The sequence below is a fragment of the Mycolicibacter senuensis genome (genome assembly GCF_002101885.1).
Taxonomy (GTDB): Bacteria; Actinomycetota; Actinomycetes; order Mycobacteriales; family Mycobacteriaceae; genus Mycobacterium; species Mycobacterium senuense.
Genome location: NZ_LQPS01000031.1, coordinates 115,343 through 173,013 on the forward strand (window position 1 = coordinate 115,343; position 57,671 = coordinate 173,013).

At 68.9% G+C, this 57,671-nt stretch carries 49 protein-coding genes, 1 tRNA gene and 1 pseudogene (2 of these 51 running past the window's edge); 31 read left to right on the top strand and 20 right to left on the bottom strand.

The features are described 5' to 3' along the window. The 9 genes from hrcA to AWC24_RS07895 all read left to right on the top strand — a co-directional run. Positions 1 to 70, top strand: the 3' portion of a protein-coding gene (gene hrcA, locus AWC24_RS07855) for a heat-inducible transcriptional repressor HrcA (RefSeq protein ID WP_085083646.1). The gene continues 974 nt to the left of window position 1, outside the view; only the last 70 of its 1,044 coding nucleotides appear in the window; the start codon falls outside the window, past its left edge; the stop codon is at positions 68 to 70. A 33-nt stretch (positions 71 to 103) separates the two neighbouring features. After that, the gene (gene dnaJ, locus AWC24_RS07860) at positions 104 to 1,252 is read left to right on the top strand and encodes a molecular chaperone DnaJ (protein WP_085083648.1); all 1,149 of its coding nucleotides are present in this window, start codon (positions 104 to 106) and stop codon (positions 1,250 to 1,252) included. Positions 1,253 to 1,255: 3 nt separating this feature from the next. Then, complete coding sequence (locus AWC24_RS07865; RefSeq protein ID WP_085083650.1) at positions 1,256 to 1,993, top strand: 16S rRNA (uracil(1498)-N(3))-methyltransferase; 738 nt, start codon at positions 1,256 to 1,258, stop codon at positions 1,991 to 1,993. Between the two features lie 146 nt (positions 1,994 to 2,139). Continuing rightward, complete coding sequence (locus AWC24_RS07870; RefSeq protein WP_085083652.1) at positions 2,140 to 3,198, top strand: PhoH family protein; 1,059 nt, start codon at positions 2,140 to 2,142, stop codon at positions 3,196 to 3,198. Beyond that, positions 3,195 to 3,731 carry an rRNA maturation RNase YbeY gene (ybeY, locus tag AWC24_RS07875; protein WP_085083654.1) on the top strand — a complete coding sequence of 179 codons (537 nt, stop codon included), beginning with the start codon at positions 3,195 to 3,197 and terminating at the stop codon, positions 3,729 to 3,731. Before AWC24_RS07870 ends, ybeY begins: the two co-directional genes overlap by 4 nt. After that, positions 3,728 to 5,026, top strand: coding sequence for a hemolysin family protein (locus AWC24_RS07880; protein WP_085083656.1), 1,299 nt, complete (start codon positions 3,728 to 3,730; stop codon positions 5,024 to 5,026). Before ybeY ends, AWC24_RS07880 begins: the two co-directional genes overlap by 4 nt. A 102-nt stretch (positions 5,027 to 5,128) precedes the next feature. After that, positions 5,129 to 6,025: a GTPase Era gene (gene era / locus AWC24_RS07885; RefSeq protein ID WP_085083658.1), complete on the top strand. Its 897-nt coding sequence runs from the start codon at positions 5,129 to 5,131 to the stop codon at positions 6,023 to 6,025. A 134-nt stretch (positions 6,026 to 6,159) separates the two neighbouring features. Continuing rightward, positions 6,160 to 6,834 carry a DUF5642 family protein gene (locus AWC24_RS07890; protein ID WP_165757721.1) on the top strand — a complete coding sequence of 225 codons (675 nt, stop codon included), beginning with the start codon at positions 6,160 to 6,162 and terminating at the stop codon, positions 6,832 to 6,834. Between the two features lie 32 nt (positions 6,835 to 6,866). Then, positions 6,867 to 8,324 (top strand): flavin-containing monooxygenase, encoded by a 1,458-nt coding sequence (locus tag AWC24_RS07895; protein ID WP_085083662.1) that lies wholly within the window; start codon positions 6,867 to 6,869, stop codon positions 8,322 to 8,324. Between the two features lie 8 nt (positions 8,325 to 8,332). Here AWC24_RS07895 and AWC24_RS07900 read toward each other — a convergent pair whose 3' ends face one another. The 3 genes from AWC24_RS07900 to AWC24_RS07910 all read right to left on the bottom strand — a co-directional run bounded on the left by AWC24_RS07900 (position 8,333) and on the right by AWC24_RS07910 (position 11,122). Then, positions 8,333 to 9,199: a sulfurtransferase gene (locus AWC24_RS07900; protein ID WP_085083664.1), complete on the bottom strand. Its 867-nt coding sequence runs from the start codon at positions 9,197 to 9,199 to the stop codon at positions 8,333 to 8,335. 13 nt (positions 9,200 to 9,212) lie between these two features. Beyond that, positions 9,213 to 9,551: a hemophore-related protein gene (locus AWC24_RS07905; protein ID WP_085083666.1), complete on the bottom strand. Its 339-nt coding sequence runs from the start codon at positions 9,549 to 9,551 to the stop codon at positions 9,213 to 9,215. A 122-nt stretch (positions 9,552 to 9,673) separates the two neighbouring features. Then, the gene (locus AWC24_RS07910; RefSeq protein ID WP_109560365.1) at positions 9,674 to 11,122 is read right to left on the bottom strand and encodes an amidase; all 1,449 of its coding nucleotides are present in this window, start codon (positions 11,120 to 11,122) and stop codon (positions 9,674 to 9,676) included. 76 nt (positions 11,123 to 11,198) lie between these two features. On the opposite strand from AWC24_RS07910, the gene recO reads away from it, so the two are divergent. The 5 genes from recO to AWC24_RS07935 all read left to right on the top strand — a co-directional run bounded on the left by recO (position 11,199) and on the right by AWC24_RS07935 (position 15,350). After that, positions 11,199 to 12,011 (top strand): DNA repair protein RecO, encoded by an 813-nt coding sequence (gene recO / locus AWC24_RS07915; RefSeq protein WP_085083668.1) that lies wholly within the window; start codon positions 11,199 to 11,201, stop codon positions 12,009 to 12,011. A gap of 125 nt (positions 12,012 to 12,136) precedes the next feature. Further along, positions 12,137 to 12,631: a hypothetical protein gene (locus AWC24_RS22670; RefSeq protein WP_085083670.1), complete on the top strand. Its 495-nt coding sequence runs from the start codon at positions 12,137 to 12,139 to the stop codon at positions 12,629 to 12,631. 136 nt (positions 12,632 to 12,767) lie between these two features. Then, the gene (locus AWC24_RS07925; RefSeq protein WP_085083672.1) at positions 12,768 to 13,988 is read left to right on the top strand and encodes a class I SAM-dependent methyltransferase; all 1,221 of its coding nucleotides are present in this window, start codon (positions 12,768 to 12,770) and stop codon (positions 13,986 to 13,988) included. Between the two features lie 82 nt (positions 13,989 to 14,070). After that, positions 14,071 to 14,958, top strand: coding sequence for a decaprenyl diphosphate synthase (locus tag AWC24_RS07930; protein ID WP_085083674.1), 888 nt, complete (start codon positions 14,071 to 14,073; stop codon positions 14,956 to 14,958). Continuing rightward, positions 14,958 to 15,350, top strand: coding sequence for a hypothetical protein (locus AWC24_RS07935; RefSeq protein ID WP_085083676.1), 393 nt, complete (start codon positions 14,958 to 14,960; stop codon positions 15,348 to 15,350). The genes AWC24_RS07930 and AWC24_RS07935 overlap by 1 nt, the downstream gene beginning before the upstream one ends. Before the next feature lie 23 nt (positions 15,351 to 15,373). Here AWC24_RS07935 and AWC24_RS07940 read toward each other — a convergent pair whose 3' ends face one another. Continuing rightward, the gene (locus AWC24_RS07940; RefSeq protein WP_085083678.1) at positions 15,374 to 15,766 is read right to left on the bottom strand and encodes a Fur family transcriptional regulator; all 393 of its coding nucleotides are present in this window, start codon (positions 15,764 to 15,766) and stop codon (positions 15,374 to 15,376) included. After that, entirely contained in the window at positions 15,763 to 16,119 is a 357-nt protein-coding gene (locus AWC24_RS07945; protein ID WP_085083680.1) for an ArsR/SmtB family transcription factor, read from the bottom strand. Before AWC24_RS07945 ends, AWC24_RS07940 begins: the two co-directional genes overlap by 4 nt. 162 nt (positions 16,120 to 16,281) lie before the next feature. Here AWC24_RS07945 and AWC24_RS07950 point away from each other — a divergent pair, with 162 nt between their 5' ends. Both AWC24_RS07950 and AWC24_RS22955 read left to right on the top strand, forming a co-directional pair. Further along, positions 16,282 to 17,679 carry a glycine--tRNA ligase gene (locus AWC24_RS07950; protein ID WP_085083802.1) on the top strand — a complete coding sequence of 466 codons (1,398 nt, stop codon included), beginning with the start codon at positions 16,282 to 16,284 and terminating at the stop codon, positions 17,677 to 17,679. Positions 17,680 to 17,791: 112 nt separating this feature from the next. Further along, positions 17,792 to 17,974: pseudogene (locus AWC24_RS22955) on the top strand (DUF559 domain-containing protein); the annotation flags it as partial. A gap of 43 nt (positions 17,975 to 18,017) precedes the next feature. Here the strand turns inward: AWC24_RS22955 and AWC24_RS07960 are convergent. Next, complete coding sequence (locus tag AWC24_RS07960) at positions 18,018 to 20,021, bottom strand: TPM domain-containing protein (protein WP_085083682.1); 2,004 nt, start codon at positions 20,019 to 20,021, stop codon at positions 18,018 to 18,020. Between the two features lie 149 nt (positions 20,022 to 20,170). Between AWC24_RS07960 and AWC24_RS07965 the strand changes: the two genes are divergently transcribed. Beyond that, positions 20,171 to 21,436 (top strand): deoxyguanosinetriphosphate triphosphohydrolase, encoded by a 1,266-nt coding sequence (locus AWC24_RS07965; RefSeq protein WP_085083804.1) that lies wholly within the window; start codon positions 20,171 to 20,173, stop codon positions 21,434 to 21,436. A 4-nt stretch (positions 21,437 to 21,440) separates the two neighbouring features. Here the strand turns inward: AWC24_RS07965 and AWC24_RS07970 are convergent, their stop codons facing one another. Further along, the gene (locus AWC24_RS07970) at positions 21,441 to 22,238 is read right to left on the bottom strand and encodes a sensor domain-containing protein (RefSeq protein ID WP_085083684.1); all 798 of its coding nucleotides are present in this window, start codon (positions 22,236 to 22,238) and stop codon (positions 21,441 to 21,443) included. 82 nt (positions 22,239 to 22,320) lie between these two features. Between AWC24_RS07970 and dnaG the strand changes: the two genes are divergently transcribed. Continuing rightward, positions 22,321 to 24,228 (top strand): DNA primase, encoded by a 1,908-nt coding sequence (dnaG, locus tag AWC24_RS07975; RefSeq protein ID WP_085083686.1) that lies wholly within the window; start codon positions 22,321 to 22,323, stop codon positions 24,226 to 24,228. A 12-nt stretch (positions 24,229 to 24,240) separates the two neighbouring features. On the opposite strand, the gene AWC24_RS07980 is transcribed toward dnaG, so the two are convergent. Beyond that, on the bottom strand, positions 24,241 to 24,492 hold the full coding sequence (locus AWC24_RS07980) for a hypothetical protein (protein WP_085083688.1): 252 nt from the start codon (positions 24,490 to 24,492) through the stop codon (positions 24,241 to 24,243). Between the two features lie 129 nt (positions 24,493 to 24,621). Between AWC24_RS07980 and AWC24_RS07985 the strand changes: the two genes are divergently transcribed. Beyond that, positions 24,622 to 24,697 (top strand) — tRNA-Asn (locus AWC24_RS07985). Positions 24,698 to 24,713: 16 nt separating this feature from the next. On the opposite strand, the gene AWC24_RS07990 is transcribed toward AWC24_RS07985, so the two are convergent. After that, on the bottom strand, positions 24,714 to 25,112 hold the full coding sequence (locus tag AWC24_RS07990; RefSeq protein WP_085083690.1) for a hypothetical protein: 399 nt from the start codon (positions 25,110 to 25,112) through the stop codon (positions 24,714 to 24,716). A gap of 38 nt (positions 25,113 to 25,150) precedes the next feature. After that, a complete protein-coding gene (locus AWC24_RS07995) occupies positions 25,151 to 27,124 on the bottom strand; it encodes an acyl-CoA dehydrogenase family protein (RefSeq protein WP_085083692.1) in 1,974 nt (657 codons plus the stop codon). A 52-nt stretch (positions 27,125 to 27,176) separates the two neighbouring features. Between AWC24_RS07995 and AWC24_RS08000 the strand changes: the two genes are divergently transcribed. The 3 genes from AWC24_RS08000 (at position 27,177) to AWC24_RS08010 (ending at position 29,933) form a co-directional block, all read left to right on the top strand. Next, positions 27,177 to 28,313: an esterase-like activity of phytase family protein gene (locus tag AWC24_RS08000; protein ID WP_085083694.1), complete on the top strand. Its 1,137-nt coding sequence runs from the start codon at positions 27,177 to 27,179 to the stop codon at positions 28,311 to 28,313. A gap of 253 nt (positions 28,314 to 28,566) precedes the next feature. Further along, complete coding sequence (locus AWC24_RS08005; RefSeq protein ID WP_085083696.1) at positions 28,567 to 29,256, top strand: TetR family transcriptional regulator; 690 nt, start codon at positions 28,567 to 28,569, stop codon at positions 29,254 to 29,256. After that, a complete protein-coding gene (locus AWC24_RS08010) occupies positions 29,256 to 29,933 on the top strand; it encodes a TetR family transcriptional regulator (RefSeq protein WP_085083698.1) in 678 nt (225 codons plus the stop codon). Before AWC24_RS08005 ends, AWC24_RS08010 begins: the two co-directional genes overlap by 1 nt. 4 nt (positions 29,934 to 29,937) lie before the next feature. Here the strand turns inward: AWC24_RS08010 and AWC24_RS08015 are convergent, their stop codons facing one another. From AWC24_RS08015 to AWC24_RS08025, 3 genes are all read right to left on the bottom strand, one after another. After that, a complete protein-coding gene (locus AWC24_RS08015; RefSeq protein WP_109560367.1) occupies positions 29,938 to 30,303 on the bottom strand; it encodes a PAS domain-containing protein in 366 nt (121 codons plus the stop codon). Between the two features lie 418 nt (positions 30,304 to 30,721). Next, the gene (locus AWC24_RS08020; RefSeq protein ID WP_085083806.1) at positions 30,722 to 32,530 is read right to left on the bottom strand and encodes a sensor domain-containing phosphodiesterase; all 1,809 of its coding nucleotides are present in this window, start codon (positions 32,528 to 32,530) and stop codon (positions 30,722 to 30,724) included. A gap of 183 nt (positions 32,531 to 32,713) precedes the next feature. Further along, positions 32,714 to 33,163 carry a MarR family winged helix-turn-helix transcriptional regulator gene (locus AWC24_RS08025; RefSeq protein ID WP_085083702.1) on the bottom strand — a complete coding sequence of 150 codons (450 nt, stop codon included), beginning with the start codon at positions 33,161 to 33,163 and terminating at the stop codon, positions 32,714 to 32,716. Between the two features lie 136 nt (positions 33,164 to 33,299). On the opposite strand from AWC24_RS08025, the gene AWC24_RS08030 reads away from it, so the two are divergent. From AWC24_RS08030 to AWC24_RS23485, 3 genes are all read left to right on the top strand, one after another. Beyond that, a complete protein-coding gene (locus tag AWC24_RS08030) occupies positions 33,300 to 35,306 on the top strand; it encodes a DUF2232 domain-containing protein (protein WP_085083808.1) in 2,007 nt (668 codons plus the stop codon). Continuing rightward, positions 35,303 to 36,112: a CbiQ family ECF transporter T component gene (locus AWC24_RS08035; RefSeq protein ID WP_085083704.1), complete on the top strand. Its 810-nt coding sequence runs from the start codon at positions 35,303 to 35,305 to the stop codon at positions 36,110 to 36,112. The genes AWC24_RS08030 and AWC24_RS08035 overlap by 4 nt, the downstream gene beginning before the upstream one ends. Before the next feature lie 154 nt (positions 36,113 to 36,266). Further along, entirely contained in the window at positions 36,267 to 36,359 is a 93-nt protein-coding gene (locus AWC24_RS23485) for a DivIVA domain-containing protein (protein ID WP_085083810.1), read from the top strand. On the opposite strand, the gene AWC24_RS08045 is transcribed toward AWC24_RS23485, so the two are convergent. From AWC24_RS08045 to AWC24_RS08060, 4 genes are read right to left on the bottom strand one after another with little or no spacing between them, the layout of a single operon-like run. Beyond that, positions 36,360 to 37,691 carry an ABC transporter substrate-binding protein gene (locus AWC24_RS08045; protein ID WP_085083706.1) on the bottom strand — a complete coding sequence of 444 codons (1,332 nt, stop codon included), beginning with the start codon at positions 37,689 to 37,691 and terminating at the stop codon, positions 36,360 to 36,362. Then, complete coding sequence (locus AWC24_RS08050) at positions 37,688 to 38,500, bottom strand: carbohydrate ABC transporter permease (RefSeq protein ID WP_085083708.1); 813 nt, start codon at positions 38,498 to 38,500, stop codon at positions 37,688 to 37,690. The genes AWC24_RS08045 and AWC24_RS08050 overlap by 4 nt, the downstream gene beginning before the upstream one ends. Continuing rightward, positions 38,487 to 39,356, bottom strand: a complete 870-nt coding sequence (locus AWC24_RS08055; protein WP_085083710.1) for a carbohydrate ABC transporter permease — start codon at positions 39,354 to 39,356, stop codon at positions 38,487 to 38,489. Before AWC24_RS08055 ends, AWC24_RS08050 begins: the two co-directional genes overlap by 14 nt. 26 nt (positions 39,357 to 39,382) lie before the next feature. Next, positions 39,383 to 40,390: a DUF2804 family protein gene (locus AWC24_RS08060; protein WP_163705357.1), complete on the bottom strand. Its 1,008-nt coding sequence runs from the start codon at positions 40,388 to 40,390 to the stop codon at positions 39,383 to 39,385. A gap of 62 nt (positions 40,391 to 40,452) precedes the next feature. Here AWC24_RS08060 and AWC24_RS08065 point away from each other — a divergent pair, with 62 nt between their 5' ends. Continuing rightward, positions 40,453 to 41,967, top strand: coding sequence for a TldD/PmbA family protein (locus AWC24_RS08065; RefSeq protein WP_085083712.1), 1,515 nt, complete (start codon positions 40,453 to 40,455; stop codon positions 41,965 to 41,967). Then, positions 41,964 to 43,331, top strand: a complete 1,368-nt coding sequence (locus tag AWC24_RS08070; RefSeq protein WP_085083714.1) for a metallopeptidase TldD-related protein — start codon at positions 41,964 to 41,966, stop codon at positions 43,329 to 43,331. Before AWC24_RS08065 ends, AWC24_RS08070 begins: the two co-directional genes overlap by 4 nt. A gap of 5 nt (positions 43,332 to 43,336) precedes the next feature. Here AWC24_RS08070 and AWC24_RS23505 read toward each other — a convergent pair whose 3' ends face one another. Further along, positions 43,337 to 44,353 (bottom strand): nuclear transport factor 2 family protein, encoded by a 1,017-nt coding sequence (locus AWC24_RS23505; protein WP_456320079.1) that lies wholly within the window; start codon positions 44,351 to 44,353, stop codon positions 43,337 to 43,339. Positions 44,354 to 44,457: 104 nt separating this feature from the next. Continuing rightward, the gene (locus AWC24_RS08075; protein ID WP_456320078.1) at positions 44,458 to 51,618 is read right to left on the bottom strand and encodes an ATP-binding protein; all 7,161 of its coding nucleotides are present in this window, start codon (positions 51,616 to 51,618) and stop codon (positions 44,458 to 44,460) included. Between the two features lie 118 nt (positions 51,619 to 51,736). Between AWC24_RS08075 and htpG the strand changes: the two genes are divergently transcribed. The 3 genes from htpG to AWC24_RS23305 all read left to right on the top strand — a co-directional run bounded on the left by htpG (position 51,737) and on the right by AWC24_RS23305 (position 56,455). Then, positions 51,737 to 53,677, top strand: a complete 1,941-nt coding sequence (gene htpG, locus AWC24_RS08080) for a molecular chaperone HtpG (protein ID WP_085083716.1) — start codon at positions 51,737 to 51,739, stop codon at positions 53,675 to 53,677. A gap of 323 nt (positions 53,678 to 54,000) precedes the next feature. Next, complete coding sequence (locus tag AWC24_RS08085; RefSeq protein ID WP_085083718.1) at positions 54,001 to 55,218, top strand: PPE family protein; 1,218 nt, start codon at positions 54,001 to 54,003, stop codon at positions 55,216 to 55,218. A 25-nt stretch (positions 55,219 to 55,243) separates the two neighbouring features. After that, the gene (locus AWC24_RS23305) at positions 55,244 to 56,455 is read left to right on the top strand and encodes a PPE family protein (RefSeq protein ID WP_085083720.1); all 1,212 of its coding nucleotides are present in this window, start codon (positions 55,244 to 55,246) and stop codon (positions 56,453 to 56,455) included. Positions 56,456 to 56,488: 33 nt separating this feature from the next. Here AWC24_RS23305 and AWC24_RS08095 read toward each other — a convergent pair whose 3' ends face one another. Continuing rightward, positions 56,489 to 57,493, bottom strand: a complete 1,005-nt coding sequence (locus AWC24_RS08095) for a zinc-binding dehydrogenase (RefSeq protein ID WP_085083722.1) — start codon at positions 57,491 to 57,493, stop codon at positions 56,489 to 56,491. Positions 57,494 to 57,532: 39 nt separating this feature from the next. Between AWC24_RS08095 and AWC24_RS08100 the strand changes: the two genes are divergently transcribed. Next, positions 57,533 to 57,671 carry the beginning of a carboxymuconolactone decarboxylase family protein gene (locus AWC24_RS08100; RefSeq protein ID WP_085083724.1) on the top strand. 680 nt of this gene lie beyond the right edge of the window, so only the first 139 of its 819 coding nucleotides appear in the window; its start codon is at positions 57,533 to 57,535; its stop codon lies off the right edge, out of view.

A 57,671-nucleotide genomic window follows, 5' to 3' on the forward strand; every position in this document is an offset into this window, starting at 1 on the left:
CTATCCGGGAACCATCGCCAGTGTCGCTGCGGTTGCCATGTACATCGGCGAAGTGCTCGGGGCTCGATAATCTCCGGTCGGAAGAAGTTGGGAAAGGTCAGTCGTGGCACGCGATTATTACGGACTGCTGGGCGTCGATAAGGGCGCCAGCGACACCGAGCTCAAGCGCGCATATCGCAAGCTGGCTCGCCAATACCACCCCGACGTCAACCCCGACGAGGCGGCGCAGGCCAAGTTCAAGGAGATCAGTGCCGCCTACGAGGTGCTCTCCGACCCGGAGAAGCGCCGCATCGTCGACCTCGGCGGCGACCCGCTGGAGAACGGCGGCGGCAATGGCTTCGGTGGCGGTTTCGGGGGCGGGTTCGGCGGCCTCGGGGACGTGTTCGAAGCCTTCTTCGGCGGCGGGGCGGCGTCCCGCGGCCCGATCGGACGGGTCCGGCCGGGGTCGGACTCGCTGTTGCGCATGCGCCTGGACCTCACCGAATGCGCGACGGGGGTGACCAAGCAGGTCACGGTCGACACCGCGGTGCTCTGCGATCGCTGCCAGGGGCGCGGCACCCACGGCGATTCCCGCCCGGCGGCCTGTGACACCTGCCACGGCCGCGGCGAGGTGCAGACCGTGCAGCGCTCGCTGCTCGGCCAGGTGATGACGTCGCGGCCGTGCCCCACCTGCCGCGGCGTCGGTGAGGTGATCCCGGACCCGTGCCACCAGTGCGCCGGCGACGGCCGGGTGCGGGCCCGCCGCGACATCAGCGTCAAGATCCCCGCCGGTGTCGGCGAGGGGATGCGGGTGCGGCTGGCCGCCCAGGGCGAGGTCGGGCCCGGCGGCGGACCGGCCGGCGACCTCTACGTCGAGGTGCACGAGCAGACCCACGAGATCTTCGCCCGCGACGGCGACGACCTGCACTGCCACCTCTCGGTGCCGATGGTCGACGCGGCGCTGGGCACCACGGTGGTCGTCGACGCGATCCTCGACGGCCCGACCGACATCACCATCCCGGCCGGCACCCAACCCGGGGCAACCCTGGTGTTGCGCGGCCACGGCATGCCGCAGCTCCGTTCCGGGGCGCGCGGTGACCTGCACGCCCACGTCGAGGTGGTGGTGCCCGAGCGGCTGGACCACCAGGACATCGAGTTGCTGCAGAAGCTCAAGCAGCACCGCGAACGCGAGACCGCGGAGGTCCGCACATCACACGCTTCGCACGGCGGCGGGCTGTTCAGCCGGCTGCGCGAGACGTTCAGCGGCCGCTGAGACTTGGCCGGCCTGTTCTATGTCGAGGCGCTGCCCGAGGCGGGTGCGCTGGCCGACATCGACGGTGACGCCGGCTTCCACGCCGCGACGGTGCGCCGGATCCGCCCCGGCGAGCAGCTGACGCTGGGCGACGGCGCCGGCGTGCTGGCCGAATGCCGGGTCGAGCAGGCCGACCGGTCCGGGTTGCGGGTTCGGGTGCTGCGGCGCAGCGTGGTCGATCCGCCCGCGCCGCCGGTCACGGTGGTGCAGGCCCTGCCCAAGTCCGAACGCTCCGAGTTGGCGATCGAGCTGGCCACCGAAGCCGGCGCCGACGCATTCGTGGCCTGGCAGGCCGCCCGCTGCGTCGCCCGCTGGGACGGCTCGCGCGCCGACAAGGGACTGCGGCGATGGCAGGCGGTGGCCCGGGCGGCGGCCGGACAATCGCGCCGCGCCCACATCCCGCCGGTGGACGGCGTGCTGGGGACGGCCGAGCTGGTGTCGTGGGTGGGCGAACGGGTGGCCGCCGGTACCACGGTGCTCGCGCTGCACGACGCGGCCGGCGCCGGTCTGCCGGCGGTGTCTGCCGCGTCGGCGTTGGCCCTGATCGTCGGTCCCGAAGGCGGCATCACCGACGCGGAGCTGGCGGCGCTGACCGATGCCGGCGCTGTTGTCACCCGACTCGGTCCGACGGTGTTGCGCACCTCCACCGCCGCGGCGGTCGCACTCGGGGCGCTCGGGGTGCTGACGTCGCGCTGGGGGTGAAGCGGTGGGCCTGGCCGGCACCGGCAGCGCTGGGAGGCCGGTCCGCGACAAGCGCTGGGAGCTGACGACGGCCGACGGTAGACTCACAGCAACCGTCTGACCCGCTGATAGCCGGCGCTGACCAGAAAGCAGGCATCGAAAACCCCGTGACGCCCCGCGATACCCCCGCTGCCGTGCCGGCCTCGCAGGTTCGCAGCAGTGTCGATATTTCACCCGACCTCGTCGTGGGCCTGCTGGGTTCCGCAGATGAGAACCTGCGCGCCCTGGAACGCCTGCTGGCCGCGGACCTGCACGTACGCGGCAATGCCGTCACCTTCTCCGGGGAGCCGGCCGACGTGGCCCTGGCCGAGCGGGTGGTCTCCGAACTGGTCTCGATCGTGGCCCGTGGCCAGGCGCTGACCCCGGAAACGGTGCGCCACAGCGTCGGCATGCTGATCGGCGCCGGCGCCGCCAGCGCCTCGCCCGCGGAAGTCCTGACCCTGGATGTGCTGTCGCGGCGCGGCAAGACGATCCGGCCCAAGACGCTCAACCAGAAGCGTTACGTCGACGCCATCGACGCCCACACCGTCGTGTTCGGCATCGGGCCCGCCGGCACCGGCAAGACGTATCTGGCGATGGCCAAGGCCGTCAACGCCCTGCAGTCCAAGCAGGTCACCCGGATCATCTTGACCCGTCCGGCGGTGGAAGCCGGTGAGCGGCTGGGTTTTCTGCCCGGCACCCTGAGCGAGAAGATCGACCCGTATCTGCGTCCGCTCTACGACGCGCTCTACGACATGATGGATCCCGAGCTGGTCCCCAAGCTGATGAGCTCGGGGGTGATCGAGGTCGCGCCACTGGCCTACATGCGCGGACGGACCCTCAACGACGCCTTCATCATCCTCGACGAGGCGCAGAACACCACCGCCGAGCAGATGAAGATGTTCTTGACCCGACTCGGCTTCGGCTCGAAGATCGTGGTCACCGGCGATGTCACCCAGATCGACCTGCCCGGCGGTGCGAGATCGGGCCTGCGGGCGGCCGTGGACATCCTCGACGACATCGACGACATCTATGTCGCCGAGCTGAGCAGCGCCGACGTCGTCCGGCACCGATTGGTCTCCGAGATCGTCGACGCCTACTCGCGCCATGAAGCCGAACAGTCCCAGCCGGGACTGACGATGAACCGGGCGGCCCGGCGCGCGTCTGGGGGCCGGTCGCGCCGGTGAGCATCGAGGTCTCCAACGAATCCGGTCTCGATGTCTCCGAGGTCGAGCTGGTCAGCGTCGCCAAGTTCGTGCTGAACAGGATGGACGTCAACCCCGGCGCCGAATTGTCGATGGTGCTGCTGGACACCGCCGCGATGGCCGACCTGCACATGCGCTGGATGGATCTGCCCGGGCCCACCGACGTGATGAGCTTCCCGATGGACGAGCTCGAGCCCGGCGGCCGCCCGGACGCTCCCGAACCCGGGCCGTCGATGCTCGGCGACATCGCGCTGTGCCCGGCGTTCGCCGCCGAACAGGCCGCCGCGGCAGGGCATTCGCTCGGCCAGGAACTCGCGCTGCTGACCGTGCACGGCGTACTGCATCTGCTGGGCTACGACCACGCCGAGCCCGATGAGGAAAAAGAGATGTTCGCGCTGCAGCGCCGGCTGCTCGAGGAATGGGTCGCCGATCAGGTGGAGAGCTACCGGGCCGAGACCCAGAGCGAGAAGGACCGCCGGCTGCTGGACAAGTCCAGGTACTTCGACGAACCGTGACCGGAACACCGCTGTTAGTCGGCGTGATCGCGCTGATCGGTCTGGGCGGACTGTTCGCGGCGATCGACGCCGCGGTCAGCACCGTCTCACCGGCGCGCGTCGACGAACTGGTCCGCGCGAGACGCCCGGGCGCGGTGTGGCTGGCCAAACTGATGGCCGAACGGCCCCGCTACATCAACCTGGTGGTGCTGTTGCGCATCACCTGCGAGATCACCGCCACCGCGCTGCTGGTGTTCCTGTTGCACGCGGTGCTCGGCCTGGATTGGGGGCTGTTCGCCGCCGCGGCCGCCATGGTGGTGGTGAGCTTCGTGGTGATCGGGGTGGGCCCGCGCACCCTGGGGCGGCAGAACGCCTATTCGATCGCCCTGGCGTCAGCGCTTCCGCTGCAAGTCCTTTCGGTGTTGCTCGCCCCGATCAGCGGCCTGCTGGTGGTGCTGGGCAACGCGCTGACCCCGGGGCGGGGCTTCCGCAACGGGCCGTTCGCCTCCGAAGTCGAGTTGCGTGAGGTGGTCGACATGGCGCAGCAGCGCGGGGTCGTCGCCGCCGACGAGCGCCGGATGATCCAGTCGGTCTTCGAACTCGCCGACACCCCCGCCCGTGAGGTGATGGTGCCGCGCACCCAGATGGTGTGGATCGAAAGCGACAAATCCGCCGGCCACGCCACCGCTTTGGCGGTGCGCAGCGGTCATTCCCGCATCCCGGTGATCGGCGAGAACGTCGACGACATCCTCGGCGTGGTCTACCTGAAAGACCTTGTCCAACAAACCTATTACTCCACGAACGGCGGGCGGGACACCACCGTGGCCCAGGTGATGCGCCCGGCGGTGTTCATGCCCGACTCCAAGGCGCTCAACGCCTTGCTGCACGACATGCAGCGTGCCCGCTACCACATGGCGCTGCTGGTCGACGAATACGGCGCGATAGCGGGGCTGGTCACCATCGAGGACGTCCTCGAGGAGATCGTCGGCGAGATCGCCGACGAGTACGACCAGGGCGAAGTGGCGCCGGTGGAGGATTTGGGGGCCAACAGGTTCCGCGTTTCGGCGCGACTGCCCATCGAGGACGTCGGCGAACTCTACGAGATGGAGTTCGACCCCGGCCTCGACGTCGAGACCGTCGGCGGTCTGTTGGCGCTGGAACTGGGCCGGGTCGCGCTGCCGGGCTCCGAGGTAGTGTCGCACGGACTGCGGCTGCGGGCCGAGGGCGGTCGCGACAGCCGCGGCCGGGTGCGGATCAGCACCGTTCTGGTCAGCCCGGTCGCCCCCGACGGTCAGGAGGCCGCAGTTGAGCAGTGACCCGCCGGGCGGGCAATCCGCCGCGAATGCGCCCAACGTGCGCCCATTGCGAGAATTTCGGCCGGAACCCGCGCTGAGTACACGTTCGGCGAAAGGTCTCCGGTGAGCGAATTCCATTCCGGTTTCGTGTGTTTCGTCGGCCGGCCCAACACCGGCAAATCCACCCTGACCAACGCTCTGGTCGGCACGAAGGTGGCGATCACCTCCAACCGCCCACAGACCACCCGGCACACCATCCGCGGCATCGTGCACCGCGAGGACTTCCAGATCATCCTGGTCGACACCCCCGGCCTGCACCGCCCCCGGACGCTGCTGGGCAAGCGGCTCAACGAGTTGGTCAAGGACACTTACGCCCAAGTCGACGTCATCGGCCTGTGCATCCCGGCCGATGAGGCGATCGGCCCGGGCGACCGCTGGATCATCGAGCAGATCCGGGCGGTCGCGCCAAAAACCAAGCTGGTCGTCGTCGTCACCAAGATCGACAAGACCAGCCGCGACAAGATCGCGGCGCAGCTGGTCGCCGTCGGTGAGCTGGCCCCCGAGGCGGAGATCGTCCCGGTCTCGGCGGTCAGCGGCGAGCAGGTCGACGTGCTCATCGGCGTGCTGGCCGCGGCGCTACCGGTCGGCCCGGCCTTCTACCCCGACGGGGAGTTGACCGACGAGCCCGAAGAGACCCTGATGGCCGAGTTCATCCGGGAGGCCGCCCTGGAGGGGGTGCGCGACGAACTGCCGCATTCGCTGGCGGTGGTGATCGAGGAGATGCGCCCGCGTGAGGACCGTGACGACCTGATCGAGGTGTACGCGGTGCTCTACGTCGAACGCGACAGCCAGAAGGGGATCGTGATCGGCCGCGGCGGCTCCCGGCTGCGCGAGGTGGGGACCGCCGCCCGCTCCCAGATCGAAAAACTTTTGGGCACCAAGGTGTTCTTGGATCTCCGGGTCAAGGTGGCCAAGAACTGGCAGCGCGACCCCAAACAGCTCGGTCGGCTGGGCTTTTAGAACCGGCGCACGCCCTGTGCGGGCCGGCGGCCGGCTCCCGCCTGCCCGGGGCGCGAGACCCCGGACGGGCACCGCCGTGCCCGGACCGGGGACACAGTCCCTCGCCGGCAGGCGGCATTGGGTACATTCCAGGGGTGCCGGAACCCAAGTCGCTGGTTGTCTCCACTGTTGGCCTGCTCATGTGCGCGCAAGCACTGACCGGTTGCGGGGGCGGCCAAAAGCCGATCGATACCACCAAGCTGTTCAACGTCGAGTCGACGTTCGGCTCGGAATACAAGACCCAGACCAAGGGGCCCAACGATATCGATCCCAAGATCCTCGGGCCGCAGAAGATGCCGCCCGGCGTGACGTTCGATCCCTCGGACTGCGCCGACTACGCGGCCAGCAGCGGCCGCCCGCCCAAGGGCATCCGCGGCAAGATGTCGATGGTCTCGATCGTCGGCAACGGCAACCAACTGGTCGCCATCGCCATGCAGGCCGACCAGGATCTGCCCTACGACGAGTCGGAGGCCGAGAGGTGCAAGCACGTCTCCTTCCAGGCCGGCAAGCTCACCGGCTACCTGGATGAGACGGATGCGCCCGAGATCGACCACGCCAAGACGGCGGGCTCGCACTCGGAGATCGAGATCACCGGCAAGGACGGCCAACAGCAGTCCCGCGAGTCCTACACCTTCACCGCCTACCTCGGCAGCGCCCTGGTGCAGGTGACCGCGAACCCGCAGGCGGTGCGCGGCCAGCCGCCCGGCATGGTCGACGCCGACCGGGCGCGCCAGTTGTTGGTCGACGCGGTGTCGGCGCTGCGCAGCTAGGCCATGCGCACACCGTCGGCGCGGGGTCGGCGGTGAGCGCGCGCGAACCCCGCGTCATCGTGATCGGCGCGGGCATCGCCGGCATCACGGCCGCGTATGTCCTGCGGGAGCGCGGGTTCACCGACATCACCGTGCTGGAGAAGGGTTCCGACGTCGGCGGCGTCTGGCACTGGAATCGCTATCCGGGGCTGCGGTGCGACGTGCCGTCGCAGATCTACCAGTTCGGGTTCGCGCCGAAACCGGACTGGCGGCACGCCTGGGCCACCGGCACGGCGATCCAGCGCTACCACCGTGACGTCGTCGACCGGCTCGGGCTGGCGCCGCTGATCCGGCTCGACACCGAGGTCATAGCGGCACGGTGGGATGAGCGCCGGCACTGGACCCTGACCACCGCCGCCGGTGAGCAGTTGGTCGCCGACTTCGTGATCTGCGCGACCGGTGTGCTGCATCATCCGTTCACCCCCGAGATCCCCGGGCTGGCGGATTTCGCCGGCCCGGTCGTGCACACCGCCCGCTGGGACGACGAACTCGACACGGCCGGGAAGCGGATCGCGGTGATCGGCACCGGCTCGACCGGTGTGCAGGTGGTGTCGGCGCTGCAACCCGATGCGGCGTCGATCGACCACTACGTGCGTTCGGCGCAGTGGATCCTGTGGGCGCCCACCTCGCTGAGGCAGCTCCCCGGCGCGGCCGCGGTGCTGGCGGGATTCCCGAGACTGCACCGGGCGCTGTATCGGCTCATGACCTTCGGCGGGTCGGCGCTGTTGACCGACGTCACCACCCGCCCGTCGTGGCGACGTCGGGCGGTCCAGGCCTACGCCCGCGCGTGTCTGCGGATTCAAGTGCGGGACACCGAGTTACGGACCAAGCTCAAACCCGACTACCAGCCGTTGTGCAAGCGTCAGGTGGTGTCGGGAAGCTACTACCGGGCGATCCGCGCCGCCAACACCGACCTCGTCACCGACGCGATCGCCGAAATCACCCCGAGCGGTATCCGCACCGCCGACGGCGTTCACCGCGACACCGACGTCATCGTGCTGGCGACCGGGTTTCACGCCCACAACTACATGCGCCCGATGCGGTTGCTCGGCAGGGACCGCATCGACATCGATGACGCGTGGGCCGCCGGCCCGCGCGCTTACCGGATGACCGCGATCCCCGGCTTCCCCAACCTGTTCACGGTGTTGGGCCCGAACTCGCCCACCGGGTCGATCTCGTTGCAGTACACCTCCGAGCTGACCGCGCGTTACATCGCGCAGTGGCTGGAGAAGTTCCGGGCCGGCGAGTTGGCCAGCGTCGAGGTCACCGAGGAGGCGACCGCACGGTTCAACGACGAGGTCGCCGCCGCGATGGGCCCGACGGTCTGGAACACCGGCTGCAACTCGTGGTATCTGACCGAGAGCGGCGCCGTCGACCTGTGGCCGTTCGACCGCGCGACGATGAACGCGATGCTGGCCGGCCCGGACCCGGCCGATTTCCACCTGCGCTGAGGCGGAGCTCAGTCCTCGCCGCGTGCCACCGGCCGGGACGACTCCGAACTCCACTGCGACCACGAGCCCGGGAACATCGCGGCGGAGCGGCCGCCGGCGGCCAGCGCCGCCACGATCACCGTGGCGCTGATACCGGATCCGCAGTAGGCGCCCACCGCGTCGTCGGCTCCCACCCCGCGATCGGCGAGCAACCGGGCGATCGCGGTATCGGGCAGGAAGGTCCCGTCGGCGTCCAGCAGCGCGGTGAACGGCAGGTTCTTCGCGCCCGGGATGTGACCGGCGACCGCGTCGACGGGTTCGCCGTCGCCGCGGAACCGTTCCGGGGCGCGGGCATCCAGTAGCGACAGCGTGCCGGATCCGGCGCCGTCGCCGGCCTCGTCAGCGGTCAGGGTCGGCCGGAGCCCGTCGTAGAGGTCCTCGGGCAGCACGGTGACGTTGCCCGGGTCGGGGCGGACCTCCCCGGTCTGCAATGCGCCGCCGTTCGCCGTCCAGGCCGCCAGCCCACCGTCGAGGATGCGGACCCGGGCCACTCCGGCGGTGGACAGCAGCCACCACAATCGCGCGGACGCGGCCCGATGCCAGTCGTCGTAGACCACTACCGGCGTGTTGCGCCGCACCCCCCAGCGGCGGGCGGCCGCCTCGAGGTTGCGCCCGGTCGGGAGCGGATGGCGGCCCCGGCCGGTGACAGCGGGGTCGGACAACTCGTCCTCGAGCGCGACGTACACCGCGCCCGGCAGATGACCCCGGAGGTAAGCCTGGTGTCCGTCCGGGGCCGCCAGGCTCCAGCGGGCGTCGAGAATCGTCACCGGATCACCGGCCCGCAACAGCTCAGCGAGCTCGGTGGCGGTGATCAGGACCTTGTCGCGCGGGCTCACCGCAGTGACCGGCTCAGTAGTTGTTGCAGGAGCCGGCGACCTGGGTGATGGTGCCGATGTACTGCTGAGCCTCGGGCATGCCCTGGATCATGTTCGCCAACTGCTGCCGCTTGGCCGGAGGCGAGGAGAGGAAGACGCGGAGCATGTTCTGCGCGTCCGGGGCGGCGGCGAACTCGTCGGCCGCGGCGGGGTTCTCCGCGCGCAGCGCCGCGTTCACCTGCGAGTAGTTACAGGTGGTGTTGATAATCGGACCGAGGTCAGGGCTCGCGGCGGCGAACCCGGCGCCAGCGGACAGCGACAACGCCAGACTGCCGGCTGCGACAGCGATCCTGGTCAACGACAGAGCGGCCATTTTGCAGACGCCTTTCCCCAGTGCATTTCAGATGTGGATATGAGTCCTACTTCGAAGACGGACCAAGTTTAGCGGACTGCCGATGACGTCGCCGAAGTCACTGGTCACAGCCCTTTCGGGCGTCACGGGGCCGGTGCGGGATCGGTGCGCCACCACGGTGTGGGTTGCCGTGCCGCCCAGCCGCTGATGCCCTCCAATTCCGCGGCCAGGGAAATCAGCAGGCCGTCACTGTTGGCCGGCCCCATCAATTGCACCCCGATCGGCAGGCCCTCGGAGGTGAACCCGGCCGGCACGTTGATCGACGGCCAGCCCAGCAGGTTCCACGGCCAGGTCACCGGGCAGGCCGCGATCATGGCGCGGTCGGTCGCCAGGGCGTTCAGGTCGTCGAACGCGTGCACCAGCGGCGGCGGCTGGGCCGTGGTGGGGGCCAGCACCACGTCGACGATGCGGAAAATCGACCCCACCCGCCGCTGGTCCTTCGCCTCGTGGGCACGGGCCTTGCGCAGCACCGCCTGCGACAGCAGCCGGCCGGTGCGCATGTTGGCCAGCGTGCGCGGGTCGAGGTTCACCGCGCCGCCGAGTGCGTTCGCGGCGGCCAGCACCCCCGCGGTGGAGCGGGACAGGAAGTTCCACGACAGCCGCACCCCGTAGTCGGGATTTCCCGGAACCACGATGTGCCCGAGCAGGCGAAGCCGCGCGGCGACCTGCTCGAGGGCGGCCCCGATCTCGGGGTCCAGCCGGGCGCCGAACCCGGTGTAGGGAAAGCGGGTGGACATCGCGATCCGCAGCTGACCCGGCCCGTTGCGCACGTGGTCGGACGCCGTGAGCGGCGCCGGTTTGTGCAGATCGCCCTCGGCGTTGCCCGAGGCCGCGTCCAGCACCAGGGCCGCGTCCGCCACGGTGCGGGCGAGCACTCCGTTGACGGTGATGCCGTTGAAGGCCTCCGGCAGCGGCCAGGTGGAGATGCGGCCCCGCTGCGGTTTGATGCCGACCAGATGTGTCCACGCGGCCGGAATGCGCACGCTGCCGGCCCCGTCGGATCCGATCGCCGCGGCGACCAGGCCCGCGGCGACCGCGGCGGCGCTGCCCCCCGACGATCCGCCCGGGGTGTGCCGGCGCGACCAGGGGTTGCGGGTGTCGCCGAACCCGGGGCCGCCGGTGAACGGCCACTGGCCCAACTCGCAGGTGTTGGTCTTGCCGACGATCACCGCGCCGGCGGCTTTGAGCCGCCGCACCACCTCGGCGTCGTGGCCGGCGGGTTCGACGTAGCCGGACGTGCCGAACGAGGTGGGCACACCCGCGACGTCGGTGTCGTCCTTGACCGCGATCGGGACGCCCAGCAGGGGGGCGCGATGGCCGGCGGCGCGGCGCCGGTCGGCTTCGGCGGCACTGCGCAGCGCCGACTCGGTGAACACCACCCGGAAGGCGTTCAGCGTGGACTGGCTGGCGTCGATGGCGTGCAGCGAGCGGCGGACCAGGTCGACGGAGGACACCTCGCCGCTGGCCAGCTGGTAGAGCTGTTCGGTGAGGGTGGGAAAGCGGGTGCCGGACGCCGCGGGCGGGTGGGTCATCGGTGACGAGACTATCCGGCGTGCCACGCCGGTGACCGTCCTCGAAACGTCCCCGCGGTGATGCGAAACTGGTGCGATGCGGCTGTACCGGGACCGGGCGGTGGTGCTGCGCCAGCACAAGCTCGGCGAAGCCGACCGGATCGTCACTTTGCTCACCCGCGACCACGGGCTGGTCCGCGCGGTGGCCAAGGGGGTGCGCCGTACCCGCAGTAAGTTCGGTGCCCGACTGGAGCCGTTCGCCCACATCGACGTGCAGCTGCATCCGGGCCGCAACCTCGACATCGTCACCCAGGTGGTGTCGGTGGACGCGTTCGCCAGCGACATCGTCAGCGACTACGGCCGCTACACCTGTGCCTGCGTGATGCTGGAGACCGCCGAACGACTCGCCGGCGCCGAGCGGGCACCGGCAACGGCGTTGCACCGGCTCACCGTCGGTGCGTTGCGGGCCGTCGCCGACGGTCGCCGCCCCCGCGAGCTGGTGCTCGACGCCTATCTGCTGCGAGCGATGTCGGTGGCCGGGTGGGCGCCGGCCCTGACCGAATGTGCCCGCTGTGCCACTCCCGGCCCGCATCGGGCATTTCATGTCGCGGCCGGCGGCAGCGTCTGCAGCCACTGCCGCCCGGCCGGGTCGACCACCCCGCCGATGGGGGTGCTGGATCTGATGTCGGCGCTGCACGACGGGGATTGGGAGCTTGCTGAACGTTCAGTGTCGGCGCACCGCAGCCATGCCAGCGGATTGGTGGCCGCCCATCTGCAGTGGCACCTGGAGCGCCGGCTGCGAACATTGCCGCTGGTCGAACGCGTTCAGCGGGCGGCGGGTGGGCAGGACACGGCGGATGTCGCGGTGGGTGTCGAGGCTGAAGCGAAGGCCACCGGCAGCGACGGCTGACCCCTGACGCCCCGACGCATGGGCACCCACCTGGCAATTGTGTGCGTTTCCGTGGACCATTCGCGGGTCGGCGGTAGGCTGATGCGACTTCACGATCCGAAGGCTCAATCTGGAAGGCAGGCCGAATGATTCACGACACCGGGTGGGGGCGCTGGGCGCACTACACTGCGCCGCGATACGCGGCCGGCCTCGGCGCGGCGGCGGGAGCCCTGCTGGTTGCGGGAATGCTCCCGGCGGTCGGCCCGGTCGCGCAGGCGGGCTTCGGACCGGGTGTCGGGGCCGTGGTGCCGCTGTCGACTCATGCCCCGGGCGCTGACGGTGCCGACGGCGCCGACGGGGCCGACGGTGCTCCGGGTGCCGACGGCAAGGGCGGCAAAGGCGGCAAAGGCGGCAAGGGCGGGCAGGGCGGCAAGGGCGGCGCCGGCGGTAAAGGCGGCGACGGCGGCAAGGGTGGCGCCGGCGGACAGGGCGGCGCCGGCGGTGCCGGTGGTGCGGCCGGCCCCGGCGGCCAGCCCGGTGCGGGTGGTGCCGGTGGTGCCGGCGGAGCGCCCGGCCCGGGCGGAACGCCTGGTCAGCCCGGTCAGCCTGGTCAGCCCGGTCAGCCCGGACGCGCCGGCTGACCGAGCCGATAAGACCGAACCGACGCGTCCGGCCCGCTGCTCCGTTGGGAGTCGCACCCGCCGCGCCGGCCCGAACAAGCCCCGCTAGAGTCTGACTCGATCGGCGGGGGGCAACGCAACAAGGAGCCACAAAGAAGTGACTGACAACCCACGCGCAGACGTTGTATCCCGGCAGTATGAGCGGTGGACGTACCCGCCGCCCATCCACGACCTGCAGGCGTGGTCGGCCGGGAACTGGGAATGGTTCGACCCGAGCCACGCCCACCGGGTGCTGTGGCCGGACCGGGAGTACCGGCCCGACCTCGACATCCTCATCGCGGGCTGCGGCACCAACCAGGCGGCGGTGTTCGCCTACAACAACCCGAAGGCCCGGGTGGTGGCCGTCGACATCAGCCAGGCGTCGCTGGGGCACCAGCAGTACCTCAAGGACAAGCACGGGCTGTGGAACCTGGAACTGCACCAGCTCCCGATCGAGGAGTTGTCCTCGCTGGACATGGACTTCGACCTGGCGGTGTCCACCGGCGTGCTGCACCACATGGCCGACCCGAAGGCGGGGATGAAGGCCATCGCGGAGCGGCTGCGCCCCGACGGGGTCGCCGCCATCATGCTGTATGCGCGGTACGGCCGGATCGGCATCGAGATCCTCGAGTCGGTCTTCCAGGACCTGGGGCTGGAGCAGAGCGATGCCTCCATCCAGACGGTCCGTCAGGCCATCCGGATGCTGTCCCCGGACCACCCTGTGCAGCCGTACCTGAAGATCGCCGGTGACCTCGTTTCGGACTCGGGCCTGGTGGACACCTTCCTGCACGGCCGGGCGAAGAACTTCGACGTCGACGGCTGCATCGACCTGGCCAACTCGGCCGGGCTCGACTTCCAGGGCTGGCTGCTCAAGGCGCCGTACTACGCGCACGACATCGCCGCGCCGTCGGGAGGCTTCTACGACGTGGTGAACGCGCTGCCCGAGGCCAAGATCTGGTCGGTAATGGAGCGCATCCACACCCTCAACGCACGGCACTTCTTCTTGGCCTGCCGCCCCGACCGGCCCAAGAGCAGCTACGTGGTCGACTTCTCGACGGCCGAAAGCCTCGACTACGTGCCGCTGTTCCGCTTCAAGTGCGGTCTGAACGGCAGCGAGATCGTCCGTCCGGGCTGGCGCATGCAGCTCAACCCGGCCCAGCTGCCCTTCGTCCAGAGCATCGATGGGCGCCGCAGCATCCGGGAGATCGCCGCAAGCCTGGCGCAGGCGGGCGGGTCGTCGCGGGGGAGCACCGCCGATCTGGAGAAGTTCGGGCGCAAGCTGTTCCAATCGCTGTGGCGCCTGGACTTCGTCGCAATGGATCTGAGCACCGATTCCTGATCGTCGGCATGGCCGGTAAACCGCCGCAGCGAAGGCGCGGTCGCTGCAGGCGGTGCCGGCCCGGTCGGGCAGGATTGGGCACATGGTGTTGAATCGGGCCGACCGGAAGGGCAATTGCCCGCAGTTGCCCGGTGCGCCCGAGGACTATCCGGTGTTCCCGGACACGTCCACCTGGCCGGTGGTCTTCCCGCAGCTGCCTGCGCCGCCGGGCGGGGGACCGTGCCGTCCGCCGCAGCACACCTCCAAGGCCGTCGCCCCGCGGATTCCGGCCGAGGCGCTGCCCAATCACGTTGCGGTCGTGATGGACGGCAACGGCCGCTGGGCCACTCAGCGCGGCCTGGGCCGCACCGAGGGCCACAAGATGGGCGAGGCGGTGCTGATCGATATCACCTGCGGTGCCATCGAGATCGGCATCAAATGGCTGACCGTGTATGCGTTCTCCACGGAGAACTGGAAGCGTTCCGCCGAGGAGGTCCGCTTCCTGATGGGGTTCAACCGCGAGGTGGTGCGCCGCCGCCGGGAGAACCTCAACGCGATGGGCGTGCGGATGCGCTGGGTGGGTTCGCGTCCGAAGATGTGGCGCAGTGTCATCAAGGAATTCGAGATCGCCGAGGCCATGACGGTCGGCAACGACGTCATCACCATCAACTACTGCGTCAACTACGGGGGACGCACCGAGATCGCCGAGGCCGCACGGGCTATCGCTGCCGAGGCCGTCGCCGGCAAGCTGAATCCGAACCGGATCAACGAGGCCACCATCTCCCAGCATCTGCACCGGCCGGACATGCCCGACGTCGATCTGCTGATCCGCACCTCCGGTGAGCAGCGGTCGTCGAACTTCATGCTGTGGCAGGCGGCCTACGCCGAGTACATCTTTCAAGAGAAGCTGTGGCCCGACTACGACCGCCGCGACCTGTGGCAGGCCTGCGAACAGTACGCCTCCCGGCAGCGCCGGTTCGGGACAGCGTGATGACGGATCTGGCCCACCGCCTCCACACGGTGCTCGCCGCGGCCGCGGTGCCCACCGACGCCGAGCCCGACGGTGCGCTGACCGTCCATCATGACGGCACGTTGGCGTCATTGCGGGTGGTGCCGATCACCGACGAACTGGAGTTGGTGTCGCTGACCCAGATCCTGGCCTGGGACCTGGCGCTGACCAAGAAGCTTCGGGAACGGGCGGCCGACCAGGCGCGGCTGAGCCAGCTCGGGACGGTCACCCTGGTCGAGAAGAACGCCAAGACCGCAGATGCGATGCTGCGCTACAACTTTCCCGGCTCCGGGCTGACCGACGACGCGCTGTGCACGCTGGTGCTGCTGGTGCTGGCCAAGGGGGTCGACATCCGGCAGGCGCTCATCGGCTGAGTCGCCGGTGCGCCGAGCGCGTCCTACTTACGGCAGTCGGCGCAGCTGCCGAAGATCTCGATGGTGTGGCTGACGTCGGAGAAACCGTGCTCGGCGGCGATCTGGGCTGCCCACGTCTCGACCTCATGATCGGCCACCTCCACCGTGGCGCCACACTCGCGGCACACCAGGTGGTGGTGATGGTGCTCCGAACAACGCCGGTACACCGATTCACCGGTATCCGAGCGCAACGTGTCGACCTGCCCGGCCGACGCCATCGCCTGCAGCGTGCGATAGACGGTGGTCAGCCCGATGTTCTCGCCGCGCTCACGCAGCGCGTCGTGCAACTCCTGGGCCGAACGGAAGTCGTCGATGGTCTCCAGCAGCGCCGAGATCGCTGCGCGCTGCCGGGTGGAGCGCACCCCGGGGGCGGTCAATGGTCTTCACCGGCGTGGGCCACCGCGTCGATGACGATGTGCGCCAGGTGGTGGTCGGCCAGTCGGTAGAGCACTTCGCGGCCCGACCGTTCCCCGGTGACCACCCCGGCCGATTTGAGGATCTTCAGGTGTTGGCTGACCAGCGGCTGGGGCACCCCCAGCGCGTCGACGAGTTCGTGCACGCAACGGTGCGACTCCTGCAGCTGCAACACGATCGCGATGCGCACCGGCGCGGCCAGTGCCCGCAGCAGTTCCCCAGCGGCGTCGAGGATGTCCCGTGGCGGTGTGGTGGGGAAGGCGGGCCCGGTGTGTTGGTGGTCATCGGCTACCAGGCCGGCTATCGCGGGCGCCATGACACCACCTCCGCCCATGTTGGAAACCGTTTTCAGCTGGCTCCCACTGTTCCATGCGTAATGATGCATGTCAAAGAACCCTTGCGGGGTCGATACGATATCGGTTGCTTTGCGTGCCGGCGTTGTCGGCGCGGTCCCGACAAGACAGGAGTGCACACCCTCGTGGCGTCCGTCATCGACACCGTCGTCAACCTGGCCAAGCGCCGCGGCCTGGTCTTTCCGGCCGGCGAAATCTACGGCGGCACCAAATCCGCGTGGGACTACGGTCCGCTCGGCGTGGAGTTCAAGGAGAACATCAAGCGACAGTGGTGGCGCTCGGTCGTCACGGCTCGCGAGGACGTCGTCGGCCTGGACTCGTCGATCATCCTGCCGCGCGAGGTGTGGGTGGCATCCGGTCACGTCGAGGTGTTCAACGACCCGCTGGTGGAGTGCCTGTCCTGCCACAAGCGCCACCGGCAGGACCACATGCAAGAGGGGGTGGCGGCCAGGAGGCTTGCCAAAGGGGAGCAGGTCGACCCCGACGACGTCCCGATGAGCGAGATCGCTTGCCCGGACTGCGGCACCAAGGGCCAGTGGACCGAGCCGCGTGAGTTCAACATGATGCTCAAGACCTACCTCGGCCCGATCGAGAGCGAAGAGGGTCTGCACTACCTGCGTCCGGAGACCGCCCAGGGCATCTTCGTCAACTTCGCCAACGTCGTCACCACCGCACGGCGCAAACCGCCGTTCGGAATCGCCCAGACGGGCAAGAGTTTCCGCAACGAGATCACCCCCGGCAACTTCATCTTCCGGACCCGCGAGTTCGAGCAGATGGAGATGGAGTTCTTCGTCGAGCCCGCCACCGCCCCCGAGTGGCACCAGTACTGGATCGACGCCCGGCTGCAGTGGTATGTCGACCTCGGTATCGCCCGGGACAACCTTCGGCTGTTCGAGCACCCGCTGGAGAAGTTGTCGCACTACAGCGCCGGCACCACCGACATCGAGTACAAATTCGGGTTCCAGAACAATCCCTGGGGTGAGCTGGAGGGCATCGCCAACCGCACCGATTTCGACCTGTCCACCCACACCAAGCACTCCGGAGTGGACCTGTCGTTCTACGACCAGGCCTCCGATACCCGCTACACGCCCTACGTGATCGAGCCGGCGGCCGGGCTGACCCGTTCGTTCATGGCGTTTCTGATCGACGCCTACCACGAGGACGAGGCCCCCAACGCCAAGGGCGGGGTGGACAAACGCACCGTGCTGCGGCTGGATCCGCGGCTGGCGCCGATCAAGGCCGCGGTACTTCCGTTGTCGCGCAATGCCGATCTGTCACCGAAGGCCCGCGATCTGGCCGCCGAGCTGCGCCAATCCTGGAATGTCGAGTTCGACGACGCCGGGGCGGTCGGCCGGCGCTACCGGCGCCAGGACGAGATCGGCACCCCGTTCTGCATCACGGTCGACTTCGACTCGCTCGAAGACCACGCGGTCACCGTGCGTGAACGCGACAGCATGGCCCAGGAGCGGGTGGCCATCGATGCGGTGGCCGACTACCTGGCGGTGCGCCTGAAGGGCTGCTGACTTTTGCGCGAGCTGGGGGCACCTGCCGCTTGCGCGAGCGTGCAGCGGTAGCGCGCCACCTTGGCCGCTCCGCATTCGAAACGGGCGTCGCCCGTGGTGAGCTCACCCAAGTGTGGTTCGGCGTGTATTCCCGAAGCGACGCCGATACCACGCTCCGGCCTACCGGATTGCGGTCGAGTACGACGGTTTCGATTTCCACAGCAGCCCGGAGGCCCTGCGCCGCGACCGGCGCAAGCGCGCGGCATTGCAGGAGGTGGGGTGGACGGTGCTGTCGTTTGTCGACGACGACGTTCGGCGTCGTCCCTGGGACATGGTGCGCCCCCTCGCCGAACGGGGGGCTAGAAGCGGCCCCCGCCGCCGAAGAAGCCACCGCCGCCCGAGGAGCCGCCGAACGACGTCGGGCTCCAGCCCCCGCCGCCGCTACTGCCTCCGCCGAAGCCGCCGCCCCTCCCGCCGCCGCTGAGAATGTTGCCGATGATGATGCCGCCCAGCATGGCCCCGGTGTCCCCGCCACGACCGGGCCCGCCACCGTAGCGGCCGTAATAGGCCCGCTGCGCGGATTGCACGTCGGCCTTGGCCAGTGACTGGGCTGCGGCGGCCAGGGTGGCCGCGCCGTTGGCCTGGCTGATGGCGCCGGACACGTCGGTGTTGCGCATGTCCTGGGCGGCCTCGAGTCGGCGGCGGGCCTCGGCCAGCCGGGTGCGCGCCTCCGGGCCGACGCTGCCGCGGCGGGTATCGATGTAATCCGAGACCGCGCGGATCCGCGACGACGCGGTGAACAGCGCCTGCTCGCACGTGCGGGCCAGTCGCTCGGCGGCCGCGCGTTCCTCGGCGACGGTGTCCAGCAGCCGGTCCAGATCGGAGTCGGCCTTGGTCAACGCGGTGAACGCCCCCAGCGGATCTCCGCTGGCCCGCGCGGCGGCGACGGCCTTGACCGTGGTGTCGCGGGCCGACGTCAGCTCCGACCTGTGTGGGCCCGCGCCGCGCTGCAGTTGCGCATCGGCCTGTGCGATCCCGGCTTCGGCGTCGGTGATCGCCTCCGGCAGCGTGGCGACCGCGTGCCGGATGTCGCGGGCGGCGTTGTCCACCGCGTCCAGCAGCGCCCGGCCCTGGGCCAGCCCGGACTCGGCGGCTCGCAACGCGTCCACCAGTTCGCTCTGCCCGCCGGTCACCGGGCGGTCGGCCAGCCCGCGGGCCCGGGTGATGTTACGTTCGGCGAAGGCCGCCCGGTCCTGTGCGGTCTTGACGTTGCCGGACACCGAACTGAGTGCCGTGGCGTCGAATTCGCGGTGTAACTCCACCAGATGCTGCTCGGAGGCCGGGATGCGCCCGGTCAGCTCGACGAGCCGCTGGGTCAGGTCGTCGAGGCGTGCCGGTGCGTTGAGGACCAGGTCGCGCAGCTGCTCGAACGAGGCACGCTGGGTCTCCAATTCCCGGTCGGCCTTGGCTGCGGTGACAATCACCCCGGTCAGCAGATCGCGCTGCTGGGCCGGTGTCTCGGGGATGTCGTCGTCGAGTTGCTGCCGCACCGTGAAGGCGTGCTCCATGGCGGCGTTGGCGCTGGCGACCGCCTGTGCGAACGGCCGGGTGCGTTCCTCGCCGAATTCGTCGACCGCCAGTTGCAACTCGTTGGCGCTGGTGCGCACCGCGTTGTCGACCTCGACGACCTTCTCGCGGGACAACCCGTCGAGAGCGAACACCGGCACCTCGGCCAGCGCGTTCGGATCGGTGGCATCCACGCGCCGGGCAGCCGCCAGCGCCGCGGCATGACGCCTACGCCGCAACTGACGTACCACCAACCACAGCACCGCGCCGGCCGCCGCCACGACGGCCAGCGCGATCAGGATCGCCGCCCAGTTCACCTCGGCCGGCGCGGCCGCCGCGTCCAACCCGCCGGCGGCGACAGCGGCCGCCCCGGCCCAGTCGCCGCGGTGCAGGGCCGGCTCGATCTGGTTGCGCCGCAGCGCGTCGACCTTGCCGCTGCTGATCTCGGAGATGCCGTTGGACACCAGGAACGCATAGCTGCGGTCTGCGACGGCCACCGCCAGCAGGGCGTCGTTGTTGCCCAGGTCGCTGAGCCGGGCCGTGCTGCGGCCCCACCCGTCGGCGGTCTGACCGGAGAAGATGTCGACGTAGACCACCCACAGCCGGATGTGCCGGTCGGCGTAGAGCTTGTCGATCGCCTGCTGCACCTCGGCGCGGTCGGATTGCGACAGCACCCCGGCGCTGTCGGTGATCGAGCTGGGCAGCCGCAGCGCGGGTTGCGCCACGGCGCTCGGCGCCACCAGCAGCGCCGCGGTGAGTATCGCCAGGACGGCGCTGATCAGGCGCGTGATTCGCATGCTGGCCAATGTATATGCGATCCCCGGACGATCGACGCAATTCTGCCGCGGGCTTGAGCGGTTCAGGCGGCGGGCGCGGCGCAGGGCCGGACTTCGGCCCGGCGTGTCATCGATGTGGGCGGGCGCTAAATAGACTGGCGCCGGTGGCCATGAACTCATACGACAGCTACGGCGCGCACGATCGCGACCGCATCGTGGCGGAGACGTCGAAGACGGCCGGCCTGCCCGGAACCGGCGGCCAGCACCGGACCGACTTCGCCCGGGACCGGGCCAGGGTGCTGCACAGCGCCGCACTGCGCCGGTTGGCCGACAAGACCCAGGTCGTCGGACCCCGCGACGGCGACACGCCGCGCACCCGGCTGACCCATTCGCTGGAGGTGGCCCAGATCGGGCGGGGGATGGCGATCGGGCTGGGCTGCGACCCCGACCTGGTCGACCTGGCCGGACTGGCCCACGACATCGGGCACCCACCGTACGGTCACAACGGCGAACAGGCGCTCAACGAAATCGCCTCCGGTTGCGGGGGATTCGAAGGCAACGCGCAGAACTTCCGCATCCTGACCGGCCTGGAACCCAAGGTCCTGGGGCCCGACGGCGCCAGCGCCGGGCTGAACCTGACCAGGGCGGCGCTGGACGCGGTCACCAAATATCCCTGGCCGCGCCGGTCGGGAAACGGCCCGGCCCGGAACAAGTTCGGGTTCTACGACGACGACCGTGCGGCCGCCGAATGGATGCGTCGTGGAGCGCCGGAGGACCGGGTCTGCTTGGAGTCGCAGATCATGGACTGGGCCGACGACGTCGCCTACTCGGTGCACGACGTCGAAGACGGCGTCATCGCCGGCCGGATCGACCTGCGGGTGCTCGGTGACGCCTCGACGGTGGCAGAACTGGCGCGCCTCGGCGATCCCGACGGGGAGCACGATCTGGCCGCGGCCGCCCAACGACTCACCGAACTGCCGGTGGTGGCCGCGGTCGCCGACCACGGCGCATTCGTGGTGACGCTGTCGGCGTCGGTGGCGTTGAAGCGACTGACCAGCGAACTGGTGGGCCGGTTCGCCGCCGCGGCGATCAGCGCCACCCATGCCTCCTATGGCATGGCCGGCCGCCGGCCGCTGACCCGCTACCAAGCCGACCTGGAGGTGCCCGAACTGGTCCGGGCCGAGGTGGCGGTGCTGAAAACCCTTGCGGTGCAGTTCATCATGTCCGAAGATCAGCACCGGAAGATTCAGGCGGCCCAGCGCGAGCGGATTCACGAGGTTGCCCACCGGTTGCTTGCCGGGGCACCGGAGAGCCTGGATCCGATCTTCGTCCCGGCGTTCGTCGCCGCCGCGGACGACGGCGCGCGGCTGCGGGTCGTCGTCGATCAGATCGCGTCGTGCACCGAGGGACGATTGGAGCGGCTCGCGATCGGCTGAATGGTCAGCCGAGCTCGGTGACCTTGTCCATCATCGCCTGCACGGCCTGGATGCTGCTGGTCTGCGGATCGGCGGAACCGGTGGCATTCTCGGTGCCGGTGAACGCGATGAGCACCCCGACGATGCAGTTGCCGCGCACGCCGATGGCCCGGGTGTCGGGGGCCTTGGGGCTCTTGTCGAGCACGATGGACGCGGCCAGCACGTCCTCGGTGACCCGCACGTCGGTGATGTGCATTTCGGTGCCGTGCAGGTGCGGCTGCGCTCCCGAATCCGGGTCGGTCGCGTTGACCGGACGTCCGTCGCAGCGCTTCCACTGCTCGGCGAAGCTCGCGAACAACTCCTGGGCGTCGGCCTCGCTGGGCAGCGCGACCACGGCCTCCTTGACGAACATCACCCGGGTGGTGAGCGGCGTGAAGCCGTCCCGGTGGGGATCGGAGTCGATCCACGTCTCGCGTGCGTAGCTCTGCACGTCGGCCGAGGCGTACACGCTCTTCGGTGCGACGTCCACGACGCCGACGCATTCGCTGGGCGCTGCGGAATCCTCCATCGCCTCCACGCCGCCGTAGGCGGGCGGCCCGGTGACGGTGGTGAACGGCTGGTCCAGCATCTTCGTCAACTCGGCACCGTCGAGCAGAACCTGCTTGACGGTCTCGCCGGTGATACCTGATACGGCGCCACGGGAGCGGTCGGGCAACACCAGCCACAACACCAGCCCCACCAAGGCCAGTACGACGACGGCGATCGCGAGCAGGAGGCGAGGTCGCGTGGATTTCGCCGTCGCTGGCTGCTCGGACAGACTCATGGGCGCTCCCGGACCTCGACGTTGACGGACCGAGCTTAAAACATCGGGGTTGGCGGCCGGCCGTGCACTCTAGACTGACCCGGTGCCCGGCCGTATCTCCGATCGCGACATCGCCACCATCCGCGAACGTGTCCGGATCGAGGATGTGGTCGGCGATTACGTGCAGCTCAGAAGGGCCGGCGCCGACTCACTCAAGGGCCTGTGCCCGTTCCACAACGAGAAGTCGCCGTCGTTTCACGTCCGGCCCAACCACGGCCTGTTCCACTGCTTCGGTTGCGGGGAGGGCGGCGACGTCTACGCATTCGTGCAGAAGATCGAGCACGCCAGCTTCGTCGAGGCGGTCGAACTGCTGGCCGACCGGGTCGGCCACACCATCACCTACACCGGGGCGTCGGCCACCAACATCCAGCGCGAGCGCGGCGGCCGCAGCCGGCTGGTCGCCGCCAACGCGGCGGCGGCGGAGTTCTACGCCGCGGCGCTGGGCAGCCCCGAGGCCGCACCGGCGCGCAAATATCTCACCGAACGCAACTTCGACGCCGCCGCGGCCCAGCGGTTCGGCTGCGGATTCGCCCCTTCGGGGTGGGACGGCTTGACGAAACACCTGCTGCGCAAGGGCTTCGAGTTCAAGGAGCTGGAGGCCGCGGGCCTGTCCCGGGAGGGGCGCCGCGGCCCGATGGACCGTTTTCACCGGCGGCTGCTGTGGGCGATCCGTTCCTCGGCGGGGGAGGTGATCGGGTTCGGCGCCCGCCGGTTGTTCGACGACGACCCGATGGAGGCCAAATACGTCAACACCCCCGAAACCACGCTGTACAAGAAATCCAATGTGCTGTTCGGCCTGGACCTGGCCAAACGGGACATCGCGCGCGGGCACCAGGCCATCGTGGTGGAGGGCTACACCGACGTGATGGCGATGCACCTGGCGGGGGTGACCACCGCGGTCGCGTCGTGCGGCACCGCCTTCGGCGACGAACACCTGGGGATGCTGCGTCGACTGATGATGGACGACAAGTTCTTTCGGGGTGAGCTGATCTACGTCTTCGACGGCGATGCGGCCGGTCGTGCCGCGGCGGTCAAGGCCCTCGAGGGCGAACAACAACTGGCCGGACAGTCGTTCGTCGCGGTGGCCGCCGACGGCATGGATCCGTGCGATCTGCGAATGGCCCACGGCGACGAGGCGCTGCGCGATCTGGTGGCACGCCGAACTCCGTTGTTCGAGTTCGCAGTCCGCACCGCGTTGGCCGAGATGGATCTGGACAACGCCGAAGGAAGGGTCGCTGCGCTGCGCCGCTGCGTGCCGATGGTCGCGGCGATCAAGGACCCGACGCTGCGCGACGAATACGCCCGTCAACTGGCCGGCTGGGTGGGATGGGACGACGTCGCGCAGGTCATCGGCCGGGTGCGCGCTCAGGCCAAGAAGGAGGCCAAGGATTCTCGGGGCGGCGCGAAGCGCATGTCCAGCACCCCGGCCGCGGCGGCCGCCCAGCCGCCGGTCGCACGCCCCAATCCGGCCGATCCGACGTTGTGGCCGCAGCGGGAGGCGCTCAAGGCGGCACTGCAGTTCCCCGCGCTGGCCGGGCCGGTGTTCGACAGCCTGACGGTGGAGAGTTTCACCCACCCCGGTTACGCCGCGGTGCGCTCGGCGATCGACACCGCCGGCGGAACCGCCGGCGCCGCGGCAGGCGCACAGTGGATCGAGACGGTGCGCGAGCAGACCACCTCGCCGCTGACCATCGGTCTGATCCACGAGTTAGGCGTGGAGTCCATCCGCGTCGACGACGAGAAACTGCCCCGCTACATCGGCGGTGTGCTGGCCCGGTTGCAGGAGGTCTGGGTGGGCCGGCAGATCGCCGAGGTCAAGTCCAAGCTGCAACGCATGTCACCGGTGGAACACAGTGACGAATACCACGCGCTCTTCGGGGACCTGGTCGCGATGGAGGCCTACCGGCGCAGTCTGCTCGAGCAGGCCAGCGGCGATGATCTGACCGCCTGATCGCAAGGCGGGTCAGGCGCGGTCGTCGTCCGGGTCGTTCGGCCGCAGCACCGTCGTGCCGTCCTCGAGTTCGGTCAGCGTCACCATCTCCTGGTCGGGATGGATCCGGTTGGCGATGCTGCGCCGTCCCTTGTCGATCACCGATTTGGCGATCGGGCTGCTGGTCAGCGCGTGGTAGGTGCCGACGATCTGCTCGTAGCGGCGGCGGCCGGCCTTGGTACCCATCACGTAGCCGACGCCCATCACGACGACGTACCCGATCAATGCTGCTCCCTACATGGTGCGGTGGTTCCATCCTGCCTCACGCCGCGGCGGCGGGTTTCGGTGCGACCCCCGTCGGGCGGCGGTGCTGTCCGGATGCGCTAGAGTCGTGCAAGTCCACGCGGACAGCAGTCCCCTGTAGCTCAATTGGCAGAGCATTCGGCTGTTAACCGGAGGGTTGGTGGTTCGAGTCCACCCGGGGGAGCCACCACGTTGTACCGGCGTCAGTCCAGCCGCGGAATGACCGACGGGCCGGACTGCTGAGGTTGCGCAGGCGGGGCGAACATCTGCTGTTGCTGTTGCTGCTGCATCGGTTGCTGCGCTTTGGCGGCACGTGCCTGAGCGAGCGCGTTGACCAGCGGGTTGGCGGCCATCAACTCGCGACGCTCGTCCTCGCTGAGCTCATAGATCGCCCACGCGCCCCAGGCGGCCGGCCGCACATACAAGGTGACCTGCTGGCGGCCGTTGTTGAAGACGGCCGGAACTGCCACAGCCTGGTCGGTGGCGGCGAAACTGGCCATCTCCTGGGTGATCCGCTCGATGTCGGCGGTCTCCTGCAGCTCGTAGGTCGGCGACTGGCCGCCCTTGGTGGGTGAGGCGTTCAGTGCGAGGAACCACGCCATGAGAGAAACTCCTTTGTTCGTGCCGGGGTCCTGACAGCCTATAAAGCCGACTGTCCGGGTGATTCACCGGCGGGCGGTACCGACAAGTGTTCCGGATGCAGCATCTCGGCGTATCGCAGCTGCTCGGGGATGCCGAACCCGTCGACGAGGGTCTCGGCGTGCGGCCGCAACTTCCGGCAGCGGTCGTTGATGCCGCGGGTCACCGCCTTGGCCCGCTCGGTGGACAGGTAGCGGTGCTCGATGTACCACGCCTTGTCCTCCCCGATGACGCTGAGCGCGTACAGGTCGCACACCAGCTCCAGCAGCTCGCGGGCCTCGGGGTCCGGGCAGGATTCGATGCCGGCGACGAAGGCTTCCAGCACCACCCGGTCGATGTGGGCGGCCGCGGCGTGCAGCATGTGGTCCTGGACGGCGTTGAAGGCGTCGAAGTCGCTCATCTCCTCGGACTTGGCCCGCAACCGGCGTGCTACCGACGTCAGCAGATACTCTTCGCGGTCGGTGAACATGTGCAGCTGGGTGCCCCGGTTGAACAGGCTGCCTTCTTCCTCGCTGTCTTGCCGGGCGTCGACGAACGTCTGGATGATCGTCTCCGCAGCGGTACGTTTCAGCACCCGGTCGCTGACGGTCTCGGCGGCGAACCGCACCCAGTCGACCGGGCTCATACCAGCGATGTCGTCGGCGTAGGCGGTCAGCAGTTGCTTGGCCACCAGCTGGGTCAGCACGTGGTTGTCGCCCTCGAAGGTGGTGAACACGTCGGTGTCGGCGCGCAACGCGATCAGCCTGTTCTCGGCCATGTAGCCCGCGCCTCCGCAGGCTTCACGCGCCTCCTGGATCGCCCGGGACGCGTGCCAGGTGTTGACGGCCTTCAGCCCAGCCGCCCGCGCCTCCAACTCCCGCTGCTCTTCGGGGTCAGGATCGTCGGCGGTCTGCAGGTCATGGCATTTGCCCACCAGTTCGTTCTGGGCGAACTGCAGCGCGTACGACCGGGCGATCAGCGGCAGCAGCCGGCGCTGGTGCACGAGGTAATCCATGATGAGCACCTCGTGCTCGGCACCGTCATCGCTGGGCGCGCTGAACTGCCTGCGCTGCAAGGCGTATCGAGTGGCGATGTCCAGCGCGACGCGGGCGGCCGCACCCGCGCTCCCGCCCACCGAGACCCGGCCCCGGATCAGGGTGCCGATCATGGTGAAGAACCGCCGGCCGTCGCTTTCGATCGATGACCGATAACTGCCGTCGGGATCGACATCGGCGTACCTGTTCAACAGGTTCTCGCGCGGAACCCGGACCTGATCGAAGACGATGCGACCGTTGTCCACCCCGGGCAGCCCACCCTTGTAGTGACAGTCCGAGGTGGTGACGCCGGGCAGGTCGTCACCTTCGGAATCCCTGATCGGCACCAGGAAGCAGTGCACGCCGTGACCCAGCGGCTCCTCGCCTGGGCCCGCGGTTCTCAACTGGGCGAAAACCGCGGCGATGGTGGCGGTTTCGGCTGCGCCGCCGATGTAGTCCTTGCGCGCCGGGCCGGTCGCCGAGTCGATGACGAACTCCTCGGTCGCCGGGTCGTAGACGGCGGTGGTCTCCAGCGCCTGCACGTCGCTGCCGTGGCCGGTCTCGGTCATCGCGAAGCAGCCCAGCAGGTCGAGGTCGATGATCTGCTGGACGTAGGCGCGGTGGTGCCGCTCGGTGCCCAGGTTCTCCACGGCGCCGCCGAACAACCCCCACTGCACTCCGGCCTTGACCATCAGCGACAGATCCGACATCGCCAGCATCTCGATCATGCTGACCGCCGCGCCGACATCACCGGTTCCGCCGTGTTCCTTGCGGAAGCTGTCGGCGGCCACACCGGTGCCGGCCATGATCCTGAGCTGTTCGGCGACCTTGGCGCGCGCGATCACCGTGTTCGGCGTGTAGTGCGGACGGAATTTCTCATCGGACAGGGTGGCCCGGACCCGGTTCTTCACCGCGCGCCAGCGGCCATCCAAGGTGTCACGGAGAGCTGCGGAGGTGGTCATCCCTGCACGGTAGCCGGGCGGGGCGGCCGGTAAACCGGGTTTAAATTACGGTGTGCGTTGGAAGCTGGGCCGGCTGTTGCCGCTGTGTTGGGTACTCGTCGCCGGCTGCGCACCGTGCGAGGCCCCGGTCGCGGTACCGGGATTGGAATACCTCGGCCAGACCCGACTGGCGCCGAGCACCGTATTCGCCGGAACGACGGTCGGCGGCCTGTCCGGGATCAGTTACGACCCCGGGCGGGACTGCTACTACGTCATCAGTGACGACCGGTCGGCCAGCGGGCCGGCCAGGTTCTACACGGTACGGCTGTCGGTGTCCGATCGCGGCATCGATGCCGCGGCGATCATGGGCGTCCACCCGCTGCTGGACGAGCACGGGCGGCCGTTCGAGCCGCGGTCCTTCGACAGTTCGCCGCCGGTCGTGCCACCGGACCCCGAAGGCATCGCGTTCGACAGCGGCCGGCAGCGGCTGTATTGGTCGTCGGAGGGGGAGCGGCGCACCGACGGGCCGCGTGGTCCGGTGCTGGCCGACCCGTGGGTCAGAATCGCCGCGCTCGACGGCGGCTACCTCGGCCGATTGGCCATGCCGGCGGAATCGACGATGTCGGCGCAGCGCACCGGCCCCCGCCGCAACACGACGCTCGAGGGGCTGACCCTGAGCCCGGACGGCGGGTCGCTGTTCGCCGCGATGGAGGGGCCCGGCTATGACGACGGCGCCCTGCCGGACCAGACGCACGGTGCGCTGACCCGCGTCACCGCGTACCGGATCGACTCCGGCGCCGACTCGGCCGCACCGGTCGCCCAATACGCCTATCCGCTGGAACCGGCTACGGCACCCGCCGAGACCAACGGTCTGACCGACTTGGTGGCGTTGTCGGACACCGCGTTCCTGGTGATCGAGCGGGCGTTCAGCGTGCGCCCGACGGTACGGCTGTTCCGGGCCGAAATCGGCGGCGCCACCGATGTGTTGGGGATGCCGGCCCTGGCCGGCGCCGCCGTGACTCCGATGGCCAAGACGTTGGTGGCCGATCTTTCCACCACGCCCGGCCTGGAGTCGCTGGACAACATCGAGGGGATCACGCTGGGTCCCAGACTGCCCGACGGGCGGCAAACTCTGGTGCTGGTCAGTGACGACAACTTCTCGCCGCGCCAGGTGACACAGTTCGTGGTGTTGGCGATGCCCGCGCGCTGAGTCGATGCGGCGATGCGCCGGCGTGGGATCGCCCGGGCCGGCGACGGCGCGCCCGCGCGGGCACTATCATCGGGGCAGGCCGGCTACCTGGGAGACTGAAAATAACCCGACAGCCCCTAATTGATATTTTCCGAATGCCGGCTGTCGTTATTGACGCTCACGGGTATCGAAAAGGTTAAATTTGCACATTCCCCTGATAGCGTTAGCGCAATGCGGTACGGCTGCCGGTCAGTGACGAAGCTGAGATCGCGCGTTGGCTGAATCCACCGACCGGCGCGCCGATGCGACGCGCCAGCAGATCATTCGCGCCGCTGCGCACCAGTTCGCCCAGCGGCCCTATCACGATGTCGGCCTTGACGATATCCTCACCGAAGCGGAATTGACCAAGGGTGCCATGTATTTCCATTTCCGCTCCAAGCATGCGCTCGCACTTGCCGTCATCGACGAACAACTCGCCAGAGCCGGAGCGGCCGTACAGTCGCTGGTCGACCGGAAGCTCTCCGGCCTGGAAACCCTGATCGACGTCGGCTATCTGATGGCGGTCGAGGACATCTGTCGCGACACCGCGCGTGCAGTGCTGCATCTGCTTCCGGTCGTCGGTCGTGGCGAGGGCCTGCAGACCACGGTGCTCAACAATGCGGTTCAAGCGCTGAGCGTGGTGGCCGAGCGTGCGGTCGCCGAAGGGGACATCGTCGACAGGGAACCGCAGGATCTGGCGCGAATGCTGGTGGCGCTGTATCTGGGGTTGCGGCAGGCGGGCGATCTCGACGACCCCGAACAGTTCCTGCGGCAGATCGAGCAGGGCTTCGTGGTCGTGCTGCCCGGAATGGTGCCGAACGACCGGATCGACTATTTCCTCCAGTTCATCCGACGGCGCACCGCGCTGGCCGTCAAGACCGCGTCGGCAAACCCCGTTGCGGCCGACGACGACCGGGCCGGCTGATGGCACGCCAGGTTCGCTCCGAAGCGACCCGACGGAAGCTGCTGGACGCGGCCATCGACGTCTTCGGCGAGGTGGGCTATGTCGCCGCCGGCCGAACCGCGATCATCGAGCGGGCGGGAGTGACCAAAGGCGCCCTGTACCACCACTTCGATTCGATGGAATCACTGGTGATGGCCATCATCGAGGGTGGATTCAGCACCATGCTGAGCACCTTCCGGAGCATGTGCCAACCGTCGTCGCCCGCGTTGGAGGGCATGATCCACGGCATGTTCGCCGTCACCGCGGTATTGGCCGTCGACAAGGAGGCGCGTGCGGCGGGCCATCTGGTTTTCGCGCTGTCCGAATCCAACAAACTCGGCGGTGACGTCGCCGAAGAATGGGCGGCGGCGGTGGCGGCCCAGACCGCGCGCGCGATCGGCGAGGGGGATTTGCGCGAGGGCCTCGATCCGGTCCAGGTCGCCGAACCGATCACCGGCGCGATGCTCGGGACCTGGCTGCTGTCGAGCTCCGAGGACGGCATCGCCCGCCTGACCCGGATGTGGGAGATGCTGTTGCCCGCGATCGTGGCGGCGGACTCGCTGGCGTACTTTCAGCAATTCCTGGCCCGCGAGGCGCTGCGTCACCAGGCCGAGCCCGGTCCGGTAGCCGGTGGCGAGGACTCAGCCGCCCTCGACTGAGGTGCTATCGCTCATCCGTCCACAGTTGCTCGGTGAGGTCTTGGAAGGTGGCGAGCGCAACCCGGTCGTCAGCGCGTTCGAGCGCCGACTTGCTCATCAGCGCCCGCACGGTTGAACCGTCCCGATGTTCCAGGGACACAACCAGATTGGCCAATGAGTGCATCACCGTCAACGCGGACTCCTCAGCGGGCGGCACTTCGCCGAAGATCTGCCGGAACTCCAGGTCCAGCACCTCTTCCTGGGTGTAGCCCAGCATGCCGGCGAAGCCGGTGTTGGCGAACAAGATGGTGCCGTCGTCGGCGATCGCGAGCACCGGCACCGGAATCCGCTCGAGCGCGACCAGGGCCGGCAACTGCCGCAGCGTCTCCATCGGGGTCTGGGGGGTTTGCGCGTTTCGACGTCGCTCCATGCATCTGATTATGACGGGCGGGGTCCTGCTCGCGGGCGTCCTTGCCGGTCCCGGCGAGGACGGCGGACCCAGCTGACCCACCGCGCGACACATCAGTCCTAACGACCGGTCTCGTAGAGTTTGGACATCATACGAAAGGTATGTACTATCTCCAGTTATGCGAGGGATCGGTTTGCAAGGCGAGGGTGTGCGACAGCGCGCGCCGCGGCCGGCGCCGGTGAGTTCCTCCCACAGCTTCGCCCGGGGCACCTCGAGGGGTCCGCACCGCCGATTGCCGCCGTACGCCGAGACGCGCTGGTGCACCGCACCGGCTGCAGAGCTCGCCGGTAGGCAGCCGGGGGTGCGGTTGTGTGCCGCGTTTTACCGGGCGTTGTTCTTTTCAGATCACCAGAGCCTGGCTGTCGGCCAGGAAAGGCATGGCCATCCAGCGCGACGCCAGCATTGATTCGGCGGCGGAGCCGGGCACCGGGCGCGAGAACAGGAAGCCCTGAGCGCGGTGGCATCCGTGCCGCATCAGGGTGAGCGCGGCCGCTGACGTCTCCACGCCCTCGGCGACCACCTGCAGTCCGAATGCCTCGGCGAGCGCGATGATCGCCCGCACGATCGCCAGATCGCCCGCGTTGACGCCCAATTCCCGCACGAACACGGTATCGATCTTCAGCGTGTCGACCGGCAGATCCTTGAGGTGCGACAGGACGGCGTAGCCGGTGCCGAAGTCGTCGATGGCGATCTGAACGCCGGCCTCGCGCAGCTCGGCCAGGGTGCGCCGGGTGGTCTCGATGTTCTGCACCACCGCGCGCTCGGTGATCTCCAGGCACAACGACCCCGGCCGCAGGCCGAACTCCTCGACGGTGTCCACCACGTTCTGAACGAATCCGCGGGCGGCCAGCTGCACCGGGGACACGTTGACGCGCAATGTGGCGTTGGTCCGGACACCGTTGGCCTGCCACGAGCTGAATTCCGCGCACGCACTGCGCATCACCCACCGGCCCAGGTCGTCGGCCAGGTTGGCCGATTCGGCGATGCTGATGAACGAGCCGGGCAGCAACAACCCGCGGGTCGGATGCCGCCACCGGACTAGCGCCTCGACCGCCACGATCGCCCCGCTCCACAGGTCGACCTCGGGCTGGTAGTACAGCAGCAACGACTCGTCGTCGATCTTGCCCTGCAGATGCAGTTCGATGTCCTTGCGGAACAAGCTCTTCAGGGACATGTCGTCGGTGGAGCTGACGGTCTGGTTGCCACCACCGCGTTTGGCGGCCAGCACCGCCTCGTCGGCGCGGTGCAACAGTCCGGCACTGGTGTCCTCGCCGGGCAGGCCGACCGTCACGCCCACACTGACCGTGCTGGTGACGGTGTGGCCCTGGATCTCCACCTTGTCGCGCAGCGCGCCCTGCAGCCGGTCGGCGAAGGTCTCGGCGCTGGCCATCGACATCGGCCAGTCCGGGATGACGACGAACTCGTCACCGCCGATCCGGGCCGTCATGGTGCGGTTCCCGGCATATGTCCGGAGACGCCGGGCGAAGTCCTGGATGAACCAGTCACCGGCGGCGTGGCCGAGATAGTCGTTGATCGGCTTGAGCCGGTCGAGGTCGATGTAGAACACGCCGACCGGGCCGGGGTTGCCCGCGACCAGCCGGTCCGACAGATGAGCGACCAGCGCGCGCCGGTTGTGCAGCCCGGTCAGGTCGTCGTGGTCGGCCAGGTAGCGCAGCCGCTCCTCGGCGACCACCCGCGCCTGCAACTGCGCGAACAGCGACGCGATCGCTTCGATCGTGTTGAGTTCCTCCGGCCGCCACTTGGGTCGGCGGAACTTGACCAGGCCGAGCATGCCGGTGGTCACCGGCCCCGAGATCAGCGGTGCGGTGGCCACCGACAGTGACTCGATCGCGTGATCCATCGCCATCTGGCGCACGTAGCCCGACTCGGAGGGCTCCGGCCGGATGACCGCCACCCGCTTACCGTGCGCGCAGGTGGTGAAGACCGGATCGGCGGTGGTGAACGAGACGACCGCCAACGGATCGGGATCGGGCGGAGCGGTACGCGGCGGCCACTCCGCCACCAGCTTGGACGCCCGGATCTCGTGGTCGTTGTGGCGCAGGAACCCGGCGTCGACGTTGAGCTGCTCCACCAGCGTCTGCAGCACCCGCTCGCTGACGGCGGGCGCCGTGGCCGGCGTGGTGGCCATCAGCTGGGCGGCGATCGAAGTGACCAGCGCCAATCTATCCGCCACGATGTCCTTCCCCCGAAGACCGGCAGCCCCGTGCGGCAGCCAACCGGGCCGCAGCAGGCCTGGGCTCGCGTCGGGTTGATGTCGCAGTGAGCATATTCCGAAACCGCTCAGGCTGGAACATCTCAGCTGAACCGGCGGCTAGCGGCCCGGTCTGGGCGGAGCGGTGTCGGCCAGGAAACGACGTAGCACCTCGACGGCCTCGGTGAGCGTCCGGCGGTCTTCGGCGGACAGTCGGTCCAGCTCCGGGTCGATCGCCGAGGCCCTGTCGCGGCGAACCTGGTCCAGGGTCTGCACACCCTTTTCGGTGATCCCGATCAGCACCGCGCGGGCGTCCAGCGGATCCGGGGTGCGGGTGGTCAGGCCGGCGTCCTCGAGCCGGCGCACCTGGGTGGTCATCGTCGGCTGGGAGCAGTGGTCGACCGCGGCCAACTCGGAGATACGGGCCTCGTCCAGATCCTCGATGGTGGACAGCAGCCGAGCCTGGGCGCCGGGGATCGGCAGGGCGACCCGCTGGGTGGCCACGCGGTTGAGGCGGGCGACGACGCTGAGCAGATCGGCTCCCAGGCTGATGTGGGCGGGGGCTGCCATCGCGCGAGTATGGCACAAGAGTGGACAGAAGTGGATCATCTCGGTCGGCCGCGTATCGGGGGCTCTCCGGATCGGCTGGCAGAATCGACGAGTGACGAAGACCGGCCAGGGTGGTAGCCGAAAGCGGGCGCGGTCGATGCGACCCGTCGAGATCGCGCAGGCCGCGGTGATGGCGGCACTGTGCGCGGCGACGGCGATCATCGCGGTCGTGGTGCCCTTTGCCGGCGGATTGGCACTGCTCGGGACGGTGCCGATGGGCCTGCTGGCCTACCGCCACCGGTTCCGGGTGTTGACCGCCGCCACGGTGGCCGCCGCGACCATCGCCTTCCTGATCGCCGGGATGGGTGGCTTCATGACGGTGGTGAACTGCGCCTATATCGGCGGGCTGACCGGCGTCATCAAACGCCACCGCCGCGGCCTGCCGACCGTGATCGTGGCCTCGGCGGTAGCCGGCGGCATCTTCGGAGCCGCGGCTGTGGCGGCGTTGACCGTCCTGTCGCGGCTGCGCCACCTGATCTTCGATGCGATCACAGCCAATGTGCACGGCGTCGCCGCCGCGATGGACAAGGTCCCGCTGCCGGAATTCCAGCGGGCCGCGGCGGACCTCACCGGCCTGCTGGGCGTGCTGCTGCGTTACTGGCAGTGGCTGCTGCTGGTGCAGTCGACGATCAGCGTGATGATCGTCTCGCTGCTCGGCTGGTGGGCGTTGTCGCGGGTGCTCGACCGGCTGCGCGGCGTGCCCGACGTGCACAAGCTGGACTTGCCGGCCGAGAGCGGGCCGGTAGCGCCGGTCCCGGTGCGGCTGAATCAGGTGCGCTTCCGCTACCCGCAGACCAGCCACGACGCCCTGGGACCGGTGAGCCTGGACGTTCAAGCGGGTGAACACGTCGCTGTCACCGGGGCCAACGGGTCGGGCAAGACCACCCTGATGCTGTTGCTGGCCGGGCGTGCTCCCACCGCAGGCACCGTCGAGCGCCCCGGAGCGGTGGGGTTGGGCGCGCCCGGCGGCACCGCGGTCGTGATGCAGCATCCCGAGAGTCAGGTACTGGGCACCCGGGTCGCCGACGACGTGGTGTGGGGCCTGCCCGCGGGGACCACCACCGACATCGACCGGCTCCTCGGCGAGGTCGGTCTGGCCGGTTTCGCCGAGCGCGACACCGGCGGATTGTCCGGCGGTGAGCTGCAACGCCTGGCGGTGGCCGCGGCGCTGGCCCGCGAACCGGCGCTGCTGATCGCCGACGAGGTCACCAGCATGGTCGACCCGAAGGGGCGTGAGGTTCTGCTGACGGTGCTCTCGGGGCTCGCAGGGCCGGCAGCACGGCACAGTACCGCGCTGGTACACATCACCCACTACAACGACGAGGTCGGCAGCGCCGACCGGGTCATCGATCTGTCCGGCTCGCGTGACAACACCGCCATGGTCGAGACCGCCGAGGTCCCTGCCGCGGCGTCGGGTCGCGCCGTGCCCGGCCGCAGTGGCCGCCCGGTACTCGAACTGGCCGGTGTCGGACACGAATACGGCAGCGGCACCCCGTGGGCCAAGACCGCGCTGCGTGAGATCAGTTTCACCGTCGACAACGGCGACGGCCTGCTGATCCACGGCGGCAACGGCTCCGGCAAGTCGACGTTGGCCTGGATCATGGCCGGACTGACCACCCCGACCACCGGCCGCTGCCTGCTCGGTGGGCGACCGGCCGACGAACAGGTGGGCGCGGTGGCACTGTCGTTCCAGGCGGCCCGGCTGCAGTTGATGCGCAGCCACGTGGGACTGGAGGTGGCGTCGGCGGCCGGCTTCTCACCGCACGACCATGCCCGGGTCAGCGCCGCGCTGGCGGCCGTCGGTTTGGATGCGGCCCTGGCGGGCCGGCGCATCGACCAACTCAGCGGCGGCCAGATGCGTCGCCTGGTGCTGGCGGGCTTGCTGGCCCGCTCGCCGCGGGCCCTGATCCTCGACGAGCCGCTCGCCGGACTGGACGCCACCAGCCGGCTGGGCCTGTTGCGACTGCTGGAGGACCTGCGGCGTGAGACCGGCCTGACCGTGGTGGTCATCTCGCACGACTTCGCCGGGCTGGGGGAGCTATGCCCCCGGACCCTGCACCTGCAAGACGGTGTGCTGGTGCCGGCGCCGGCGGGTGCGGCATGATCGGGGAGGCACGCCGAAACCCGCGTCCGGTGGTGTTGTTGCGCCCGGTCCCCGGGAACTCCGCCGTGCACCGGTTGTGGGCGGGAACCAAACTGATCGTCGTCTTCGGTATCTCGGTACTGCTGACCTTCTATCCGGGCTGGGTGCCGATCGGGGCGGTGGGGCTGTTGGTGTTCGCCGCAGCCCGGGTGGCCCGCATACCGCGGGGCGCCCTGCCGTCGGTGCCGCGCTGGTTGTGGGTGTTGCTGGTGGTCGGCGGTGCCACCGCCGCCATGGCCGGCGGCGACCCGGCCGGCCTGGGCGGACTGCTGAATTTCCTGCGGATCACCGCGCTGTCGATCGTGCTGCTGGGCTTGGGTGCGATGGTGTCGTGGACCACCAACGTCGCCGAAATCGCGCCTGCGGTAGCCACCCTCGGCCGGCCGTTGCGGCTGCTGCGCATTCCGGTCGACGAGTGGGCTGTGGCGCTGGCGCTCGCGCTGCGGGCCTTCCCGATGCTCATCGACGAGTTCCGCGTGCTCTACGCCGCTCGCGGGCTGCGCCCCAAGACGCGGCCGCGCACCCGCCGGGAACGTCGGCGCCGCTGGGCGCGCGAGGCGATCGACCTGATCACCGCGGCCATCACCGTCACGCTGCGCCGGGCGGACGAGATGGGCGATGCGATCACCGCTCGGGGTGGCATCGGCCAGATCTCGGCGTCGCCGGCGCGGCCGAAGCTGGCCGATGCGGTGGCGCTGGCACTGGTCGCGGTGACGTGCGGTGTGTCGCTGGCCCTCGAACTGACGGTGCTGACCACCGCGGGGTAGTTCTCGCGCGGACCTCCCTCCTCCCGTCCGCCGCGAGATTGCACTCACGCAGGTGATTTCGCGAATTTTCCTGCATGGCTGCAATCTCGCGCAGTAGGTACGGGAAGGGCCTCACCCCGGACGAGGTTGAGGCCATGGCGTTTCCAGGCGGCCGCTGGGGAGGCGCGGCTACAACGAAGAGCAGGTCCAGGTGTTTCTGCAGCGCATCGCCGCGGAACTGCGGCAGCGCGTCGCCGAGCCAGAGTAGTTACCGTCGGGCTGCGGTGTTGCCGGCCTCTTGAGCCCGGCGCAGCGTGGCGGCGACGTCGGTGCGACCGAGGAACATCTCGTCGAAATACGGCTTGATCGCCTGGTTGCCCGCCGGGAAGCCCGCACCCCCACCGGGAGCCGGGATACGCGGTCCGTCCAGCACGGCGAAGAACGGGGTGACGTCCACCCCGCGGCGTGCCCAGTGATCGAAGTAGACCTGCTGCGCGCTGAGCACAGCCGGAATCGCCGCCCCCTGCCGGCCCAGGTATTCATTTCCTTCACGAGCTCCGAGCCAGCCCAACACGTCTTGCACCGCCTGCGGGTGCGGGGAGGCGGCGTTGCCGACCGCGGCGATGCCGTTGGTGACGCTGACCCGGCCGGCCGGGCCCGCCGGCAACATCGCCACCCCCCAAGCGAAGGCGGCCTGCTCGGCGACCGCGGCCAGGTTGTAGGTGCCGGACTGGAACAGTGCCATCTTGCCGGCCAGGAACTGGTTGCGGGAGAAGTCGTTGTTGGTGTTGGTCTCCGACGCCGGCGGGGCGACGTGATCGTCGTTGATCAACCGCACCAGGTATTCGAAGGCGGCCACCGCCGCCGGGTTGTCGAAGGCGAACTCGTCACCGCGCTGGAACACCCCGCCCGCCGAGCCGATGTAGTTCAGGTAGATGCCCTGCGGATCGTTTGCGGCGTTGTAGCCCCACTGCCGGATGCGGCGGTCGTCGAATCCGGGGTTGTCGGCGCTGCGCCCGGCGACATCACGGGTGAGTGTGGTCAGCAGGGGCCGCAGCGTATCGTCGGTGCCGTGCGGGTCCCACCGCAGCCGCACCAACCCGGCGGGATCGACTCCGGCCGCGGCGAGCAGTTCGGCGTTGTAGTACACCGCGATACCGGCGTCGGTGAGCTGCGGCACCCCCCACAGCGTCCCGTCCCGGGTGAACTGGGTGACCACCGACGGATCCCAATCCGCTTTGTCGGCATCGATTTTCAGCAGCCGCCCGTTGTCGGCGTACCCGGCGAGGTAGGCATTCGAGAGCCAGAAGATGTCGTCGGCGCCGCCGCCGGCCACATCGGTGCGCAGGGTGTCGAAGTAGGAGGCGTAGGAGACCACGTTGACGCGCACCTCGATGTCGGGGCGGGTGCGGTGGAACGCGGCGAACGACTGCCGGTAGGCCCCGGCGACCTGTTCGTCCCACAGTCGCACCGTCACCACCGTCGCGGCGCCGGCAGATCGCGTCGAGGCGTCATCGAGCAGCACCGCCGCGACGCCGAGTAGTGCGGCGAGTGCGGCCACCGCCCCGGCGAACAGCGTGGAGAACCGCGGCCGGCTCACTTGACCCCCGTCACGACGATCGATTGCACGATCCGCCGCTGGAACGCCACAAACAGCACGATCAGCGGAATCATCGCCACCGTGGTCGCCGCCATCACCAGCGTCCACTGCGCGTTGTAGCGGGACTGCAGTGCCGCGGTGGCCACCGTGAGCACCCGCCACTTGTCGCCGCTGGTGATCACCAGCGGCCACATGAAGTTGTTCCACTGCGAGACCACGGTGATCAGCCCGAGGGTCACCAGGATCGGCCTGCTGGCCGGCACCATCACGTGCACGATCACGTCGAGGGTGTTCGCCCCGTCGAGGCGTGCGGCGTTCACCAGGTCAGCAGGTACCGCACGAAAGTACTGGCGCAGTAGGAAGATCGCATACGGGGAACCGAACACAAACGGCAACACCAGCGCCCAGAAGGTGTTCCGCAGACCCAGTTGCGCCATCATCAGGTACAGCGGCACCACCGTCACGGTCGCCGGCACCATCAGCGTCGCGACGTAGACCCAGAACAAGGCGTCACGGCCGGGGAACTCCAGCCGCGCGAACGCATAGGCCGCCAACACCGAGAACGTCAGCTGCCCGAGCACGATCACCGCCGTCACCAGCGTGGTGACCGCGGCCGCCCGCCCGAACCCGGCGCCACCCAGGTCGGCGTAGTTGTCAAGGGTCGGCGGGTCGGGCCACGCCAGCGGGGTGCCCGTGGCGAATTGGCGTGCCGGGGTGAACGACGTCAACAGCCCGAGTCCGAAGGGAGCCAGCGTGATCAGCGCACCGAGGGTCAGCAGTGCGTAGACGCCCGCGTTACGTGAGGTCATAGCTGACCCGCCGGCCGAACGAAAGCTGCTGAACCACCGTCACCCCCACCAATACGGTGAACAACACCAGCGCCATCACCGCGGCCCGCCCGATCGCCGCCGCCCCGAACGCCTCGTCATAGATGCGGTGCGCGATCAGGTCGGTGCGCCCGCTGGGCCCGCCGCCGGTCAGGGCATACACCGTGTCGAACACCTGCGCCGCACTGACCACGCCGGTGACCAGGACGAAGAACATGGTCGGCCGCAGCATCGGCAAAGTCACCCGCCAGAACCGCTGCCAGCCGTTCGCCCCGTCGATGCGTGCCGCCGACAGCACCTGGGCGGGAATGGCCAGGATGCCGGCCAGGAAGAACAGCGCGACGTAGCCCACGTTGGTCCACACCACCACCGCCGACGTCACCGGCAACGCCAGCCCGGGATCGGTCAGCCACTCCACCCGGTGCCCCAGTACGGTGCTCACCGCGCCGTCGGTGGGGCTCAGAATCCAGCGCCACAGCACCGCGATCGCCAGCGGCGCGCAGATCCACGGCAGCACGTAGACGGTGCGAAACGCTCCGCTGCCCGGCAATTCGCGGGCCAGCAACACCGCCACGCCCAGCCCCAGCAGGGTTTGCAGCGGCACCACGATCGCCACGAACAACACCGTCACCGCAAGGGAATTGCCGAACACCGGATCGGTCAGCACCGATCGCCAGTTGTCGGCGCCCACATAGCTGATCGGCCCCAGTAGATCCCAGCTCTGAAGACTGAGCCACACCACCACCAGGATCGGCAGCAACAGGAACGCCACCACGCCGAACAGGCTGGGGGCCAGCAGCGCGTAACCGAGCACGGTGGATCTGCGAGCGCGGCGCATAGGTGTATTAAAGCGGCTGCGGCAAGTCAAAAGCGGGTCTTCATCCGCTCAAGAACTCCGGGAACGTCGACGAAGGAGAAGGACTCGCCGGCCAACGATGTCACGGTGCCGCGGTAGGTCCCGGCGAGCTGCCAGTAGTCGACCGCGGCCGCGACCAGGTTGACCTTGACCGCTTTGCGTCCGGCGGGTGTGAACGTCACCTCCAGCCGGCGATCGCGGTCACAGACGTTCGCGCTGGACAGCGGAGCATCGGAGGCGAAGTCGAACTGAACGCCGGCGAGCGGCTCGACGCCGCCGGGAACCCAGTTGGACGACTCGTCGTCATCGTCGCTGAGCTCGGTCCGGTCGACGAAGTTGGAGCCGACCACACCGCCGGGCATGCGGACCGCGAAAGTCCCCCACGTCCAGGACGTCGCATACGGGAACTGCGAACGGTGCTCGTCGAGGATGGCGAAATCGCGTGCCGGCTCGAACTCGTAGGTCCGGTCACCGACGGTGACCGTCCCCTCGACGGGCAACGGTTGCTTGAACGTGTAGTAGTCGATCGCCGGGGCGAGCTTCGCGCTGAGGCTCAGCGGCGGTGCGGCCCCCTGCACATCCAGCCGCAGTGCCCCGGTGATCGCAGGCCCGCGCTGGTCTGCCGCGCAGTCGATTCGCACCGCCACGGTGTCGGCATCGAAGTCGTATTCGAGCAGATAGCCACGCTTGGCGACCCGGCAGCGGCCGCCGCGCAGTAGCTCGTCGGGCAGGTCCAGGCTGCCGCCCCGGAACCGGGTGCTCTTCTCCACCAGCACACCGGCCGCGTCGCGGACGAACAGCTCCGAGGACGCCAGATACTTCACGTCCTGCATGATCATCGCGCCCGACATCTCGGGGTGGATCAGCGCGAAGCCGATCCACTCCTTGAGCCGGAACCGGTGCCAGCGGCGCGACCAGCCGCGGTGGGCGTCGACCGGGTTGGTGACCGCGACCCGCTGGGCGAACCGGCCGTACCGCCGAACACCGCCTTCAACCAGCCGCTGCGGCGCGCTCACGCGGTGATCATTATCGACACCTATGCCGTGGTCAATCACCGGCACGCCGTTACGGTGGACGGGTGACACCGAACCGGGGGATCGATGCCCAATTCCTGGCGCTGCCCCGCCACGAGCTGGCCGATGCCGCGCTCTCGGCGGCCAGAGCGGCCGGCGCCGAGCATGCCGACCTGCGCGTTCACCGGATCGCCACCGAGGTCGTCCGGCTGCGCGACGGCGAACTGGAGACCGCGGTGGTCAACCGTGAGCTGGGCCTGGCGGTGCGGGTGATCGTCGACGGCACCTGGGGCTTCGCCTCGCATGCCGAACTGGCGCCGGGCGTCGCCGCCGACACCGCCCGCCGGGCGGTGCAGGTGGCCAAGACGCTGGGCGTCCTCAACGCCGAACGGGTGGAGCTGGCGGCCGAACCGGTATACCGCGACGCCGGCTGGGTGTCGCAGTATGCGATCGACCCGTTCGAGGTGCCCACCGCCGACAAGATCGACGTGCTCGAGGACTACTCCGGGCGGCTGCTCGCATCTGACGGGGTGAATCACGTTTCCGCTTCGGTGACCGCGGTCAAGGAGCAGACTTTCTACGCCGACACCTTCGGGTCGTCGATCACCCAGCAGCGGGTACGGGTGATGCCCGTCTGCGAAGCGGTCACGGTGGGCCCGGAGGGCTTTGACTCGATGCGCACGGTGGCGCCGCCCACCGCGCGGGGCTGGGAGGCGGTGGCCGGCGACGAGGTGTGGGACTGGACTGGGGAACTGGCGGAGCTGCCAACATTGCTCGCCGAGAAGATGAAAGCCCCCAGCGTGACCGCGGGCCCGACCGACCTGGTGATCGACCCGACCAACCTGTGGTTGACGATTCACGAATCGATCGGGCACGCAACCGAATACGACCGTGCCATCGGCTACGAGGCGGCCTATGCCGGCACCTCTTTCGCCACTCCGGACAAGCTCGGCACGATGCGCTACGGATCGCCGGTGATGAACGTGACCGCCGACCGCACCGTGCCCTACGGGCTGGCCAGTATCGGCTACGACGACGAGGGGGTGGCGGCCCAGAGCTGGGATCTGGTGCGCGACGGTGTGTTCGTCGGCTATCAGCTCGACCGGGTATTTGCGCCCCGGCTGGGCCAAACTCGCTCCAACGGGTGTTCTTACGCCGACTCGCCGCACCATGTCCCGATCCAGCGGATGGCCAACGTGTCGCTGCAGCCGGGGCCCGAGGATCTGTCTACCGCCGACCTGATCGCCCGGGTGGACGACGGCATCTACATCGTCGGGGACCGGTCGTGGTCGATCGACATGCAGCGCTACAACTTCCAGTTCACCGGGCAGCGGTTCTTCCGGATCCGCGACGGCCGGCTCGACGGGCAGTTGCGGGACGTCGCCTACCAGGCGACCACCACCGACTTCTGGAACGCGATGGAGGCGGTCGGCGGCTCCTCGACGTGGCGTCTCGGCGGGGCGTTCAACTGCGGCAAAGCCCAGCCCGGTCAGGTCGCCGCGGTCAGCCACGGCTGCCCGTCCGCCTTGTTCCGGGGTATCAACGTGCTCAACACGCGGGCTGAGGGAGGCCGGGAATGATTCCCGCGCAACAGGTTATCGACACCGCGCTGGGCGCAGCCGGCGGCGCCGACACCGAGACCATCGTGTTGGTCACCGACAAGGCCGAGGCGTCGTTGCGCTGGGCGGGCAACTCCATGACCACCAACGGCGTGTCCAGCAGCCGGACCACCACGGTGGTCACCATCGTCCGCGACGACCAGGGGCCCCGGGTCGGCTCGCTGTGTTCGGCCGAGGTGGACCCGGCACTGATCCCCGAGCTGGTGGCGGCCTCGCAGGAGGCGGCCGCCGGCGCGCCGGAGGCCCGCGACGCCGCCGAACTGGTGGCCGGCACCGTGACGCCGGACGACTGGGACGCCGACGTGCCGGGAACCGGCGCCGAGGTGTTCGCCGAGCTGGCGGCCGGATTGAGCGGTGGCTTCCGGGGTGCCGACCAGCTGTACGGCTTCGCCCGCCACGAGGTGGCGACGACGTTCCTGGCGTCCTCGACCGGGCTGCGGCGGCGTTTCACCCAGCCCACCGGGACGGTCGAGATCAACGCCAAACGCGACGGCGCCAGCGCCTGGGCCGGGATCAGCACCCCGGACTTCGTTGACGTGCGATGTGATTCGCTGCTGGAGCAGTTGTCGACCCGGCTGGGCTGGGCGGCGCGCACCGTAGAGCTGCCGGCCGGTCGGTACGAGACGTTGATGCCGCCGTCCACGGTGGCCGACATGATGATCTACCTGGGCTGGACGATGAGTGGCCGCGGCGCCGAGGAGGGCCGCACCGCGCTGTCGGCGCCCGGCGGCGGCACCAGGGTGGGAGAGCGCCTGTCCGACCTGCCGCTGACGCTGTACTCCGACCCGCACGCGTTCGAACTCGAGTGTGCGCCGTTCGTGGCCACCGGCACCTCCTCGGAGACGGCGTCGGTGTTCGACAACGGCCTGGACATCGGTTGCGTGGACTGGATCCGCGGCGGGGTGATCAACGCGCTGGCCTACCCGCGGGCCGCCGCCGCCGAATTCGGGGTCTCGCCCGCGCTGGCCGCCGACAATCTGTTGATGACCGGCGGCTCGGCCAGCATGGACGAGATGATCGCCTCGACCGAGCGCGGGCTGCTGCTGACCACGCTGTGGTACATCCGCGAGGTCGACCCGACCACGCTGCTGCTGACCGGGCTGACCCGCGACGGCGTCTACCTGGTGGAGGACGGCCAGGTCAGCGCGGCGGTGAACAACTTCCGCTTCAACGAGAGTCCGCTGGACCTGCTGCGCCGGGCCACCCAGGCCGGTATCGCCGAGCCGACGCTGCCGCGGGAGTGGGGCGACTGGGCGACGCGGGCGGTGATGCCGTCGCTGCGGATTCCCGACTTCCACATGTCGTCGGTCAGTCAGGCGCAGTGACTGTTTCACGATGATGCCGCCGAATGCAGCTCCTCGAAGCGGGCGAGTGCGGCCTGGACATCGGTCTCATCGAACATCTCACAACGGTTGACCAGGCCGCCGCTGACGGTCAGAAGGGCGGTCTCGCGCCACTCGGCGGTGAAGCCGTCCTGGGAGGTCCCATATGCCGCGTGGGTGAACACCATACCGAGAGCGCTCAGTCGATGCACTACATCGATATTGATCCGGATGTCCGAAGCGACCGCAAAGGTTGCCCACATGTACGGAACCATCTCCCCGGGAGCGAACGCAATGCCCCGCCTGTGGTCGAGACTCACGAAATCTACGGCCAACTGCGGTATCTCGTGTCGGTTGAGTGCGCCGTAGCCCTCCGCGATCACTGACCAGGTCGGCGCATACACGGCGGCCTCGCCAGCGAGGTATCGCGCGTCGAGTTCCTCGTAGGCGGCGTCGATGTCGTCCGGGTCGAAGGTCGCGGTGTGCTGCATGAGACCGTCGGCGTCGACTTCCATGACATGCAACATCTCGGCGGCGATCGGTCGATCGGCATCACCGGTGTCGCGATAACAGCCACGGGTCAGTGAGAGTCGAGATCCCCGAACAGCTATGGGCTCAATCTCCAGCCGCCAGGTGCTCAGGGCCGTCTCCAACGTGGCTTCGACTACCTTCCGCCGCTCGCGCCCCTCGAGGACATGATTCAGGCCGTTCCGCCGGTCGTCATATCGGCCGTCCTCGCTGACCAGGGCGAGGATGGCATTCCCGTCGCGGCGGTTGAACCCGTCGGCTAGGCGTGACCAGTTCCGTGTCGCGGCGTTCTCCAGTGCGGGCCTGGATCGGCTCAGTTCTTCGAACCGCGCGAGTGCGGCGTCGAGGTCCGCTTCGCCGAACAGCTCGCTGTGGCTGATCAGATCGCCGTTGACGGTGAGGACGTTGATATCCCGCCACTCGGCGTCGAAGCCTTCTTGGGAGATTCCACGCGCCACATGGGTGACGACCGCTCCGATCGCGCTGAGCCGGTGCACCGCGGTGATGTGGATCCAGGTGTCGGGCGAGTCGTCCCATGCGGCCTGCTGGTACCGGATCATGTCGCCGGGCTCGAAGGCAGCCCCGCGACGATGGTCGATGTTCACCCAGCCCGGTGTGGTCGGGGCGACCTCGCGCCGGTTGAACGCGGCATAGGCGCCGGCGACGAGCGACCAGGTGTGCCGTGGGCGGCGGCTTCCCCGGCGAGGTAACGGGTATCGAGTTCGGCGAAGGCCGCGTCGAAGTCGTCGGGGTCGAAAGTCACGGAATAGTCCATCAGTCCGTCGGCGCCGACTTCGATGACGCTCAACGTGTCGACGGTGATCGGTTGATCGGGATCATCGATGTCGCGATAGCTCCTGCGGGTCAACGCGAGGCGAGTCCCTCTGACGGCGATGGGCACGATCTCCATCCGCCAGCTGCTGGGTGTCGTCTCTATCGTGCTATCAACCACTTTCTGCACCCCTGCGCCCTCGTGCGTATCGCGTAGGCCTTTCCGGCGGTCGTCAAATCGGCTGTCCGCGCTCGCGAGCGCGAACAGCGCCTTTCCGTCACGACGGTTGTATGCGTCGGCTGCTCGCGCGCAGGTACGGGTCGCGGCGTTCTCCAGCGCAGGCCTCGATTGGCTCAGCTCGTCGAATCTGGCGAGCGCGGTGTCCAGGTCTTCCTCGTCGAACAGCTCGCAGCGGGTGATCCGGTCGCCGTCGACCGTCAGAAGCTGAATCATGCGCCACTCGGCTTCCAGGCCTTCGGGTGAGCGGCCATGCGAATAGTGAGTGATGACTGCTCCGAAATCGCTGAGTCGATGCACCGCCTCGACCTGAACCCGGAATTCCGGCGTGAAGTCCCAACACGAGCGGAGCGCCGCGTCCAGGTCGCCGGATGCGAAGGGCATGCCGCGACGGTGGTCGACGTTAATCCAGTCCACTGCGGGCATTTCATGTCGGTTGAGCATGGCGTAGACGTCGATGATCACCGACCAGACGCGCGCGTGGTCGGCCGCCTCGCCGGCGCGGTAACGGGCCTCGAGCTCGGCGATGGCGGCGTCGATGTCGTCGGGGTCGAACGAGACGTTCGCCACGATCCGCCCCTCTGAGTCGATCTCCCCGACGTCGAGCTGTTCGGCGAGGAATGCCTCGGGGTCTTGATCCCGAAACGAGAAGATGCTCCGGGTCAGGACGAGGTATTTCCCGCGTGTCGCGATGTCGCTCACTTTGAGGTCGGCGACGCCCAGATCGGCGACGGCGCGCATGTTGGCGAGGGCTGCGTCACGACCGTGTCGTATTCCTGCGTTCACGACACGTCGGTGATCGTTGTGGTAGTAGTCGTCGGCCAATTGCTCGGCCATGGCGTCCCAGTTGTTTACCGCGAACTGTGCCAGGAAGCGTTGGGACACCAGGCTTGCCGCGTTATCCAATCTGCGTGCTCGGCGCGGCTGCAGCTCGTCGAATCTGGCGAGGGCGGCATCGAGGTCGGATTCGTCGAACACCTCGCCTCGGCTGATCAGGTCACCTTCGACGGTGATCAGGTCGACCGCACGCCAATCGGCTTCGAAGCCGTCTCGTGAGGTTCCTTTCCCTACGTGGGTGAAGACCGCGCCGAGGTCGCTCAGCCGGTGCACCGCCTCGATGTAGACATTCAGCTCGGCAGCGAGGTCCCACGACGCATGGAAATACGCGTTCGCTTGGCCCTCCGCGAACGCGGTCGTGCGGCGGTGGTCGACGTTCGTCCAGCCTCGGGTCGTCGCGGGGAGCTCACCCCGGTTCAACCCGGAGTAGGCCCTCGCGATGAGCGACCAGGTGGCCGAGTGTCCGGCTGCCTCGCCGGCGAGGTAGCGGGCGTCGAGATCTTCGATGGCGGCGTCGAAGTCGTCGGGGTCGAACACGATGACCGCCGCGAACCTGCCGCTGGCGTCGACCTCGAGCAGGTTGAGTACGTCGATTTGGGTCGCCGGGGAGTGGACTCGGGTGAGGGCCATGCACTCGCCGCGGGTTGCAATCGTGGTTGACGTGAGGGCGTCGATTCCCAGTCCGGCGAGCGCCTGCCAGTTGGCGATGTTGGCTTCTCGACCGTGGATGACCTCGGCGGCCACTACTCGGCGTCGGTCTTCGGCGGAAATGTCGTCGGCGTACATCTCGGCGATGCCGTCCCAGTCGGCGGCCGGGAGGCGCATAAGGAAGCGCTCGATTGCGCGGGTGGCTGCGTTCTCCAGCTGCGGCGCCGGTCGGATTAGCTGTTCGAACCTTGCGAGTGCGGAGTCGAGGTCTGCCTCATCGAACATCTCGCAGTGGCTGATCAGATCGCCTTCGACGGTGAGGGTATCGACAATTCGCCACTCGACGTCCAAGCCGTCTTGCGAAGTCCCTTTGGCTACGTGGGTGATCACTGCGCCACGGTCGGTCAGTCGATGTACGGCTTCGACGTAGATGATGTTCTGCACCGTGTCGTCCAAGGCGACGCGAAGGTATGCCATCAGGTCACCTGCCCCGACCGTCGCAAGCCCCCGGTAGTCGACGTCGGTGAACCCCGGAACTGTCGGCGGCAGTTGACGTCTATTCATCGCGATGAAAGCGGCTGTGATCGCCGACCAAGTGTCAGCGCACGCGGCCGCTTCGCCGGCGAGGTAGCGGGCATCGAGCTCGACGATGGCGGCGTCGAAGTCGTCGAGGTCGAACACCACGGCCGCCACAACCTTGCCGTCCGAGTCGATCTCGATGACGTTGAGGACATCGTTTTGAACCGCCTCAGGGTCGGGGCCGGCGGCGCGGACGCGGGTGAGAGCGAGGCGCTCAGCACGGGTTGCCACGGCGCCCAACAGGATCATCGCAAAGCCGTCTTCAGCGGTAGCCTGCAACTCCGCGATCCCGGCATCGCGGCCGTGTCGGATCCCGGTATTGACGGTCCGGCGGCGATCGTCGATGACGTAGTTGTCGGCTGCTGCTTGAGCGATGGCGTCCCAGTCGCGGGCGGCATAATTCGGGTAGAACCGCTCGATCAACCGCGTCGCCTGGTTCTTCGGGTGCCGTACCGGTGCGCGTGCTTCCTCGAATTGTGCGCGCAGCGCATCGAGTTCGGCGATCGCGGCGGCCATGTCTTCGAGGTCGAACCACACTTGGAGCGCGATTCGCCCTTGATCGTCAATGCCGTAGAGACTGAGAAGCTCGTCCTGTGGAGCCCCGGGGTTCACGTCCGCAGTGCCCGTGGTCAATCGGACAAGAGCCAGGTGCTCGCCTCGTACGGCGATAACGGCATAGTCGAGCCGCACCTCACCCATCTCGAGATTGAGTCTGTTCTGATGTATCCAGTCCGAGGGCAGGTCGGCCGGGTTGAAGCCGACGATCTTCCGGCGACTCTCGAAAAGGGCATCCGGTGCAAACAGCTGCTCGAACTCGTCCCAGGCACCCCGATTGACGGCGGTCGCCACGCGTTCGCCGACTCGTACAGCCGCGGTGTCCGGTTCGACGTTCGCTGCATCGAGTGTTACGGCGGCGGGAGGCGGGACGCGCTCTCCAAGCACCAGTCGCGCCTTATCGGCAAGGGCCGCAGCGCCCTTTCGTTCGTACAGTTCAACGGCCCGCCCGGCGGCGGCACGCGCTCCCACCGGATCACCGGCGGCGCCCGACACCGTCGCCAGCGCCAGACAGGTATCGCCGTGATCGACCAAGGCGTCGGTGCGCTCGGCCAGGCCGACCGCAGCCTCGGCCATCTGCCGGGCGGCGTCATGATCACCGCGACGTGCCAACAGCAGCGCCCGAAGTGTCCGCCAGGCGATCGACGCCTTCAGCGCGTGTCCCGCGAGACGCTCGCTCTCGGTGCACAACTCGTCTGCCTCGGCGTCGCGGTCGAGGGCCAGACACGTGCGACCCAACAAGGCAGCGGTCTCGGCGGTATCGGCTTCCAGCCCCATGCGGCGAAAACCGCTGTAAGCCTGGCGTAGCGGCGGCTCGGCGGCCGCGGGATCGTCGGCGACCAGCTCCACGATCCCGGCGAACTGCTCAAGCTCGAGCCGCGCATGGCGCAGTCCCAGTTCGGTGACCGTGCGCCGGGCCGCATCGATCATCCGCCGGGCTGCAGCGGCGCGGCCCCGGAAGGCCTCCAACACGGCCTGACACCGTGTCGACGTCGCCTCGACCGCAGGGGAATCGGTGGTGATGCGCAACAGCCGCACCACGTCCAGACAACGCCCGCCGGCCCGGGGAACCGGGTTGGGGCCCCACAGCGCCGCGAGAGGCGCACCGGCCAGCACCGCGTTCACCCGACGGTGCTCACGCGCGCGCCGCGCCGCGGACAGTGCATTGTCCAAGGCGATCTCGCAGTCGCCGATCCGGCCAAGACGCGCAAGACAGCCGGACCGTACGGTGTGGGCAGTGGCTTCCCCTGCGGCATCGCCGAATCCGGCCAGCTCGTCGGCAGCCGCGCTCAATGCGGCCTCGATCTCGTCCAACCGCTCGGGATGGGTCAGCATCGACAGCTGGCCGTCGAAACAGGTCGCCCACGCCGCCAGCCGCGCCGAATCGACTGTCGCTGCCTGCAATTGCGAGACCGCGCCGGCCGCCGACGCCACATCACCGGCGGCGAGCAGCGCCTCGCAGCGCGCAACCAGCAGATCGGCGGTCTGATCGGCGCGGTCGGGCAACAGGTCGTCGATCTCCTCCAGCGCGTGCAGCGCCTGGTCGTAGAGATCGGCGGCGCCTTCGTAGGCCAGCCGTGACATCGCCTGGTCCGCGGCTCGTCGGCAGTACTCGACGGCCTTGGCGGCGTTTCCGGCCCAGGCGCATTCGAAGTAGTGGTAGGCCAGTTCCGCCAGCAGCTCGTCATCGGCGCCGGGCGCGGCTTCCAGAGTGGTGGCGATGCGCTGGTGCAGCCGCATGCGCCGCACGGACGCCAGCTCGGCGAGCAGCGCCTGACGGACGATCGCGTGGTTGAACCGGTATCGGCCGCCGGGCTCCTCGATGAGAATTCCGGCCTTGCACGCCTCGTCGAAGGCATCGACGAGGTCCTGCTCGACCACCTGCTCCACCAGGTCCACCGCGAAGCGGCTGCCGACGACCGCGGCTGCGGCAAGGGCCTTGTTCGTCTCGGCCGGCAGCCGTGAAAGCCGGCGACTCACGGCTTCCCGGACACCCTGCGGCAAGGTGCTCGGATCCCATGCGCCACCGCTTTCGTCGACGTGACGCAACGCCTCGATCAGGAAGAACGGATTGCCGCCGGTGACCGACACCAATGCCCGGGCGAGGTCTTCATCGTCGTAGCCGGCCTCGGCGACATAAGTGGTCACGTCGTTCTCATCGAGGCCGCTGAGGGCGAGACGATCCGCGGTGCCGTCCCGATGAAGATCGGCGAGCATGGCCGCCAGCGGATGAGAACGGTCGAGGTCGGTGCTGCGGTAGGTCCCGACGATCTGCACTCGGGTGTGGTCACCGAAGCGCAGTAGATGCCGCAACAGCAACAGTGTGGGTTTGGCCGCCCAGTGCAGGTCGTCGAGGACCAGAACGACTGGGGCCGAAGCGGAGGCCAGTTCCAACAGGGCGACCACGGCATCGAATAGTGCGTAGCGTTCGGTGTCCGGGTCGGCTCGGGCCGGCGCGCACAGGTCGGGGAGGACATCGGTCAGCCCGGGAACCAGGGGGAGCAGTGCTTCCACGCCGCGCAGGCCCCGTAGTGGCTTGGTGCCGATGCACGGCACCAGCGAACGCAGCGATTCGGCGAACGGCTGATAGGGCGCGCCGAGATCCTCGTCGCTGCGGCCATACAACACCACGGCGCCCTGGTCATACGTCAGTCGGGACCATTCGCCGGCCAAGCGCGTTTTGCCCACACCGGGCTCACCGGCGATCAGCATCGCGTGAATGCCACCGGCGAGAGTGGTTTGCCATGCCGATGCGAGCCGTTCCAGCTCCGGGCCGCGTCCGACGAACCGTCCGGCCCCGATCAGCACCGCGGGCAGGTCGGGCCGCTCGAGGGGCTCGTCACCGGTTGCCTCAAGTCGCTGCCTGGTCTCCAGGCGGAGTTCGAAGACGTGCTCCGGCCGCGGCAGATTGCGGAGTGCGCGCATCCCCAGGTCGGCAAGAACCGCGTCGTCGGGCAACGAGTCGATGACCAGTTCGGCGGTCGCGCCTGAACACAGGATCTGGCCTCCCAGCGCCAGCGAGCGCAGCCGCGCGGCGCGGTTGACCGCGCGCCCGAAGTAGTCGCCGTCGCGCAGCTCCACCTCGCCGGTGTGCAGCGCGATCCTGATGCGCATGGGCTCGCACAGGGCCCACGGCTCGTGCAGGATCGCGTCTTGCAGCTCCATAGCCGCGGCTGCCGCCGCCGAGGGCCGCTCGAAGACCGAGAACGTGGCGTCGCCCTCGCCACGCGTCTTGATCAGCCGTCCGCCGCGGGCCGTGACCACCTGCTCGACAATCTCATCGTGGCGCGCGAGCGCCACCGCCATGGCGTCGGCGTCGGCCTCCCACGCGGCCGTCGACCCCTCGATATCGGTGAGCAGAAAGGTGACGGCGCGCGTCACCGACGCAAAGCGCTGTGTCACGGGGTGGTCCAGCGAAGCGTCCTGGGCGACGATCGCGGCTCCGAGCCGACGAAGCTCTGGCCCAGGATCGACGCCGAGCTCGTCGGCCAGCAGCGACCGGGCCCGTTGATAGGCGCCCAGTGCCTCGCCCTGCCGGCCGGCGCGGTACAGGGCAAGCATGAGCTGGGACCATCGCCGCTCCCGCAGCGGTGCGTCGGCAACCGCAGCCTCGAGTTCGCCAATGATCTCTGCGGCTCGGCCGGTGGCGAGCAGCGCGTCGGCCCGGTCCTCGACCAGGGCGGCATGGCCCTCGATCCAGCGTGTCATCTCCGATATTCCCCGGCGGGAATCGGGCAGTTCCGGAGTTCCGCGCCACAGGCCCAGCGCCTCGTCGAAGCGGACGACCGCCTGGGTGGTGTCGCCGGTGGCCGCGGCCTCCCGGCCGGTCTTGGCGGCCACGACGTAACGTGGGGCATCAACCTCGGTCGTGCGCAGAATCCAGCCCGTTCCTTCCGTGAGAACGAAGCCGTCGCCCAGCGCCCGGCGCAGTGCGGAGATGTGAGTCTGCAGCGCCTTGGCGGCGGTACGCGGCGGATCGTCCCCCCACAGGAGATCGATCAGTGTGTCGGCCGCCACGGCAGAACCGCCGTGCAGCCCGAGCATCGTGAGGATCGCACGGGGTTTGGCGCCCGGGATTATGACCGAGGCGCCGTCCCGCCGGGCCTGGAGAGGTCCCAAAACCCCCAGCTCCACGGCTTGAATGGTAGTCACGTTGGTCATCGTCGGAGAGCGGATTCAACGTGCGGTAAAGATCCGGTAAAGGTCTGGCCCCCGACCGGCCCGACGACACAGGTCGGTAAATTTGGCTCCTATGAGCGAGCGTGTGGAACAGCTGGAATTTCAGGCCGAGGCCCGTCAACTGCTGGATCTGATGGTCCACTCGGTGTACTCGAACAAGGATGCGTTCCTGCGGGAGCTCATCTCCAATGCCTCCGATGCGCTCGACAAGCTGCGACTCGAGGCGTTCCGCGACAAAGAGCTCGAGGTCGACACCTCCGACCTGCACATCGAGATCGAGGTGGACAAGGCGGCCCGCACCCTGACCGTCCGCGACAACGGGATCGGCATGTCGCGCGATGAGGTGGTGGACCTGATCGGCACGCTGGCCAAATCTGGCACCGCGGAGCTGCGCCAGCAACTGCGCGACGCGCAGAACGCTCAGAACGAAGCGGCATCCGAAGAGCTGATCGGCCAGTTCGGCATCGGCTTCTACTCGGTGTTCATGGTCGCCGACCGAGTCGAGTTGGTCACCCACAAGGCCGGCCGGAGCGAGGCCGTCCGGTGGGAATCCAGCGGTGACGGCACCTACACCATCGAAGCTGTCGGAGCCGCACCGCAGGGAACGGCGATCACCTTGCACCTCAAACCCGAGGACGCCGAGGACGAGCTGCACGACTACACCGCGGAGCAGACGATCCGGGGACTGGTCAAGAAGTACTCCGACTTCATCGCCTGGCCGATCCGGATGCAGGTCGAGCGCCGGACCCCGCCGGCCGAAGAGGGTGGCGAAGAGACGGTCACCGTCGAGACCGTCACGCTGAACTCGATGCAGGCGCTGTGGGCGCGGCCCAAAGACGAAGTGTCCGAACAGGAGTACAGCGAATTCTATAAGCACATCGCGCACGCCTGGGACGACCCGCTCGAGGTCATCGCGATGAAGGCCGAGGGCACGTTCGAATACCAGGCGCTGCTGTTCATCCCGTCGCACGCTCCGTTCGATCTGTTCAACCGGGACGCCCAGGTCGGTGTGCAGCTCTACGTCAAACGAGTCTTCATCATGGGCGACTGCGACCAGCTGATGCCCGAGTACCTGCGGTTCGTCAAAGGTGTGGTCGACGCGGCGGACATGTCGCTGAACGTCTCGCGCGAGATCCTGCAACAGGACCGGCAGATCAATGCCATTCGCCGGCGGCTGACCAAGAAGGTGCTGTCCACCATCAAGGAGTTGCAGTTGCAGCGGCCCGAGGATTACCGCACGTTCTGGACCGAATTCGGCCGGGTCGTCAAGGAGGGACTGCTCTCCGACTTCGACAACCAGGAGACCCTGCTTGCGATCAGCTCGTTCGCCTCGACCCACAGCGACTCCGAGCCGACCACCCTGGCCGAGTACGTCGGACGTATGAAGGACGGCCAGGAGCAGATCTTCTACGCCACCGGCGAGTCTGGTCAGCAGTTGCTGAAATCGCCGCACCTGGAGGCGTTCAAGGCCAAGGGGTATGAGGTGCTGCTGCTCACCGACCCGGTCGACGAGGTGTGGGTGAACGCCGTCGCCGAGTTCGACGGGAAGCCGTTGCAGTCGACGGCCAAAGGCGAGGTGGATCTGGACTCCGAGGAGGACAAGACCGCGCACGAGGAACAGCGCAAGGAGCAGGAGAAGGAGTTCGCCGACCTGACCGGCTGGCTGCAGCAGACCCTGACCGACCACGTCAAAGAGGTGCGGCTGTCCACCCGGCTCACCGAGTCACCGGCCTGCTTGATCACCGACACCTTCGAGATCACCCCGGCGTTGGCGCGTATCTACCGCGCCAACGGGCAGGAGGTGCCGGTCGGTAAGCGGATCTTGGAACTCAACCCGGCCCATCCGCTGGTCACCGGGCTGCGCCAGGCGCACGGCGAGCGTGGCGAGGACGCCGAGTTGGCCGACACCGCGGAGTTGCTCTACGGGACGGCGCTGTTGGCCGAGGGCGGGGCGCTGGAGGACCCGGCGCGGTTCGCCGAGCTGCTCGCGCAACGGTTGGCCCGCACTATCTGACCTCGGCCGGTTCGGCCATCGGCACCGCCCGGTTCTGCGCCGTTTCACGCCTGGTCGGGCAACGTTCGTACACGTCGTTCCCCCCCGGGATTGGGTGTCAGATCGGATGGCGGAGGGCCGTTTCACGACTGAGACTGGCCGGTGGCAGGTGTTTTCCCGCACCGGGGCCTCGGGACGGGAACTCGAATGCTCGGTGGTATCGCCGCCACACGACCCGGTCGGGTCGAGCAGGCGTTGGTCGACCGACTCCGCGGGCTCCAGACGCGGGGTGAGTCCGGCACCGCTCGTCGCCGATAGAACGGCAACCAGAGGGGGTAGGCAAGGTGTTGGATTTCGGAACGTCCCCACCCGAGATCACCTCGGCGAAGATGTATACCGGCCCCGGTTCTGGGCCGTTGCTGGCCGCTGCGGCTGCTTATGATTCCCTTGCTGCGCAACTGAATTCATTTTCCACCGGCTATTTCTCGGTGATCGCGGACCTGCAGGGCGAGAGTTGGACAGGCCGGGCGTCCGCGGCGATGGCGGCCGCGGCGTCACGGTATGCCCAGTGGGCGGCGGTAACGGCGGGCCAGGTCGAACGCGCTGCCGGCCAGGCGCGCGCCGCGGCGGCCGCCTACGAGAGCGCACGTGCCGCGATCGTGCCCCCGGTGGTGGTGACGGCCAACCGCGCGCGGCTGGCGAGCCTGGCCGCGACCAACGTCCTCGGGCAGAACACCCCGGCGATCGCGGCCACCGAGTTCGAGTACGCCGAGATGTGGGCGCAAGACACCCTCGGGATGTATGGCTACGCGACCTCGGCGGCGACGGCGACGCAGCTGTCGCCGTTTCAACAGCCGCCGACGACGACCACCGGTGGCGCCGGACAGGCCGCCGCGGTAGCCGGTTCGGTGGGTGCCGCGGGTGCCTCGCACTCGCAGACCATGCTGTCGCAACTGCTTGCGGAGTTGCCGCAGCAGCTTGGCGGGCTGTCGACCGGGGCGGCCGCAGCACTGCCCGCGCAGGCGGACCCGTTGTTGCCGCTGGCCGGGATCGAGGCGGTGAACATCTTGCTGGGGCCCACCTCGTTCGGATTGCAGACTGCGCGTACGGTCTCGGCGGTCGGGTCCTTCGCGTTGGCCGGGAATGCCTATCAGCTCACCCACGGCAACCTCGGGGTGGGCGCGGCCGGGGCGGCAGCACCGGTACTGGCGAAGGAAGCGGTACCGGCGCCCGAGCCGGCTGCTGCGGGCGGTCGCCAGGCGGTGCTCGCACACCTGGGTGGCGATGCGCCGCCGGTGGGGCAACTGTCGGTGCCGCCCGCATGGGCCGATGCCACCCCGGCGGCGGCGGCCAGCGTAGACCCGGTGTGGCTGGCGGATACCGACCTTGCCGATGTGGCACCCGATGGTGCGGTGGCCGATGCGCCCGGCGCCGCTCCGGCGATGGGCATGGGACCGATGGCGGCAATGATGGGCGCTGCGGCGGGACGCCAGTCGGTCGCCGGTGCGTTGCGCATCGCACCCGATCGCTTCAAGATGCCTCGTCCGTCCTTCGGCGGATAGCCGATGCGCTCGGACGGGCCGTTCGATGTTTGACTTCGGCGCCCTGCCACCGGAGATCAATTCGACCAGAATGTATTCCGGTCCGGGGTCGGGGCCGCTGCTGGCGGCCGCAGCGGCCTGGGATGGCATCGCCGCGCAATTGGAGTCGGTGGCAAGCGGTTACGCCGCAACGGTCTCGACGCTGCACGGGCAGGCCTGGTCGGGCCCCGCCTCGGATGCGATGGCGGCGGCCGCCACCCGATACATGGCGTGGGCGACGGCGACCGCGGGCCAGGCCGAGCAGACCGCAGCGCAGATCCGGGCGGTGGCGGCCGGTTACGAGGCGGCGTTCACCGCGACCGTGCCACCGGCGGTGGTGGCGGCCAACCGTGCCCAGCTGGCGACGCTGGTGGCCACGAATTTCTTCGGTCAGAACACTTTGGCGATCGCGGCCACCGAGGCCGTCTACGCCGAGATGTGGGCGCAGGACGCTGCCGCGATGTATGGCTACGCCGCCGCCTCGGCGCAGGCCGGCACGCTGACGCGGTTTCAGCAGCCGCCGCAGACCAGCGACCCGGGCGGGCAGTCTGCCCAGCATGCCGCGGCAGCGCGCGCTGTCGCCGATGTTGTCACCCAGGATGCGAAACTGCTTGCCTCCGAGTTGGTTTCGGGCAGCAACCACCAGTCACAGCTTCTCGCCGCAGTATCGGCGCCGGCACCGCCGGTGAGTGCGGCTCAGGCGGCCCCACCGGCGTCGGTGCCGATAATCGCCCAGGTCGCTGCTTTCGGTCCCTCGCTGGGGGTGCTGGGCGTAGCTCAACAGGTGGTGTTCACGACCGGGTCGCAGGGCATCTTCGGGATGGCGATCCTGAACGCACAAGACCAAGCGGCCGGCGCGGCCGCGCCACCCGACTCGGTCTTCGTCGACGATGCGCTCCGAAGTGCCCCCACAGCTGCCCCGGCGGCGGTGCTGGCGGGCGCGGGCAAGGCGGCGCCGGTGGGACGGTTGTCGGTGCCGCAGAACTGGTTGACGCTGACGCAGGCGGCGACCACCACCGATGCGGCAGCGCGGTCACCGCGCCCGGTGACAGCTGCGATAGCCGCAGAGCCGGCCAACGGGTCGCGGCCCCTCGCGGGCCACCCCCCGATGGGGGTGCTGGGGCCGATGGACCGTGGTGCGTCGCACACCCGCGGGACCGCGGTGTTTCGCATGCGGGACCGTCGTTTCTGGATGCCGCGGCCACCTGCGGCGGGGTAAGCACGGGGGTAGCGCCGCTGTCGTGCGTCCGGCTCAGGGCACCAGCACCACCTTGCCGACGTTCTCCCGCGCAGCCAGGATGCGGTGGGCCTCCGGGGCGTTGGCAAACGGCACCGCGGCATGCACGATGGGCGCCGCGGTGCCGTCGGCCAGCGCCTGCGACAGCGGTGCGATCCAGGGTTCGAGCGTGCCGCGGTCGTCCCACAACCGCAACATGTTCAGGCCGATCACCGTCTTGGATTGCTCCATCTGCGTGAGCAGGCTGAAACCGCGCAGCATCGCCAGCGCCTGCGGGGCCGCCCGGCGCAGCGATCGCTTCTCGCCCTGCTGCAGCGATGAAAGCCCATAGGCGACAAGCCGTCCGCCGGGACGCAACAAGGCCATCGACCGCCGCAGCGAGGTGCCGCCGAGCCCGTCGAGCACGATGTCGTAGGGCGGCAGTCCTTTCCACCAGCCGGTGCGTCGGTAGTCGATGGCCCGGTCGATGCCCAGCGCTTCGAGCTGACCATGCTTGCCCGGTGACGAGGTCCCGTCCACGACGGCGCCGGCGGCCTTGGCCAGCTGGATCGCCGCGATACCGACGCCGCCGGCGGCCGCATGCACCAGGACGCGTTCGCCGGACCGCAGCGAGCCGTAGCCGTGCAGCGCCGCCCACGCCGTCGCATAGTTCACCGGTATCGCGGCGCCCTGTTCGAAGCTCATCGACGGTGGCAGCGGCACGGTGTCGGCGGCCTCGGCGTTGACGAACTCGGCGTAACCGCCGAATCGGGTGCCGGCCAGCACCCGCTCGCCGACACGGGCGGGGTCCACCCCGTCACCGACCGCTTCGACGGTGCCCGCCACCTCGTAACCGACCACGCTGGGCACCTTCGGCGCATCCGGGTACAGCCCGACCCGGGCGAGGTGGTCGGCGAAGTTCACGCCCGCCGCGCGCACCGCGATCCGGACCTGGCCGCTCGACGGCGGTGGCGGATCGGGGCGATCCTGCACCTCGAGCACCGAGGGAGGTCCGTGTTTGGTGATGACGACGACGCGCATGGGTTTCAGCCTATTGCGGTTCGGTCCATAATCCTTGGCATGGACATTCTCGATGAGCTGAACCGGTTGGTGGCGGTGTCGGGCGGTGCCGTCGGCGCGGTGGTCCGCGGGGTATGCGCCCGGACGCTCGGCCTGCCGCCGCTGCCGGCGGAGGGGGTCGGTGATCAGGCCGGCGCCG

Excerpts from the sequence above, each read along its gene's own strand:
- AWC24_RS07905 (WP_085083666.1), bottom strand. The coding sequence starts at position 9,551 with ATGGCCGCTCTGTCGTTGACCAGGATCGCTGTCGCAGCCGGCAGTCTG.
- AWC24_RS07910 (WP_109560365.1), bottom strand. The coding sequence starts at position 11,122 with ATGACCCACCCGCCCGCGGCGTCCGGCACCCGCTTTCCCACCCTCACC.
- recO (WP_085083668.1), top strand. The coding sequence starts at position 11,199 with ATGCGGCTGTACCGGGACCGGGCGGTGGTGCTGCGCCAGCACAAGCTC.
- AWC24_RS22670 (WP_085083670.1), top strand. The coding sequence starts at position 12,137 with ATGATTCACGACACCGGGTGGGGGCGCTGGGCGCACTACACTGCGCCG.
- AWC24_RS07930 (WP_085083674.1), top strand. The coding sequence starts at position 14,071 with ATGGTGTTGAATCGGGCCGACCGGAAGGGCAATTGCCCGCAGTTGCCC.
- AWC24_RS07935 (WP_085083676.1), top strand. The coding sequence starts at position 14,958 with ATGACGGATCTGGCCCACCGCCTCCACACGGTGCTCGCCGCGGCCGCG.
- AWC24_RS07945 (WP_085083680.1), bottom strand. The coding sequence starts at position 16,119 with ATGGCGCCCGCGATAGCCGGCCTGGTAGCCGATGACCACCAACACACC.
- AWC24_RS07960 (WP_085083682.1), bottom strand. The coding sequence starts at position 20,021 with ATGCGAATCACGCGCCTGATCAGCGCCGTCCTGGCGATACTCACCGCG.
- AWC24_RS07965 (WP_085083804.1), top strand. The coding sequence starts at position 20,171 with ATGAACTCATACGACAGCTACGGCGCGCACGATCGCGACCGCATCGTG.
- AWC24_RS07970 (WP_085083684.1), bottom strand. The coding sequence starts at position 22,238 with ATGAGTCTGTCCGAGCAGCCAGCGACGGCGAAATCCACGCGACCTCGC.
- AWC24_RS07990 (WP_085083690.1), bottom strand. The coding sequence starts at position 25,112 with ATGGCGTGGTTCCTCGCACTGAACGCCTCACCCACCAAGGGCGGCCAG.
- AWC24_RS07995 (WP_085083692.1), bottom strand. The coding sequence starts at position 27,124 with ATGACCACCTCCGCAGCTCTCCGTGACACCTTGGATGGCCGCTGGCGC.
- AWC24_RS08010 (WP_085083698.1), top strand. The coding sequence starts at position 29,256 with ATGGCACGCCAGGTTCGCTCCGAAGCGACCCGACGGAAGCTGCTGGAC.
- AWC24_RS08015 (WP_109560367.1), bottom strand. The coding sequence starts at position 30,303 with ATGGAGACGCTGCGGCAGTTGCCGGCCCTGGTCGCGCTCGAGCGGATT.
- AWC24_RS08020 (WP_085083806.1), bottom strand. The coding sequence starts at position 32,530 with ATGGCCACCACGCCGGCCACGGCGCCCGCCGTCAGCGAGCGGGTGCTG.
- AWC24_RS08025 (WP_085083702.1), bottom strand. The coding sequence starts at position 33,163 with ATGGCAGCCCCCGCCCACATCAGCCTGGGAGCCGATCTGCTCAGCGTC.
- AWC24_RS08030 (WP_085083808.1), top strand. The coding sequence starts at position 33,300 with ATGCGACCCGTCGAGATCGCGCAGGCCGCGGTGATGGCGGCACTGTGC.
- AWC24_RS08035 (WP_085083704.1), top strand. The coding sequence starts at position 35,303 with ATGATCGGGGAGGCACGCCGAAACCCGCGTCCGGTGGTGTTGTTGCGC.
- AWC24_RS08050 (WP_085083708.1), bottom strand. The coding sequence starts at position 38,500 with ATGACCTCACGTAACGCGGGCGTCTACGCACTGCTGACCCTCGGTGCG.
- AWC24_RS08055 (WP_085083710.1), bottom strand. The coding sequence starts at position 39,356 with ATGCGCCGCGCTCGCAGATCCACCGTGCTCGGTTACGCGCTGCTGGCC.
- AWC24_RS08070 (WP_085083714.1), top strand. The coding sequence starts at position 41,964 with ATGATTCCCGCGCAACAGGTTATCGACACCGCGCTGGGCGCAGCCGGC.
- htpG (WP_085083716.1), top strand. The coding sequence starts at position 51,737 with ATGAGCGAGCGTGTGGAACAGCTGGAATTTCAGGCCGAGGCCCGTCAA.
- AWC24_RS23305 (WP_085083720.1), top strand. The coding sequence starts at position 55,244 with ATGTTTGACTTCGGCGCCCTGCCACCGGAGATCAATTCGACCAGAATG.
- AWC24_RS08095 (WP_085083722.1), bottom strand. The coding sequence starts at position 57,493 with ATGCGCGTCGTCGTCATCACCAAACACGGACCTCCCTCGGTGCTCGAG.